51 protein-coding genes (1 of these 51 cut by a window edge) are annotated in these 55729 nt (G+C 73.7%); 27 read left to right on the forward strand and 24 right to left on the reverse strand.

Features of this window, described 5'->3' with window-relative positions:
- Window positions 1–159: 159 nt before the first annotated feature.
- Together ACZ60W_RS19285 and ACZ60W_RS19290 are read right to left on the reverse strand one after the other, a co-directional pair.
- A complete protein-coding gene (locus tag ACZ60W_RS19285) occupies window positions 160–1674 on the reverse strand; it encodes a DHA2 family efflux MFS transporter permease subunit (RefSeq protein WP_469756518.1) in 1515 nt (504 codons plus the stop codon).
- A 272-nt stretch (window positions 1675–1946) separates the two neighbouring features.
- On the reverse strand, window positions 1947–3044 hold the full coding sequence (locus ACZ60W_RS19290; protein ID WP_469756600.1) for a PP2C family protein-serine/threonine phosphatase: 1098 nt from the start codon (window positions 3042–3044) through the stop codon (window positions 1947–1949).
- 177 nt (window positions 3045–3221) lie between these two features.
- Between ACZ60W_RS19290 and ACZ60W_RS19295 the strand changes: the two genes are divergently transcribed.
- Complete coding sequence (locus ACZ60W_RS19295; protein WP_469756519.1) at window positions 3222–4118, forward strand: hypothetical protein; 897 nt, start codon at window positions 3222–3224, stop codon at window positions 4116–4118.
- A 150-nt stretch (window positions 4119–4268) separates the two neighbouring features.
- The gene (locus ACZ60W_RS19300; protein ID WP_469756520.1) at window positions 4269–5921 is read left to right on the forward strand and encodes an ABC-F family ATP-binding cassette domain-containing protein; all 1653 of its coding nucleotides are present in this window, start codon (window positions 4269–4271) and stop codon (window positions 5919–5921) included.
- Window positions 5922–6005: 84 nt separating this feature from the next.
- On the opposite strand, the gene ACZ60W_RS19305 is transcribed toward ACZ60W_RS19300, so the two are convergent.
- The 3 genes from ACZ60W_RS19305 to ACZ60W_RS19315 all read right to left on the reverse strand — a co-directional run bounded on the left by ACZ60W_RS19305 (window position 6006) and on the right by ACZ60W_RS19315 (window position 9296).
- On the reverse strand, window positions 6006–6677 hold the full coding sequence (locus ACZ60W_RS19305) for a class F sortase (RefSeq protein ID WP_469756521.1): 672 nt from the start codon (window positions 6675–6677) through the stop codon (window positions 6006–6008).
- A 74-nt stretch (window positions 6678–6751) separates the two neighbouring features.
- Window positions 6752–7255, reverse strand: a complete 504-nt coding sequence (locus ACZ60W_RS19310) for a sortase (RefSeq protein ID WP_469756522.1) — start codon at window positions 7253–7255, stop codon at window positions 6752–6754.
- 379 nt (window positions 7256–7634) lie between these two features.
- Complete coding sequence (locus ACZ60W_RS19315) at window positions 7635–9296, reverse strand: FAD-dependent oxidoreductase (protein WP_469756523.1); 1662 nt, start codon at window positions 9294–9296, stop codon at window positions 7635–7637.
- A gap of 235 nt (window positions 9297–9531) precedes the next feature.
- Here ACZ60W_RS19315 and ACZ60W_RS19320 point away from each other — a divergent pair, with 235 nt between their 5' ends.
- The 7 genes from ACZ60W_RS19320 to ACZ60W_RS19350 all read left to right on the forward strand — a co-directional run bounded on the left by ACZ60W_RS19320 (window position 9532) and on the right by ACZ60W_RS19350 (window position 14848).
- The gene (locus ACZ60W_RS19320) at window positions 9532–10653 is read left to right on the forward strand and encodes a SchA/CurD-like domain-containing protein (RefSeq protein ID WP_469756524.1); all 1122 of its coding nucleotides are present in this window, start codon (window positions 9532–9534) and stop codon (window positions 10651–10653) included.
- A 67-nt stretch (window positions 10654–10720) separates the two neighbouring features.
- On the forward strand, window positions 10721–11185 hold the full coding sequence (locus tag ACZ60W_RS19325) for a cupin domain-containing protein (protein ID WP_469756525.1): 465 nt from the start codon (window positions 10721–10723) through the stop codon (window positions 11183–11185).
- A complete protein-coding gene (locus tag ACZ60W_RS19330) occupies window positions 11182–12450 on the forward strand; it encodes a beta-ketoacyl-[acyl-carrier-protein] synthase family protein (RefSeq protein WP_469756526.1) in 1269 nt (422 codons plus the stop codon). Before ACZ60W_RS19325 ends, ACZ60W_RS19330 begins: the two co-directional genes overlap by 4 nt.
- Window positions 12447–13694 carry a ketosynthase chain-length factor gene (locus ACZ60W_RS19335; RefSeq protein WP_469756527.1) on the forward strand — a complete coding sequence of 416 codons (1248 nt, stop codon included), beginning with the start codon at window positions 12447–12449 and terminating at the stop codon, window positions 13692–13694. Before ACZ60W_RS19330 ends, ACZ60W_RS19335 begins: the two co-directional genes overlap by 4 nt.
- A 24-nt stretch (window positions 13695–13718) precedes the next feature.
- Window positions 13719–13979, forward strand: a complete 261-nt coding sequence (locus tag ACZ60W_RS19340; protein ID WP_384890643.1) for a phosphopantetheine-binding protein — start codon at window positions 13719–13721, stop codon at window positions 13977–13979.
- A gap of 1 nt (window position 13980) precedes the next feature.
- Window positions 13981–14460, forward strand: coding sequence for an SRPBCC family protein (locus tag ACZ60W_RS19345; protein WP_469756528.1), 480 nt, complete (start codon window positions 13981–13983; stop codon window positions 14458–14460).
- A 55-nt stretch (window positions 14461–14515) separates the two neighbouring features.
- Complete coding sequence (locus ACZ60W_RS19350) at window positions 14516–14848, forward strand: TcmI family type II polyketide cyclase (RefSeq protein WP_469756529.1); 333 nt, start codon at window positions 14516–14518, stop codon at window positions 14846–14848.
- Between the two features lie 88 nt (window positions 14849–14936).
- On the opposite strand, the gene ACZ60W_RS19355 is transcribed toward ACZ60W_RS19350, so the two are convergent.
- Window positions 14937–15965 carry a methyltransferase gene (locus ACZ60W_RS19355; protein WP_469756530.1) on the reverse strand — a complete coding sequence of 343 codons (1029 nt, stop codon included), beginning with the start codon at window positions 15963–15965 and terminating at the stop codon, window positions 14937–14939.
- Between the two features lie 54 nt (window positions 15966–16019).
- Complete coding sequence (locus tag ACZ60W_RS19360) at window positions 16020–17084, reverse strand: right-handed parallel beta-helix repeat-containing protein (protein WP_469756531.1); 1065 nt, start codon at window positions 17082–17084, stop codon at window positions 16020–16022.
- A gap of 187 nt (window positions 17085–17271) precedes the next feature.
- On the opposite strand from ACZ60W_RS19360, the gene ACZ60W_RS19365 reads away from it, so the two are divergent.
- On the forward strand, window positions 17272–18840 hold the full coding sequence (locus ACZ60W_RS19365; protein WP_469756532.1) for an MFS transporter: 1569 nt from the start codon (window positions 17272–17274) through the stop codon (window positions 18838–18840).
- Window positions 18841–18856: 16 nt separating this feature from the next.
- Here ACZ60W_RS19365 and ACZ60W_RS19370 read toward each other — a convergent pair whose 3' ends face one another.
- Window positions 18857–19465, reverse strand: a complete 609-nt coding sequence (locus ACZ60W_RS19370; RefSeq protein ID WP_469756533.1) for an SMI1/KNR4 family protein — start codon at window positions 19463–19465, stop codon at window positions 18857–18859.
- A gap of 113 nt (window positions 19466–19578) precedes the next feature.
- Between ACZ60W_RS19370 and ACZ60W_RS19375 the strand changes: the two genes are divergently transcribed.
- A complete protein-coding gene (locus ACZ60W_RS19375; protein ID WP_469756534.1) occupies window positions 19579–21087 on the forward strand; it encodes a DUF4246 domain-containing protein in 1509 nt (502 codons plus the stop codon).
- 63 nt (window positions 21088–21150) lie between these two features.
- Here the strand turns inward: ACZ60W_RS19375 and ACZ60W_RS19380 are convergent, their stop codons facing one another.
- The 4 genes from ACZ60W_RS19380 to ACZ60W_RS19395 all read right to left on the reverse strand — a co-directional run bounded on the left by ACZ60W_RS19380 (window position 21151) and on the right by ACZ60W_RS19395 (window position 27206).
- Window positions 21151–23358 carry an ATP-binding protein gene (locus tag ACZ60W_RS19380; protein ID WP_469756535.1) on the reverse strand — a complete coding sequence of 736 codons (2208 nt, stop codon included), beginning with the start codon at window positions 23356–23358 and terminating at the stop codon, window positions 21151–21153.
- A gap of 330 nt (window positions 23359–23688) precedes the next feature.
- Window positions 23689–24009: a hypothetical protein gene (locus ACZ60W_RS19385; protein WP_469756536.1), complete on the reverse strand. Its 321-nt coding sequence runs from the start codon at window positions 24007–24009 to the stop codon at window positions 23689–23691.
- Window positions 24010–24087: 78 nt separating this feature from the next.
- Window positions 24088–24759 carry a deoxynucleoside kinase gene (locus ACZ60W_RS19390; RefSeq protein ID WP_469756537.1) on the reverse strand — a complete coding sequence of 224 codons (672 nt, stop codon included), beginning with the start codon at window positions 24757–24759 and terminating at the stop codon, window positions 24088–24090.
- Between the two features lie 353 nt (window positions 24760–25112).
- Window positions 25113–27206, reverse strand: a complete 2094-nt coding sequence (locus ACZ60W_RS19395; RefSeq protein WP_469756538.1) for a hypothetical protein — start codon at window positions 27204–27206, stop codon at window positions 25113–25115.
- Between the two features lie 557 nt (window positions 27207–27763).
- Here ACZ60W_RS19395 and ACZ60W_RS19400 point away from each other — a divergent pair.
- Together ACZ60W_RS19400 and ACZ60W_RS19405 are read left to right on the forward strand one after the other, a co-directional pair.
- A complete protein-coding gene (locus tag ACZ60W_RS19400) occupies window positions 27764–28957 on the forward strand; it encodes a cytochrome P450 (protein ID WP_469756539.1) in 1194 nt (397 codons plus the stop codon).
- Window positions 28954–29187, forward strand: coding sequence for a ferredoxin (locus ACZ60W_RS19405; RefSeq protein ID WP_469756540.1), 234 nt, complete (start codon window positions 28954–28956; stop codon window positions 29185–29187). Before ACZ60W_RS19400 ends, ACZ60W_RS19405 begins: the two co-directional genes overlap by 4 nt.
- A gap of 604 nt (window positions 29188–29791) precedes the next feature.
- Here ACZ60W_RS19405 and lysA read toward each other — a convergent pair.
- Complete coding sequence (gene lysA, locus ACZ60W_RS19410) at window positions 29792–31168, reverse strand: diaminopimelate decarboxylase (protein ID WP_469756541.1); 1377 nt, start codon at window positions 31166–31168, stop codon at window positions 29792–29794.
- A gap of 14 nt (window positions 31169–31182) precedes the next feature.
- Window positions 31183–31572 (reverse strand): SAV_915 family protein, encoded by a 390-nt coding sequence (locus ACZ60W_RS19415; RefSeq protein ID WP_469756542.1) that lies wholly within the window; start codon window positions 31570–31572, stop codon window positions 31183–31185.
- A gap of 451 nt (window positions 31573–32023) precedes the next feature.
- Here ACZ60W_RS19415 and ACZ60W_RS19420 point away from each other — a divergent pair, with 451 nt between their 5' ends.
- The 3 genes from ACZ60W_RS19420 to ACZ60W_RS19430 all read left to right on the forward strand — a co-directional run bounded on the left by ACZ60W_RS19420 (window position 32024) and on the right by ACZ60W_RS19430 (window position 35930).
- Window positions 32024–32896, forward strand: coding sequence for a YhjD/YihY/BrkB family envelope integrity protein (locus tag ACZ60W_RS19420; protein WP_469756543.1), 873 nt, complete (start codon window positions 32024–32026; stop codon window positions 32894–32896).
- Entirely contained in the window at window positions 32893–33786 is an 894-nt protein-coding gene (locus ACZ60W_RS19425; RefSeq protein WP_469756544.1) for a hypothetical protein, read from the forward strand. Before ACZ60W_RS19420 ends, ACZ60W_RS19425 begins: the two co-directional genes overlap by 4 nt.
- 548 nt (window positions 33787–34334) lie before the next feature.
- On the forward strand, window positions 34335–35930 hold the full coding sequence (locus ACZ60W_RS19430) for a hypothetical protein (protein ID WP_469756545.1): 1596 nt from the start codon (window positions 34335–34337) through the stop codon (window positions 35928–35930).
- 96 nt (window positions 35931–36026) lie between these two features.
- Here ACZ60W_RS19430 and ACZ60W_RS19435 read toward each other — a convergent pair whose 3' ends face one another.
- From ACZ60W_RS19435 to ACZ60W_RS19445, 3 genes are all read right to left on the reverse strand, one after another.
- Window positions 36027–36983, reverse strand: coding sequence for a nucleoside hydrolase (locus ACZ60W_RS19435; protein WP_469756546.1), 957 nt, complete (start codon window positions 36981–36983; stop codon window positions 36027–36029).
- A gap of 49 nt (window positions 36984–37032) precedes the next feature.
- Entirely contained in the window at window positions 37033–37710 is a 678-nt protein-coding gene (locus ACZ60W_RS19440; RefSeq protein ID WP_469756547.1) for a class I SAM-dependent methyltransferase, read from the reverse strand.
- Window positions 37711–37848: 138 nt separating this feature from the next.
- Window positions 37849–38415, reverse strand: a complete 567-nt coding sequence (locus ACZ60W_RS19445; protein WP_469756548.1) for a hypothetical protein — start codon at window positions 38413–38415, stop codon at window positions 37849–37851.
- Between the two features lie 420 nt (window positions 38416–38835).
- On the opposite strand from ACZ60W_RS19445, the gene ACZ60W_RS19450 reads away from it, so the two are divergent.
- The 3 genes from ACZ60W_RS19450 (at window position 38836) to ACZ60W_RS19460 (ending at window position 41398) form a co-directional block, all read left to right on the forward strand.
- Window positions 38836–39441 carry a hypothetical protein gene (locus ACZ60W_RS19450; protein WP_469756549.1) on the forward strand — a complete coding sequence of 202 codons (606 nt, stop codon included), beginning with the start codon at window positions 38836–38838 and terminating at the stop codon, window positions 39439–39441.
- Between the two features lie 121 nt (window positions 39442–39562).
- A complete protein-coding gene (locus tag ACZ60W_RS19455) occupies window positions 39563–39868 on the forward strand; it encodes a YkvA family protein (protein WP_469756550.1) in 306 nt (101 codons plus the stop codon).
- Window positions 39869–40123: 255 nt separating this feature from the next.
- Entirely contained in the window at window positions 40124–41398 is a 1275-nt protein-coding gene (locus tag ACZ60W_RS19460) for an extracellular solute-binding protein (RefSeq protein WP_469756551.1), read from the forward strand.
- Between the two features lie 14 nt (window positions 41399–41412).
- Here the strand turns inward: ACZ60W_RS19460 and ACZ60W_RS19465 are convergent, their stop codons facing one another.
- On the reverse strand, window positions 41413–42294 hold the full coding sequence (locus ACZ60W_RS19465; protein ID WP_469756552.1) for a diacylglycerol/lipid kinase family protein: 882 nt from the start codon (window positions 42292–42294) through the stop codon (window positions 41413–41415).
- A gap of 29 nt (window positions 42295–42323) precedes the next feature.
- Complete coding sequence (locus ACZ60W_RS19470) at window positions 42324–43919, reverse strand: FAD-binding oxidoreductase (RefSeq protein WP_469756553.1); 1596 nt, start codon at window positions 43917–43919, stop codon at window positions 42324–42326.
- 74 nt (window positions 43920–43993) lie between these two features.
- Between ACZ60W_RS19470 and ACZ60W_RS19475 the strand changes: the two genes are divergently transcribed.
- The 3 genes from ACZ60W_RS19475 to ACZ60W_RS19485 are packed head-to-tail and all read left to right on the forward strand — an operon-like array spanning window position 43994 to window position 48045.
- Entirely contained in the window at window positions 43994–44593 is a 600-nt protein-coding gene (locus ACZ60W_RS19475) for a TetR/AcrR family transcriptional regulator (protein WP_469756554.1), read from the forward strand.
- The gene (locus ACZ60W_RS19480; RefSeq protein ID WP_469756555.1) at window positions 44590–46146 is read left to right on the forward strand and encodes a glycerol-3-phosphate dehydrogenase/oxidase; all 1557 of its coding nucleotides are present in this window, start codon (window positions 44590–44592) and stop codon (window positions 46144–46146) included. Before ACZ60W_RS19475 ends, ACZ60W_RS19480 begins: the two co-directional genes overlap by 4 nt.
- A 60-nt stretch (window positions 46147–46206) precedes the next feature.
- Window positions 46207–48045, forward strand: a complete 1839-nt coding sequence (locus ACZ60W_RS19485; protein WP_469756556.1) for an alpha/beta hydrolase — start codon at window positions 46207–46209, stop codon at window positions 48043–48045.
- Window positions 48046–48108: 63 nt separating this feature from the next.
- Here the strand turns inward: ACZ60W_RS19485 and ACZ60W_RS19490 are convergent, their stop codons facing one another.
- Together ACZ60W_RS19490 and ACZ60W_RS19495 are read right to left on the reverse strand one after the other, a co-directional pair.
- Window positions 48109–48936, reverse strand: a complete 828-nt coding sequence (locus ACZ60W_RS19490) for a lysostaphin resistance A-like protein (RefSeq protein ID WP_469756557.1) — start codon at window positions 48934–48936, stop codon at window positions 48109–48111.
- Window positions 48937–48943: 7 nt separating this feature from the next.
- The gene (locus ACZ60W_RS19495; protein ID WP_469756558.1) at window positions 48944–49135 is read right to left on the reverse strand and encodes a CsbD family protein; all 192 of its coding nucleotides are present in this window, start codon (window positions 49133–49135) and stop codon (window positions 48944–48946) included.
- A gap of 162 nt (window positions 49136–49297) precedes the next feature.
- On the opposite strand from ACZ60W_RS19495, the gene ACZ60W_RS19500 reads away from it, so the two are divergent.
- The 5 genes from ACZ60W_RS19500 (at window position 49298) to ACZ60W_RS19520 (ending at window position 51964) form a co-directional block, all read left to right on the forward strand.
- Window positions 49298–49960, forward strand: a complete 663-nt coding sequence (locus ACZ60W_RS19500) for an HdeD family acid-resistance protein (protein ID WP_469756559.1) — start codon at window positions 49298–49300, stop codon at window positions 49958–49960.
- Window positions 49961–50022: 62 nt separating this feature from the next.
- Complete coding sequence (locus tag ACZ60W_RS19505; protein ID WP_469756560.1) at window positions 50023–50481, forward strand: SHOCT domain-containing protein; 459 nt, start codon at window positions 50023–50025, stop codon at window positions 50479–50481.
- 72 nt (window positions 50482–50553) lie between these two features.
- Window positions 50554–50979, forward strand: coding sequence for a DUF7144 family membrane protein (locus ACZ60W_RS19510; protein WP_469756561.1), 426 nt, complete (start codon window positions 50554–50556; stop codon window positions 50977–50979).
- 176 nt (window positions 50980–51155) lie between these two features.
- Window positions 51156–51578: a DUF6325 family protein gene (locus tag ACZ60W_RS19515; RefSeq protein ID WP_469756601.1), complete on the forward strand. Its 423-nt coding sequence runs from the start codon at window positions 51156–51158 to the stop codon at window positions 51576–51578.
- A 98-nt stretch (window positions 51579–51676) separates the two neighbouring features.
- Window positions 51677–51964, forward strand: coding sequence for an SHOCT domain-containing protein (locus ACZ60W_RS19520; RefSeq protein WP_469756562.1), 288 nt, complete (start codon window positions 51677–51679; stop codon window positions 51962–51964).
- A gap of 80 nt (window positions 51965–52044) precedes the next feature.
- On the opposite strand, the gene ACZ60W_RS19525 is transcribed toward ACZ60W_RS19520, so the two are convergent.
- The 3 genes from ACZ60W_RS19525 to ACZ60W_RS19535 form a co-directional block, all read right to left on the reverse strand.
- Window positions 52045–53814 (reverse strand): methyltransferase, encoded by a 1770-nt coding sequence (locus ACZ60W_RS19525; protein WP_469756563.1) that lies wholly within the window; start codon window positions 53812–53814, stop codon window positions 52045–52047.
- 92 nt (window positions 53815–53906) lie between these two features.
- A complete protein-coding gene (locus ACZ60W_RS19530; RefSeq protein WP_469756564.1) occupies window positions 53907–55097 on the reverse strand; it encodes a 4-hydroxybenzoate 3-monooxygenase in 1191 nt (396 codons plus the stop codon).
- 159 nt (window positions 55098–55256) lie between these two features.
- Window positions 55257–55729: the final stretch of a M4 family metallopeptidase gene (locus tag ACZ60W_RS19535; RefSeq protein ID WP_469756565.1), read on the reverse strand. Its footprint extends 1126 nt past the window's final position; 473 of the gene's 1599 nt are visible here — the last part of the coding sequence; its start codon lies beyond the right edge, outside the window — the gene reads right to left on this strand; the stop codon is at window positions 55257–55259.

Below are 55729 nucleotides of genomic sequence, written 5' to 3' on the forward strand. Positions count from 1 at the left end.
ACCGCCGGGCTGCCCGACGAGGTGGACGGTGAGCTGAGCTAAGCACGACCAAGGGCGACAACGACCGCCGCATCCCCCCCCCCCCCCCCGCCCACACCCCCCCCCCCCCCCCCCCCCCCCCCCCCCCCCCCCACCCCTCCTTCCGCTCGCTCCCGGCGCCTAGCCGGCCGCGGGTGCGGTCTTGTTCGTCGTGGGGCCGTCCTCGTCCTGGGCCTCCGGCGCGGCGGGCATCTCCGGCACCGGGGGCGTACGGACCAGCAGCGCGACGAGCACCGCCAGCACTCCGAGACCGGCGCCGACGCCGAAGCCCCACCGGATGCCCGTACCGAGGGCCTCGGCCGGGGCGACGCCGTCGCCCAGGGCCGTCGCCGCCCGTCCCGACATGACGCTGATGATCAGCGCGGTGCCGGCGGCGGCCGCGACCTGCTGGAGCGAGCCCAGGATCGCGGAGCCGTGGGGGTAGAGGTGGGGCGGCAGGACGGACAGGCCGGAGGTGAAGACCGGGGTGAAGACGAACGCCATGCCGGCGCTCAGCGCCACGTGCAGGACGAGCACCAGCCAGGGCGAGGTCCGCTCGCTCGTGAGGGCGAACAGGGCCAGACAGAGCGCCGTGAGGGCGGCTCCGGGCACGACCAGCCGGGGGGCGCCGAGCTTGTCGTAGAGCTTTCCGACCTGCGGTCCGAGCAGACCCATGGTCAGACCGCCGGGGATGAGGAGCAGGCCGGTCTGCAGCGAGGTCAGGCCGCACACCTCCTGCAGGTAGATCGGCAGCAGGATGAACGCGCCCATCAGGGCCATGAAGGACACGCACATGAGGCCCAGCGCCACGGAGAAGTGACGGAACGTCAGCGCACGCAGGTCCAGCAGCGGCGTGGACGCACGCTGCAGGGCCAGCTGGCGCCAGACGAACAGGCCGACGAGGAGGGCACCCGCCGCGGTCGTGGCCTCCGGCGGCACGACCGCCGAGGCGCCGTCGCCCGCGCCGAGGCCGCTGAGGCCGTACACCAGGGCGCCGAAGCCCGCCGCCGCCAGGGGGACGGACAGCCAGTCGATGGGGCCGGCCTGCGGCTCGCCGATGTTGACCAGCTTGCGGTGCCCGACGAACGCCATGGCTCCGGCGATGGGCAGGACCGCCAGGAACAGCATCCGCCACGTGCCCAGCTGGAGCAGCACGCCGGAGACAGCCGGGCCCAGGGCGGGTGCCACGGAGATGACCAGGGTGATGTTGCCCATCACCCGGCCGCGGTCGTGCGGGGGCACCAGGGTCATCAGCGTCGTCATGAGCAGCGGCATCATGACGGCGGTGCCGCCGGCCTGGATGACACGCGCGACCAGGAGGACGGAGAAGGCGGGCGCGGCCGCGGCCAGCGCCGTGCCGGCGAGGAACAGTGCCATCGCCAGGCCGAAGGCGGTCCGGGTCGTGACCCGCTGGAGGAACCATCCGGTCACCGGGATGACGACGGCCATGGTGAGCATGAAGGCCGTGGAGAGCCACCCCGCCGCCGCCGCGGTGACCTCGAACTGCCGCATGAGCCGCGGAATCGCGTTGACCATGATCGTCTCGTTGAGGAGCACGACGAACGTGGACAGCACGAGGATCCGCAGCACCGCGGTGACACGGTCGGGTGAGACGGTGGGTGTTGCGTGGGGTGCGAGCATGGCGCCTTCCGTCATGTGAGTGTCCTCCGCACGTAGCAGGTCACACCGGAAGACCGCAGCGCCGTGAAGAACTCATCGGTGTCCCCCCGATCCTGTCGGCGCCGCCGCCCCCGCTCAAACCATTTTTCCGCCCGGGGAGGCACGCCGCACGGCTTTCGGCGCGGTCCGGCGCCGCCGTCACGGGCCCTCGGGTGGCTCCGGGCGGGACGGCGCGGGCCGCCGCGCCGTCCCGCGCCCCGGGCCGCGGCACGGAGATCCTCCCGCGGCGCGGCCCCGAATCCGTCAACTCACCCCGGTCCGGCGGTGTTCAGCGTGAGGATCAGGAGGGTCACGTCGTCCTGGATCTTGGGGGCGAAGCGGCTCAGGTCGGTCCAGATCGCGTCGGGCAGCCGGTCCGGGCCGACGTCGGTCATGCCGGCGAGACGGTCGGTGTAGGGATAGAAGGCACCGGAGGAGTCCCGCGCCTCCAGGACGCCGTCGGAGGCCAGGAGGAGACGGTCTCCGGGCAGCAGGGAGACCGTGGCGGCGGTTCCGGGCATGACGTCGGCGAGGCCGAGCCCGAGGGGCGGTCCGGGGTCGAGTTCCAGGGTGCTGACGGTCCCGCCGCGCAGCAGGACCGGGGCCGGGTGGCCGCACGCCAGGACGCGTACCTCGCGGCCGTGGCGCGCGAAGTCCAGGAGGACGGCCGTGGCGAAGAGCTCCGCGTGTTCCGTCTGCGCCGAGTCGGTCACCAGTCTGCGGTCCAGGCGTGCCGCCGTCGACTCGGCGTCCGCGTCGTCGAGGACCGCCTCACGGAAGGCCCCGAGGACGGAGGCGACGGTCGCGACGGCCGACAGGCCGTGCCCCTGGACGTCGCCGAGGACCGCCCGTACCCCATAGGGCCCGGCCCGGACGTCGAAGAAGTCGCCTCCCACCAGGGTGCCGCGTTCGGCGGCACGGTACAGGCTGGCGCAGCGCACGGGACCGACGGCCGGCCGCACGTCGGGGACGATCGCGCGCTGGGCCGTCTCGGCCACGGTGCGTTCCAGGTCGAGCTGCTCGTCCCGGCGCCCGCGGACGAAGGAGACGAAGACGCTCAGGGTCGCGACGAAGCCGAGGGTGAAGAGGTCGGTGTTGCCCGGCCGGTTCAGGTGGAAGAAGGGAACGGTCAGGAGCACGATCGTCGAGGCGCCGAGGAGGGCCGTGGCCAGCGGCCCGTACGCCAGGACGGCCAGCGGCGGCACCGCGCCCAGCAGGAACCCGATGTCCAGCGGGACGGAGTCCGTGTGGGAGGCGACCCCGACCCCGACGAGCAGCAGGACCGGCAGGACCCGCACCCAGCGGGGCGGTGGGGCCCCGCGCAGCCAGCTCCGCCGGTTCGTGCCGTTCGCCGCCTTCCTTGGCATCACCACACCACCAGGCTCCTATGCCGGAGTGCGCCGCGCACCCCACGGCCCCGGAGCACGCCCCCGCCGGACCGGGCCTCACGTGGTCACACCGGGCCGCACCAAGCCGCACGGAGTGGCACCGGCCGCGCCGGGACCTGCCGGGCCGCCTGGCACGATGGCGCCATGGTCATCGGCATGTCCCCCACCGCTCCCGGTCCCACCGGCGCAGCCGCCCGCGCACGCGCCCTGTACGACCGCCCCGACACCCACCTGGACGAGCCCGCCGCGCTCGTCGCCCCGTACCCGCCCGGGTGCGGCCGCGCCGCCCGCCGCGAGGCCCTGCGGCCGGTGTACGAGGCGGTGGCGGCCGAACTGGGCCATCCCACGCTGTACGGCGGCTCGGCGGCCGGCCCCAGCGCGCGCTGGCACACCGGGTCCCATGTGGTCCTGCTGGCGGGCGGACCGCGGGGCGCCACGCTCTCGGTGCACACGACGTCCGACCTGCACGGACGCGAGTACACGACCGTGGAGTCGGGTTCCGTCGCCTGGCGGCCGGAGGAACCGCACGGCTTCGACGCGCTGCCCTACCTCTGGCTGCTCCACCGGGGACCGGAGCGTTCCTGGCCGGCCTTCCGCTGGGACGGCCACCACACCGCCGCGTCCTGGGACCACCTGGAGTCCTCGCTGGAGCTGCTCCTGGACTCGTGGATGGAACAGCTGCCCCTCCAGGTCCCGGGCGAGTGGGCGTCCTTCGTCGTGGGCTGCTCGCGGGACTGGCCCCGGCAGCTGCGCGTGGGCTACTCCCCCGATCCCGGCCGCCTGTCGCTCATGGTGGACCACCGCGGCACGGCCTCGGACCCGGGCGTCGAGCACGCCCTGCGGGAACGCGGCTGGCAGGTGTTCGCCAAGGGCTGGTGGCGTGCGGAGTTCCCCGACACCGACCCCTCCGCCGCCCGCTCCGCGGCCCGGCTGCTGGTCGCCGACGTCCGCGCCCGCGGCGCGGTCTGCCCGGACGAACTGGTCGCCTGGGAGCTGACCGTCAACGACCGCGGCCGGCTGTGGCTGCCGGGCATCGGCATGCCGGTGAACTGAGCGGAAGGCGTCGAGGTCGTCCCGGAACCCGGGCCGGAGGGCGCCGGGACGTCAGCCTCCCACGAAGCCCGGGCGAGCCGTCCCGCACGCCTGGCCCGTCCGAGGCCCACCCGGCAGACGTTCGTGTCCGAACACCCAGGAAGGTGCACCGTGTCCCAGCCCGTACTGCACGCCCACGACCTCGTCCGCGACCTCGGCGGACGCCGCGTCCTCGACGGCGTGTCCCTCACCGCGTCCCCCGGCCACCGGATCGGTCTGATCGGGGAGAACGGCGTCGGCAAGTCCACCCTCCTGCGGGTGCTCGCCGGTGTCGACGAACCTGACGGCGGGAGCGTCTCGCGCCCGGCCGATGTCGGATTCCTGCACCAGGAGTCGCCCTTCGACGCCGTCTCCACCCTCTCCGACGTCGTGGACGACGCGCTGCGCGAGGCCCGCGCGGACCTCGCGCGGCTCGAGCGGCTCGGTGCGGAGCTGGCCTGTGTCGGGGAGGACGACCCGCGTCACCCGGACCTGCTCGACGCCTACGGCCGGCTCCTGGAACGGGCACGGGACCAGGAGGTGTGGGATGCGGACCGCCGAGCCTCCCTGGTCCTGGAGGGCCTGGGCCTCGGCCTGCTCGCACACGACCGGACGCTCGGCTCCCTGTCCGGCGGGGAGCGCGGACGCCTCGCCCTGGCGGCGCTGCTCGTGCGGCGGCCTCCGGCCCTGTTGCTGGACGAACCGACCAACCATCTCGACGACGAGGCCGCCGCCTTTCTGGAGGAGCGGCTGCGCGCACTGCCCGGCGCGGTGATCGTCGCGAGCCACGACCGCGCCTTCCTCGACGCGGTCTGCACCGACCTGGTCGACCTCGACCCGGCCATGGACGGACCGGTCCGCTACGGCGGCGGATACAGCGCCTACCTCCAGGAGAAGCACGCCGAGCGGGAGCGCTGGGAACGGCGTTACGCGGAGGAGCAGCAGGAGCTCGTCGAGCTGCGACAGGCTGCACGGGTCACGGCGCACCGTCTCGCTCCCGACCGGGGCCCGCGCGACCACGAGAAGATGGGCTACGGCCACCGGGCGGGCCGCGTCCAGAGCCAGATCTCCCGCCGGGTCCGTGACGCGAGCCGACGGCTGGAGGAGCGGGAACGTACGCCGACCCCCGCACCGCCGGTTCCGCTGCGGTTCGCGGCTCCTCGGCCTGCCTCGCCCGCCCCGGACGGCCCGGAGCCGTTGGTGTCCCTGCGGGGGGTACGGGTGCCCGGCCGGCTCGCAGCGTCTGACCTGGACGTTTCCGCGGCCGAACGGCTGCTGGTCACCGGCCCCAACGGGGCGGGCAAGTCGACGCTGCTCGCGGTGCTCGCAGGGCGGCTCGCGGCCGAGGGCGAGGTGCGCCGTCGCCCCGGGGCGACGGTGGCCCTGCTGACGCAGGACACGGTGTTCGCGCATCCCGACCGCACGGTCCGGGACACGTACACGAGGGCGGTGGGTCCCGAGCGGGCGGAACGGGTGCCGCTCGCCCGGTTCGGCCTGCTGGGCGCCGCCGACCTGGACAAGCCGGTGGGACGGGTGTCGGCCGGGCAGCGTCGCCGGCTTGCGCTCGCCCTGGTGATGGCACGGCCTCCCCGGCTCCTGCTGCTGGACGAGCCCACCAACCATCTGTCTCCGCGTCTGTGCGACGAACTGGAGGAGGCGCTCGGCACCGGCCCGCAGGCCGTCGTGATCGCGACCCACGACCGGTGGTTGCGCCGCCGGTGGCAGGGGCGCGAGCTCCTGCTGTCTCCGGTACGGGGTGAGGCCGTCCCTCCGGATCCTGCCTGACCTGTGCGGCGGGGCCCGGCCCGGCGGCGGGTGCCGAACCCTCCGGGAGTCCGCGCCGGGCGGACTGCCGTTCGGGCACGAGCCCTACCGCGTCCCCGTCAGCGTCGCGTACACGACCGTGTTGGCGCGGTAGCCGGTCTCGCTGGACCAGTCGCCGCCGCAGGTGATGAGGCGGAGTTCGGGGCGGGGGGAAGTGCCGTAGACCTCGGCGTCGGGGAAGCGGTTCTTGGGGTGGAGGGCGACGGTGTCGACGGTGAAGAGGGCGGTGCGGCCGTCGTCGCGGTCGATCTCGATGGAGGCGCCGCGGGAGAGGGCGTCGAGGCGGTGGAAGACGGCGGGGCCGAGGGGGGTGTCGAGGTGCCCCGTGACGACGGCCGTGCCGGGGGCGCCGGGGGTGGTGCCGTCGGCGTACCAGCCGGCGACGGTGGGGGCCGCCGCGGGCGGGGGGAGCAGGGCGCCGGAGCCGTCGAGTCCGAGGGGGACGAGCGAGGTGTCGATCCCGAGGGAGGGGATGCGGATGCGCGTCGGGTCGGCGGCGGGCAGCGGCCGGGGGGCGGGGCGGGTCCGGTCGGCTCCGGAGGCGGGCCGGGCGAGGGGCTGCGCGGCGCGCTCCGTCGTCGGGGGCCGCGGGGTGGCGTCGTCGGGGGCGTGGGCGAGCAGGAGGACGCCGAGGAGCGCCGTCCAGCACAGGGCGCCGACCGAGGGGACGCGGCGCGACGGTGGGGTGCCGGGGGGAGGTGCGGAGCGGTTCTTCATGGGGTGCGTGCCTCCGCCGACGTCCGGGCCCCGGATCTCCTGACGGAGCCGGGGCCGGGACGTGCGGTGTGGGCTCAGGCGGAGTCGCGGGCGGTGGCGCGGCGGCGCATGCGGATCAGGACGCCGGCGGCGGCGCCGCCGAGGAGCAGGGCGCCGAGGGCGTACGGGTTGCCGTCGTCGCCCTCCTCGGCGGCCGCGGCCCAGCCGAAGCCCGCCTCCACCGCACCGACCGGGCGGCCGGAGATCTGGTAGGTGACGGTCTGCTTGATGCGGGGCGGGCACTTGAGGGTGACGGTGTCCGTGCCGGAGACCGCGTCGCGCGGGAGGGTGAACCGGCCCACGAGGACGCCCTTCCGGTCGCCCGGCAGGAGGTGGAACTTCCCGCCCGCCTCCGACTCGCCCTTGCCGTACGTCTCCTTGCCGCAGGCGGTGGTGCTGACGGTGACGGTGGTGCCGGGGGATGCCTTGCCGGGGTTGATCCGGACGTCGCCGGAGGGGGCGGCGACGGCGGCGGGCGCGGACAGGGCGAGGGCGCCCAGGACCAGGGCGAGCCCGGTACCCGTACGTGCGAGACGCATGCTTCTTCTCTCCTTCGGCGGAGCTTTCCTGGCCGGCTGTGCCGCGCGGCTCCTGTGCTGTGCTCCGTGCACGAGTAGGAGATCCCCGCCCGGTGATCACCGCAACGGGAGGATCGGGCGCGGTGTCCCCCGGTCGGGCTCTTGATCTTCCGCCACCGTGATCACCGTCGCAGGTCACGGCGGCCCCGGGGTCGAGCCGAAGGAAAAGCCGGCTCGCGCGCGAACGGGTGAGGGGGCCGGCACGCGGCGCCGCCGCCCCGGTTCCCTTACGGCGCGGTCTCCCTGACGAAGCGTCACGGCGACCGTCGGTGTCCTCCGACGGCGACGGGCACGCCGGGGGCCGAAGGCGCCCTGGCGTGCCCGCGACGAGGCGGCCGGGTCAGTCCCGGCCGAGGACCACCGCGAAGGCGTGCCTCAGGGTGGCCTCGGGGTCCTCCGACGCGCCCTCGGACCGCCAGGCGACGAAGCCGTCGGGGCGGACCAGGACGGCGCCGTCCGGGGTGATGCCGTGGGCCTCCGTCCAGTCCGTGTCGCTCGCGGGAGAGAGTTCCGCTTCGGGCCCGGCGCCGATCCGGTACGCGTCGAGCGGCAGCGACAGCTCCTGCGCCACACCGGTGGCCGCCGCGTGCCAGCCGCCGGCGCCGTCCTCGGAACTCAGGAGCACCAGGGACCGCTCGTACAGGTCGAGGGTGGAGACGCGGGTGCCGTCGCGGTCGAGCCACACGTGCGGAGCCCGGCTGCCGGGTTCGCCCGTCAGGCGCAGCCCGTCGGTCACGACCGGCGCCGAGGGGTCGGTGCCGAGGACGGCGCCCCGCGGATAGCGGTAGCCGAGCACCTCGTTGAGGATGCCGCCCTTCCTGCCCTGGGGTCCGCCGGCACCGGGGCCGGGGGTGTAGCCGGGGTGGCTGTGCTCGACCGACCGGGACGAGGCCCGGGCGCTCGTCGTCTCCGCGACCGGGCGGCGCTCCGCGTCGTAGGAGGCGAGCAGGCCGGGGCCGGCCCAGCCGTCCAGGACGGCGGCGAGCTTCCAGGCGAGGTTGTGGGCGTCCTGGATGCCGGTGTTGGAGCCGAAGGCCCCGGTGGGCGGCATCTCGTGGGCGGAGTCGCCGGCGAGGAACACCCGCCCGTCCGCGTACCGTTCGGCGATCCGCTCGGCCGCGTGCCAGGGAGCCCGGCCGGTGATCTCCACGTCGAGGTCGGGGACGCCCACGGCCCGCCGGATGTGTTCGCGGCAGCGCTCGTCGGTGAACTCCTCCAGCGTCTCGCCGTGTTCGGGGTGCCAGGGGGCGTGGAAGACCCAGCGCTGCCCGTTGTCGACCGGCAGCAGGGCTCCGTCGGCGTCCGGGTTCGTCAGGTAGCAGACGATGAAGTGCCGGTCGCCGACGACGTCCGCGAGGCCGCGGGAGACGAAGGTGATGCTCACGTTGTGGAAGAGGTCGCCCTGTCCGTTCTGGCCGATGCCGAGGCCCTCGCGGATCGGGCTGCGCGGGCCGTCCGCGGCGACGAGGTAGTCCGCGCGGAGGGTGGTGTGCTCACCGGTCTCGCGGCTCTTGACGCGGGCGGTGACCCCGTCGGCGTCCTGCTCGAAGGACATGAGCTCCGTGCCGAACCGCAGGTCTCCGCCCAGCTCCGCGGCGCGCTTGAGCAGGACGGGTTCGAGGTCGTTCTGGCTGCACAGGCACCATCCGGTGGGGCTGAAGCGGGCGACGCCGCCGCCCGGGTCGATCTCCCTGAACAGCCACTCCCCGACGTCGCCCACCAGGCTCGGCGTCTGCAGGATGCCGTTGTTGCGCGCCAGGACCGACGCGGCCTCCTTCACGTGCGGCTCGACGCCGGCGCTGCGGAAGACCTCCATCGTGCGCACGTTGTTGCCGCGGCCGCGCGGGTGGATCGAGGTGCCCGCGTGGCGCTCGACCAGCACGTGCGGCACGCCGAGCCGGCCCAGGAACAGCGAGGTGGACAGGCCCACCAGCGAGCCGCCGACGATGAGTACGGACGTGCGGTGACCGGGTTCCTCGCCGGCCACGTCGAATCGGTTCATTGTTGGTCTCCGGCGTCACCTGCGACGCGAGTCGGGGTTGGGATGGAGATTCCTTCCCGTCGACGACGGGTCCGCGTGCCGGGGGCACCCGGATGGCGCGCGGTTCACTCGTCCGCTTCACGGGGCTCGCGCGGTGTCGGCGCTCCTGTCAACGATCAACACATGACGGTCCCGGCGTGTCGGTCACCCGGGTTCGTTCCCCCCTCCCCCACCCAGAAGAGAAGAGGTGTGCCGGATGGCCCCCTCGGGACGCATCTCGCAGTCCGTGTTCGACGGCTCCAGGCTGCGGGTGATCCTCCTGCTCGACCTGTACGAGGGCGCGCAGCAGCAGTTCCTGGACGCGTACGAAGTCATGCACAAGCAGGTCGCCTCCATCCCCGGTCACATCAGTGACCAGCTCTGCCAGTCCATCGAGAACCCCTCGCAGTGGCTCATCACCAGCGAATGGGAGAGCGCGCCGCCGTTCCTCGCCTGGGTGAACAGCGAGGAGCACGTCGAGATCGTCAAGCCGATGCACAGCTGCGTCCGGGACACCCGTTCGATGCGCTACAGCGTCCTCCGGGAGACCAGCCTCGGTCAGCAGGAGGCGCGGCCCCGGGCCTCGGCCGACCTGCAGGTGGAGGCCCGCGTGGGCGACGGCGTGGCGCGCCACGCCCTCACCTTCACGGTGAAGCCCGGCTCGGAGTCGAAGGTGGCGGAGATCCTGGCCGGGTACCAGTCGCCCCAGGCCCAGGTCGACGAGAACACCCGGCTGCGCCGCACCTCCCTCTTCATGCACGGCAACCGCGTCGTGCGTGCCGTGGAGGTGGAGGGCGATCTCCTCGCGGCGCTGCGGCACGTCGCCCGGCAGCCCGAGGTACGGGCGGTCGAGGAGGCCATCAACCCGTACCTGGAGCAGGACCGGGACCTCACCGACCCCGAGTCGGCCCGGGTCTTCTTCACCCGGGCGGCCCTGCCGGCGGTCCACCACGTGGACTCCGACCGGCCGGCGCCGGCCGGAGTGCGCCGGCACGCGCTGTACTACCCGGCCAGGGAAGGCCGCGGGATGGACCTCGCCCGGCTGCTCGCCGAGCAGGACCGGGCCGCGGCGGACGACCCGGACAACCCGGTGCACAGCAGCACCGTGTTCCAGCGCGACGACATCGTGGTGCGCCTGATCGACGCCGCGGGCGAGCTCGACCTGGACCCCGTCGCCTCCCTCGGGCTCCGCGGCTCCGGGAAGGCCGCCGAGCTGGAGCGGCTCCTCGACGGCGCCGCGATCGGCGTCGAGGGCTCCCTGGAGACGGAGCGCAACGTCAACCGGCTCCTGTCGCACGCCGACATGCTGCCCGTCACGGACCGCTCGGCGAAGCCCTGACGGACGGCCGCGGCTCCCCCCGCGGTCGCTCCCCAGCACGTCACTGTCACATCTGGAGGTAACAACCATGCTCAAGCCACGCATCGTGACCCTGAGCGAGACGGAACCCAACCGCAGGCGCGGAGGTGACCTGCGGGCCATGCTCACGCCGGCCACCGTGGGGTCCACCAGCGGCTTCATGGGTCTGGCCATCGTCCAGCCGGGCGAGCGGATCGGCGAGCACTACCACCCGTATTCCGAGGAGTTCGTGTACGTCGTCTCGGGTGCGCTGGAAGTGGACCTGGACGGCGACACGTACGCCCTCCAGCCCGATCAGGGCCTCCTGATCCCGATCGACGTGCGGCACCGCTTCCGCAACGTGGGCGACGTGGAGGCCCGCATGGTCTTCCACCTGGGCCCGCTGGCGCCCCGGCCGAGCCTCGGCCACGTCGACACCGAGGTCACCGACGGGGCCGAGCCGGCCGCCGTGGGGCCGCACCTGACCGTGCACGGCCCGGGGCCGGTGTCCGAGCGAAGCGGGGCCATCGAGTGACCCGGCGAGTGGCCGTCACCGGGATCGGTGTGGTCGCTCCGGGCGGCACCGGAGCGAAGGCGTTCTGGGACCTGCTCTCCGCCGGCCGTACCGCCACCCGCGGCATCACCCTGTTCGACCCGGCCGGCCTGCGCTCGCGCATCGCCGCCGAGTGCGACTTCGACCCGCTGGACCACGGGCTCGACCCGGAGCTGAGCCGTCACGCGGACCGGTACATCCAGTTCGCCGTCGTGGCCGCCGGGGAGGCCGTCCAGGACTCCGGCCTCGACACCGACGCCGAGGACCCCTGGCGCGTCGCGGTCTCCCTGGGCAGCGCCGTCGGCGGCACCACCCGTCTGGAGCACGACTACGTGCTGGTCAGCGCGGGCGGGCAGCGGTGGGACGTGGACCACCGCGCGGCCGACCCCAAGCTGCACATGGCGTTCTCGCCGAGCACGCTCGCCTCCGTGGTGGCCGAGCGGTTCGGCGCCCGCGGCCCGGTGCAGACCGTCTCCACGGGCTGCACCTCCGGCCTCGACGCCGTGGGCTACGCCTTCCACACCATCCAGGAGGGCCGGGCCGACGTCTGCATCGCGGGCGCGTCCGACTCCCCGATCTCCCCCATCACCATGGCCTGCTTCGACGCCATCAAGGCCACGTCGCCCGACAACGACGACCCGGAGCACGCCTCCCGGCCCTTCGACAACAACCGCAACGGATTCGTCATGGGCGAGGGAGCGGCCGTCCTCGTGCTGGAGGAGTACGAGCACGCCCGGGCCCGCGGTGCGCACATCTACTGCGAGATCGGCGGCTACGCCACCTTCGGCAACGCGTACCACATGACCGGTCTGACCGGCGAGGGCCTGGAGATGTCCCGGGCGATCGACTCCACGCTCGACCAGGCCCGGCTCGACCCGACGCTGATCGACTACGTCAACGCGCACGGCTCGGGCACCCGGCAGAACGACCGGCACGAGACCGCCGCCGTGAAGCGGTCGCTGGGCGCGCACGCCTACGAGACGCCCATGAGCTCCATCAAGTCCATGGTGGGCCACTCGCTCGGGGCGATCGGCGCGATAGAGGTGGCCGCCTGCGTGCTCGCGCTGCAGCACCAGGTGGTCCCTCCGACGGCGAACTACGAGACCCCCGACCCCGAGTGCGACCTGGACTACGTGCCGCGCACCGCCCGCCCCCGGAAGCTCAGGAACGTGCTCTCCGTCGGCAGCGGATTCGGCGGCTTCCAGTCCGCGGTGCTCCTGACGGGACCGGGTGGGAGGACACGATGAGCACTCAGCGTCCACGGCGCGCGGTCGTCACCGGCATCGGGGTGATCGCCCCCAACGGACTGCGCGCCGACGCGTACTGGAAGTCCGTCCGCGAAGGTCTGGGCGTCCTGGACCGGATCACCCGCGAGGGGTGCGAGGACCTGCCGCTCAAGGTCGCGGGCGAGGTCCGGGGCTTCGACGCCTCCGCCCTGATCGAGGAGCCCTTCCTCGTCCAGACCGACCGCTTCAGCCACTACGCGATGGCCGCGGCCCAGCTCGCCCTCGACGACGCGGGCCTGGCCCACGACGGCCCCGAGGAGCCCTACTCCATCGGCGTCGTCACCGCGGCCGGCTCCGGCGGCGGCGAGTTCGGCCAGCGGGAGCTCCAGAAGCTCTGGTCCCGCGGCTCCAAGTTCGTCGGCCCGTACCAGTCCATCGCCTGGTTCTACGCCGCGAGCACCGGCCAGATCTCCATCCGCGGCGGGTTCAAGGGCCCCTGCGGTGTGGTCGCCAGCGACGAGGCCGGCGGCCTGGACGGCCTCGCGCACGCGGCCCGGGCCGTACGGCGCGGGACCGGCGCCGTGGTCGTCGGCGCGGCGGAGGCGCCCCTCGCCCCGTACTCGATGGTGTGCCAGCTCGGCTACCCCGAGCTCAGCACCGTCGAGGACCCGGACCGCGCCTACCGGCCCTTCACCTCGGCCGCCTGCGGCTTCGTCCCCGCGGAGGGCGGCGCGATGCTCGTCGTCGAGGACGAGGACCGCGCCCGCGACCGGGGGGCGGCCGTCCGGGCCGTCGTCGCCGGCCACGGCGCCACGTTCACCGGCGCCTCCCGGTGGCAGGAGTCCCGGGAGGGACTCGCCCGCGCCGTCCGCGTCGCCCTCGACGAGGCCGGCTGCGCGCCCGAGGAGATCGACGTCGTCTTCGCCGACGCCCTGGGCGTCCCCGAGGCCGACCGCGCGGAGGCGCTGGCGATCGCCGACGCCCTCGGCGCGCACGCCGCCCGCGTCCCCGTCACGGCGCCCAAGACGGGCATCGGCCGCGCCTACTGCGGCGCGCCCGTCCTGGACACCGCCGCCGCGGTGTTCGCGATGGAGCACGGCGTGGTCCCGCCCACGCCCAACGTGTTCGACGTCTGCCACGACCTCGACCTGGTGACGTCCCGCGCTCGCCCCGCCGAGCTGCGCACCGCCCTGGTCCTCAGCCGGGGACTCATGGGATCCAACGCGGCGCTGGTCGTGCGCCGCGGCGACGACTCCGCCCGGTAGGACCGGGCGGGAAGGAGAGCAGAGATGATCACCACCGCACTGACCTTCGACGAACTCGCCACGCTGATGAAGCAGGCGGCCGGCGTCACCGTCGACGCCCGCGAGCTGGAGAAGGAGCCGGACGCCCCGTTCACCACCCTCGGTCTCGACTCGCTGGGTCTGCTCGGGATCGTCGGCGAGCTGGAGAACCGGTACAGCGTGGCGCTGCCGACCGACGCCGAGCGCTGCAAGACCCCCGTCGAGTTCCTCGGCCTGGTCAACAGCACCCTGAAGACGGGAGCCTGACGTGTCCGGTCACACCGACAACAGCATCACCATCGACGCGCCGCTCGACCTCGTCTGGGAGATCACCAACGACATCGAGAACTGGCCCGATCTCTTCAGCGAGTACGCCTCCCTGGAGGTGCTCTCCCGCGAGGGCGACTCCACCACCTTCCGCCTGACCATGCACCCGGACGACAACGGGAAGGTCTGGAGCTGGGTGTCGGAGCGCACCGTCGACCGTCCCGGCCGCACCGTCCGCGCCCGTCGCGTCGAGACCGGCCCGTTCGACCACATGGACATCCGGTGGGAGTACGAGGAGACCCCGGCCGGCGTGCACATGCGCTGGGTGCAGGACTTCGCGATGAAGCCCGACGCCCCCGTCGACGACGCCTGGATGACGGACAACATCAACCGCAACTCCCGCACGCAGATGGCCCTCATCCGGGACCGCATCGAGCAGGTCGCCCGCGACCGCCGGAGCGCCCCGGTCCTGCCCGGCTGACCGAACCCCGCCGCGGAGACCCGCAGCACCCGCCCGACCCCTGGAAGGACGCTCGATGCACCACGCCCTGATCGTCGCCCGTATGGCGCCCGGTTCGGCCCCGGCGATCGCCGACGTGTTCGCCGCCTCGGACCGCGGGGAACTCCCGCACCTGGTCGGCGTCACCCGGCGTCGCCTGTTCCAGTTCGGCGACGTGTACCTGCACCTCATCGAGTCGGAGCAGGACCCGGCGCCGGCCATCGCGAAGCTGACCGGACACCCCGAGTTCCGGGACGCCAGCGAGAAGCTGTCGGCGTTCGTCAGCGCGTACGACCCGCAGACCTGGCGGAGCCCCAAGGACGCCATGGCGCAGTGCTTCTACCACTGGGAGCGCGACGCCGGTTCCTGATCTCCCCCGGCAGCAGGTGAAACCCGAGGCCGCCCGCCCCGCGAACGTCGCGGAGCGGGCGGCCTCGGGTTCGTCCCCCGTGTCCGCGTCAGGCGGGCACGGTGCACTCGAAGGCGTGCAGGTAGGCGTTGACCGGGCGGATCTCGCCGATGACGAGTCCGGCGTCGGTCAGCCGGTCGACCATGCTCTGCCGGGTGTGCTTGGCACCGCCGACGTTGAGGAGCAGCAGCAGGTCCATGGCGGTCGTGAACCGCATCGAGGGCGTGTCGTCGACGAGGTTCTCGATGACGACGACCCGGGCGCCGGGGCGCGCCGCCCTGCGGACGTTGGCGAGCGCCCTGCGGGTGCTGTCGTCGTCCCACTCCAGGATGTTCTTGATGATGTACACGTCCGCCTGGATCGGGATGTCCTCGCGGCAGTCGCCGGGGACCACGCGGACCCGGGAGCTCAGCGCGCCGCCGTCCCGCAGGCGCGGGTCGGCGTTCTCCACCACGCCCGGCAGGTCGAGCAGCGCGCCGTTCAGGGAGGGGTGCTTCTCCAGCAGGCTGGCCAGCACGTGTCCCTGGCCGCCGCCGATGTCCGCGACGCAGGACACGTCGCCGAGGTCGAGGAGGTCCGCGACGTCCTGCGCGGACTGCTTGCTCGACGTCGTCATGGCCCGGTTGAAGACGTGGGCCGACTCGGGGGCGTCCTCGTTGAGGTACGCGAAGAACTCCCGCTCGTACACGTCCTCGAAGACGTTCCGTCCGGAGCGCACGGCCTCGTCGAGCTTGGGCCACACGTCCCACGTCCACGGCTCGGTGCACCACAGCGCGATGTAGCGCAGGCTGTGCGGGTCGTCCTCGCGCAGCAGGCGGGACATCTCCGTGTGGGCGAAGGTGCCGTCGGGCAGCTCGGTGAAGACCCCCTGGCAGGACAGCGCGCGCAGCAGTCTGCGCAGTGTCCGCGGCTGGGTCTTGACGGCGGCCGCGAGGTCCTCCGCGGTCATGGGCGTGTCGCCCAGGGCGTCGGCCACGCCCAGGCGGGCGGCCGCGCGTACGGCGGCGGCGCACGCCGCCCCGAAGACGAGTTCCCTCAGCCGCATCGGCGGGGCGGGAGCCGGGTCAACCGTTGTCATCTGTTCGCCTTGTCCTTGCTGTCGTGCCGTGGGTGGTGTCGGGGAACCGGTGGGTCAGCACATGCCGGCGGGTTCCGAGAGGGTGCAGGTGTTGCGGGTGAAGGTGTTGCCCTTGCCGGTGTCCCGGTCGGCCAGGTCGGCGGGGCTGTTGCGCATCACCACGTTGTCGCGGACGGCGTTCTGCTCGTTGAGCACGCCCACGAAGCTCTTGAACAGCACGATGCCGCCCGAGAGCGGGGAGGTGCCCACGTTGCCGACGACCCTGTTCCGTTCCACCACCGTCTCCTCGGCGCCGGTGAGGACGATGCCCGAGCCCTGCAGGAAGGGCAGCCGGGGGGTCTTCGGGCAGTACTTGTTGTTGGCGTGGATGTCGTTGCGGCGCAGGGTCATCGCCCCCGCGCGCGGCGTGGACTCGTCGCCCACCACGAAGACGGCGGCGCAGTTCGCGGTCGCCTCGTTGCGCTCGACGGTCACGTTCCGCAGCCGGCGGACGGTGAGGCCGATCCGGTTGCCGGTCAGGGTGTTGCCGGTGACCAGCGTCCCCCGGGCGTCCGTCGCGCCCGCCTCGGTGTCGGTGGTGTTCGCCAGGAACACTCCGGCGTCGGCGTTGTCGCGGGCGGTGTTCTGGGCGAGGACACCGCGCGTGGAGCGCTCCTGGGCGATGCCCCACTTCCCGTTCTTCTCGGCGAGCACCTTGCGGACCGTCAGCCGGTCGGTCCGGGAGGCCCACAGCCCGTTGGCGGCGTAGCCCCTGACGGCGAGGGAGCGCACGGTGACGCCCTCGACGGGGCTGCCGTCCGTACCGGTCACGCAGATGCCGTGACCGGCCTGGGCGCACGTGTCGCCGGCGGCGGCGTCACCGGGGACGAGGACCGTGGACGCCAGGCCCGAGCCGCGCAGCGTCAGGCGCGAGGTGGTGATCCGGACGCTCTCGCGGTAGGTGCCGGGTGACAGGACGATGGTGTCCCCCGGCTTCGCGGCGTCCACGGCCTTCTGGATCGATGCGCCGGGCTTCACCAGGTGGGCGGTACGGGCCCCGGCGCCGGGCGCGGCCGCGCCGAGCCCCGAGGCCGTGAGGGCCACGGTGCAGGCCAGCAGGGCGATCTGTCGTTTGGTCATGTGCCGAAGCTAAGAGCGCGTATTCCGGCCTGCCACCGGTGATCCCCCAGGCGGACCTAGGCATACCTCCCTGCGGTCCACGCTCGGGCGTGGCGCGCGGGTCCTCACGCCGATCGCCCGTCCTGCGTGGATCATGGGGGGCCGCCGGGGGCACGTCCCCGGTGCGGCGGGCGGCGAAGGGGTTCGGATGCGCACGTGGTGGCCCTTGGCCGCGGTCTGTCTGGGCACGTTCATGCTCCTGCTGGACGTCACGATCGTGACGGTGGCGCTGCCCGCCATGGCGACCGACCTCGGCACGACGCTCTCCGAGCTGCAGTGGGTGGTCGACGCGTACGCGCTGGCGCTGGCGGCGCTGCTCCTCGGCGTCGGCTCCCGCGCCGACCGGACCGGCCGCCGGAAGGTCTACCTCGTCGGGCTGATCGTCTTCACCGCGGCGTCGGTGGCGTGCGCGGTCGCCCCGACCGCGGGTGTCCTGATCGGCGCCCGCGCGGTGCAGGGGATCGGCGCCGCCGGGATGTTCGGTACCACGATCGCCCTGCTCGGCACGCACTACGCAGGCCGGGACCGGGGGATCGCCTTCGCCGTGTGGGGCGCCACCAACTCGGTCGCCGCCGCGGCCGGGCCCGTGGCCGGCGGGCTCCTCACCCAGTACCTCGACTGGCGCTGGATCTTCTTCGTCAACCTGCCGGTCTGCCTGGCAGCGGTCGCGATGACCCTCCTGTCCGTCCGCGAGTCCACGGGACGGGGAGGGCGGCGTGCGGACGTCCTCGGCACCGTCTCCTTCACGGTGGCGAGCGGGGCCCTCACCTTCGGCCTGATCCGCGCCCATGCGGACGGCTGGACGACGCCCTTCACCCTCGGTCTCTTCGGCACGGCGGCCGTCGCCCTCACCCTGTTCCTCGTGGTCGAGACGCGGGTCGAGCACCCCGTCCTCGACCTGTCGCTGTTCCGCCGCCCCTCGTTCACCGGCATCATGACCGGCGCCCTCTTCCTGCAAGGCGCCGCCTTCGCCTACCTGTTGTACGAGTCCCTCTGGATGCAGTCCGTCCTCGGATACGGGCCGGTCGAGGCGGGTCTCCACCTCCTGCCCATGTGCGCCTCCGCGTTCCTCGCCTCCGCCCTCGCCGGCCGCTTCGGCCCCTGGCTCCCCCGGGCCACCATCGGCGGCGGACTGGCCCTCATCGCCCTCGGCTCCGCCCTCCAGGCCACCCTCGACGCGGGCTCGTCCGGCACCGACCTCATGGCGGGCCTCGTCGTCGCGGGCCTGGGCGTCGGGCTCGTGACGCCCAGCCTGTCGGCCGCGGCCCTGGCCACCGTCCCCCCGGAGCGCGGCGGCATGGTGGGCGGCGCCGTCAACACCTTCCGCCAGCTCGGCTTCGCCCTCGGCATCGCCGTCTTCGGCGTGATCTTCCAGTCGCGGATCGAGACCGTCCTGCGCGCGGACGGCGGCGTCCCCGACCCCCACGCGGCGGCCGTCGCCCTCTCCGGCGGCCAGGCCCGCGCGCTCGTCTCCGCCGTCCCCGACGGCGAGCGCGCAGCGATGGCCCACCTGGTCCGGGAGGCCTTCGCCTCCGGCCTCGACGCCGTCCTCGCCGTGGCCGCCGCCCTCGGGGCCGTGGCCTCCCTGGTCGTCGTCGCGACCGTACGCGTCCCCGCGGGCGGCCCCGAACGGCGCGGCCGCCCGGACGCGGTCCCCGGCCCCCACGGACAGGAGGGCCGGACGGACGTCGCCCTGGAGACGGGCAAGGGCTCCTGACCGAGGCCGCCCCACCTCACCAGGGGGTCATGCTCATCCCCTGCTCGACCCAGTCGGCGAAGGTGACGGGCCGGCCGGCCCGCCGCAAGGGGAGGATCCGGTCACAGCCGGCCCGCCCGTCGAACCACATCTCGCCGCGGTGGGGTCCCGTGACGACGAGCAGCGTCGAGAAGCCGCAGCCGCCCTCCTGGAGGAACACCGCGCCGGCCGTCATGCGCTCGTACAGCACCCCGCCCTCGGCGTCCCACGCCTCCCACGCCTCCGTGTCCTCCCGGGGCGGCTCCCGCTCGTCGTGCTCCTCGTCGTGGGCACGGTACGAGTCGGGGTGCGGAAACGGCTCCGCGAGCAGGTGGTAGTTCGTGTCCGTATCGCCGTACCATCCCCACCCCCGCGGCCCCCGCCACAACCTCCGGAACCGCCCCCCGGCGTCGCCGAACCTCAGCAGATGCGTGCGGTACTCCCCCGGCAGCGCGATCCCCAGGTCCCGCTCCGCCTCCCGCACGTCCGCCTCGGTCAGACGTCTCTCCAGCGGGTTCCCCTCCCGCCGCACCACCTCGGGATCCAGCCGCTCGTGCCGATGGCCCCGCGACAGCCGCAGGTACTCCGCCGCCCAGTCGATCGTCATGTCCCGAGGGTAGACAGGGCGTGCGGAAACGGGGGCGCGGGGACGGCGGGGGTGGTGTCAGTGCCTCGAAGTATCCTTCCCGGCACCGCAACCGACCGTGAGGAACGAGAGCATTGACCGCCCTGTCTGCTTTTCCGCTGCCCTTCGAAGCCACGCGTTCGCTGGCGTTCGCCACACCGCGGACGCTGCGCGAGCGTGAGATGACGGAGTGCAGCGCGCACCTTCGGGAGAAGGCGGGGTGGTTCGAGAAGATGCGCGACCCCGAGATCGTCGCGCGGTGGACGCGCGAGGCGAGGGAGCAGGGGCTGACCGAGGCTCAGGTGCGGTACGTGCTGGCCGAGCTGGCGCACTACGCGTCCCTGCGGGATCCCCGGACCGGTATCGAGGTGTCGGTCGTGGACGGCGTGTGGCAGTCGGACACGCTGATCGACGACAAGCTGGCGGCCCGGCTGCGGGAGGCGGTCCAGGTCCTGGAGGACGTGCCCGAGACCGAGCTCGACTGGCATCCCGGCTCCGACGGGCAGGTGCTCGACCTGGTGCACCCCTCTCTGTTCTGTCTGGTGCGCGAGGCCGGCGGCACGCCCGAGCGGGCCTGGGTGAACCCGACGAACCGGTACTCGAAGCACGAGTTCTCGGAGAGGTTCCAGTGGCTGCCCACGGACGTGGACGTCAGCGAGGACGGTGACGTCGCGTTCCGTTCGTACGTGAACAACGTCCACCCCGAGGCGCACCGCGAGCTGGCCGCCGTCCTACCGGAGCTGTTCGCGCGCATGCTCCCGCTGTGGGAGAACGTCCTCACCGATCTGCGCCATCCGCGGCCCCTGCGCGTCCCGGCCGACCCGTACGCCTGGTACGAGGCGGAACCGGTCTACCCCCGCCAGGACTCCTACGCCGACCCGGCGGCCTATGCGGAGGCCCGCAGCGCCTGGGAGCAGGCCCACGGCGAGTGGTGGGAGAACCGCCGTCCGGTCATCCCCGACGCCCCGGACTTCACGGCGCCCGAGGTGCCCGACGCCGCGTCCCGCGTCGACCTGCGCGGCCGCCGCCTCCAGGTCATCGTCAAGCTCGCCACCATCCACCTCACGCCGGAGAAGCCCGAGTACGCCGGCGGCTCCTGGCACGTCGAGGGGATGATCAACGAGCGGATCGTCTCGACCGGCATCTACTACTGGGACAGCGAGAACATCACCGACAGCCGGCTGAGCTTCCGGGCCGCCCTCGACGACCCCGACTACGAGCAGAACGACGACAACGGCGTCCGCGAGGTCTACGGCCTGGAGAACGAGGACGCGCTCAACCAGCTGCTGGGCTCCGCCGCCACCCCGGCCGGCCGCTGCCTGGCCTTCCCCAACCTCTACCAGCACCGCGTCGGTTCGTTCGGCCTCGCCGACCCCACCCGCCCCGGCCACCGCAAGATCCTCGCGTTCTTCCTCGTCGACCCCTCCGAGACCCTCGTCTCCACCTCCGACGTACCTCCGCAGCAGCCCTGGTCCGCCACCTCGACCATGACCCTCGACCAGGCCCGGACCTACCGCGAACAGCTCATGCAGGAACGCAAGTTCTTCGTCGACGAGCACAACGAGCAGGTCTACGAACGCGAGTTCTCGCTCTGCGAGCACTGAGCCTCCCCACCGCCCTGGCCCGGCCGGCGCCCCGGGACGCCGGCCGGGCCGGCCCGTCGCCGGCTAGGCCTCGGACTCGTCACCCGCGTCGGCCGCCCCCAACCGCTGTCGGACCTCCTCCGCCAGCGGATTGCCCAGGGAGTCCAGGATCGCGACCGCCTCGACCAGGAGCGCCCGCGCCTCCGCGGCGCGGCCCGCTCCGCCCAGCTCGACGGCCAGCGCCTCCAGGGAACGGGCCAGTCCCAGCAGATCCCCTATGCGGCGCCGTACCTCCACGGCCTGCCGGTACCAGCCGACGGCCTCCTCCGCGCGCCCGACCGTCCGGCACACGTCCCCCAGTCCGTGCAGGGACTTGGCCTCGGTGGGCAGGTCGGCCGTGGCCCGCGCGCCGGCGAGAGCCCGCTCGTACTCCTCGAAGGCGGCGGTGGGACGGCCGAGGGCGAGGCTGATTCCCGCGATCTCCGCCCGTGAGATGGCCTCGCTGCGCAGGTCGCCGTTGCTCTGATGGATCGGCAGGAGGTCCTGCTGACGTTCCAGCGCCTCCTCCTGGCGCCCCATGAGACGCAGTGTCCAGGCGATGTTGCCGATGCTCATCGCCTGCCACTGGGTGTCGCCCGTTTCCTCACTGATCCTCAGGGCCTCGGTGAAGTGGCGCATGGCGTCCTCGTACAGGCCCATGTCCGACTCGGCCCCGCCGACACAGATGAGGCTCCATGTCTCGGCCCACCGGTCGTCCAGGCGACGGGACGCCTGGACGGCGGTTCCCGACAGGGTCCTGCGGTGGGCGTCGTGGCGGCGCAGCCTCAGGAAGTACACCAGCGCCACCGGCAGCTTCCAGGCCACGTCGTCCAAGCCGAGCTCGACCGCCTGGTCGACGGCGGGGAGCAGGCTCTGGAGTTCGGCGTCGCACCAGGCGAGGGCCTCTTCCGGTCCGGGGAAGGACACGGAATGGGCGAGCGCGTCGCGGTCCAGGGGCACGTGCCGACGCCCGGGGACCAGGACGCGGTCCGCTGCGTCCGCCATGTGCAGATAGTGGGAGAGCTCCCGGCCCAGGGCCGCTTCCCTCTCCTCACGTGCCTCTTCGGCCACGACCCGCTCGCGCGCGTAGTCCCGGAGCAGGTCGTGGTACGCGTACCGTCGGGGCCCCGTGGCCTCCAGCATGTTGACCGCGACGAGCGCCTGCAGGGCCTGCCGGGTCTCCTGCTCGGACCGGCCGACCAGGGCGGCGGCCGTCGGCACGGAGAAGTCCGGCCCGGCGTGCAGTGAGAGGAGCCGGAACGCCCTGGCGTCGGCGGGGGGAAGTTGCTGATAGGACCACGAGAACACCGTGCGCACTCCACTTCGCTCATCCGGTGCGGACAAAGATCCCAGCCGACGGTCGTCGGCCTCCAGTTCCTCGATCAGTTCACCCAGGCTCGTACCGGATCCCGCCTGCTGGGCGGCGATCCGGACGGTGAGCGGGAGACGGCCGCAGCGCTCCACGAGCCGGTCCGCTCCCGCCTCGTCGTCGCCCGACAGCTTGCGGAACAACTCCACCGCGTCCGGCGCGTCGAGGGGACTGATCTGGACGGGTACGGCGCCGTCGAAGGCCGTCAGCGCACCCAGACGGTTCCTGCTGGTGACGATGGTGAAACAGCCGGGTGCGGAGGGGAGCAGCGGCCGGATCTGGTCGGCGTCGCCCGCGTTGTCCGCGACCAGGAGCACCTGCTTGCCGTCGAGCAGGGTGCGGAAGAAGGCCGACATCGACTCCAGCGAGCCCGGTATCCGGTCCGCCGGTGCTCCCAGGGCGATCAGGAACCCGTGGAGGACCTCCTCCGGCGTGAGAGGAGCCAGTCGGTCGTATCCCCTGAGGTTCGCGTAGAGCTGGCCGTCCGGGTAGCGCTCTTTCGCCTGGTGTCCCCAGTGGACCGCGAGGGCGCTCTTGCCGACCCCTGCCGGCCCGGAGACCGCGACCACCCCGTTGTCGGTCGTGGCGACCACGCTCAGCGCGGCCAGCCCCTCCGTCCGGTCGACGAAGCAGGTCGCGGCCCGGGGCAGTTGTCTGGGCACCGGCAGAGGCGGTGCCGGTGGGGCTTGGGCGTAGGCGTGGACGCCGCCGTGGATGACCGCGGCCTGCACCACGTTGGTGGCGTTGCCGGTGAACTGGTTGCCCCTGCTGTCCGCGTGCGCGTGGCGCGGCTCGGTGGCGGTACCGCTCCCGTCCGCGACGACGGTCTCCGTCCCGACGGAGGCATGGTCGGAGTGCCGTCCGACGGGTTCGCTGTCGGTCATGGTCACCTTCCGCTGAGGCTGGAGATGATGGCCGATCGTGGTGCTCGGCTCCGCGAGGGTGGAACAGGAGGGGCGAGCGGGGTCGAACGAGCGGTTCGGGAGGCGGTCGACGGACGGCTGACGGACGGATCAACGCGGGCGTCCAGGCTAGCAGCGGGGTGCCCGACTGTCCCGGCCCTCGCCTTGGGCCGCGTGGCGAACTGACGTGCAGGTGCGGGCACTTCACTTCGAACGCACCCTTCCGCTCCGGGGTGGCGGGACGTGGATCGCCCCGGGCCCCTCCCGTGGGAGTGGCCCGGGGCGATGAAGTGCCGCCGCCCGCTCCGCCCGTCACTGCATCGTCAGGCCGCCGTTGACCTCGTTCGTCTGGACGACGTTCTTGGCCTCGCCGTGGAAGGTGTTGGTGACGGATGGGGTGGAGGCGCGGGTCCAGAGGTGTTCGCATTCCTGGCGGAAGGAGGGGTCGCGGGTGAACTCCTCGTCCAGGGCGGCGGCGATCTCGGTCTCGGTGGTGGGGACGGGGGTGCGGCCGGCGAAGCGTTCGCGGATGCGGCGCCAGAGGGTGGGGAGGGCGGCGGTGGCGGACTCGCTCACCGCCGTGGCGGCTCCGGCCACGAGGGCCCCGGCGATGGCGAGGGACAAGGGATCCATGGACGACCTCCACTCGACGGGTGTGCTGCGTCCATCATGGAGGTACGGGCGGGCCGGCCACAGCCCCTGCGCCGGGGGTCAGGCGTGGCCGGTGCGGGTGCGGGCGGCGGTGAGGGCGTCCTTGACCTCGCGGACGACGCGGGCGGCGTCGTCGGGGCGGTTGACGACGTCGGTGTGGTTCATGTCGATGACGAGGACCTCGCTGGCCGAGTAGTGGCGGTGGACCCAGTCGTCGTAGCCGGACCAGAGCGTGCGGTAGTACTCGACGAGGGCCTCGTCCTGTTCGAATTCGCGGCCGCGGAGTCCGATGCGCTGGAGGACGGTGGAGAAGTCGGCCTTGAGGTAGACCATGAGGTCGGGGGCCTTGCGGTACGGCAGGCCGTCGATCTCGCGCATCATCTCGTCGAGGAGGCCCTCGTACACCTGCATCTCCAGGGAGCTGATGCGGCCCAGGTCGTGGTTGACCTTGGCGAAGTACCAGTCCTCGTAGATGGAGCGGTCGAGGACGTTGTCGCCCTGCTTGTACGCCTCCTTGATGGAGGCGAACCGCGTCTGGAGGAAGTAGAGCTGGAGGAGGAAGGGGTAGCGCTTGGCCTGGATCTCCTCGGGGCTCGCCGTGTAGAAGAGCGGCAGGATGGGGTTGTCGTCCACGCTCTCGTAGAAGACGTCGCTGCCGAGCTCCTTGGCGAGCAGTTCGGCGACGCTCGTCTTGCCGATCCCGATCATGCCTCCGACGCAGATCACCGACATACCTCACTTCTCCCTGGGGACTTCTGTGCGCGGACGGAGCCGGTCCGCCCACGGCACCGGGACGTGGGCGGCGGTCGCTCGATTCCCCGGGATCTGCATGATCGGTGTCGCGTGGCCCCCCGCCCGGGCGCGGGCCCCGGCGCGGGCCGCGTTCTCGGCGGGCCCCACCGGCCGCTGCGCGAGTGCCGCCCAGGGGAACGAACCTTCGCCTCGCGGCCGCTCTGAAGCATAGAGGACGACGCGCGCCGGGCGGCCCCGGCGGCGGTGTCCGCGGCGGCGCATCCCAGGGCCCGGGCGGCGGCCGGGCGGGGCGAGTGACGTACGGCACTCCGGCAGGCCCGGCACGGGGCCCGTCAGTGGAGGGTGGTGGAGGTGATGACGAGGATGGGTTCGTCGACGAAGTCGTGGGTGAGGGTGACGGTGCGTGGGTCGTCGTGGGTGGTGAGGGTGAGGACGACGGTGGTGTGGAGGCCGGTGACGGCGGCGTCGACGGGGAGGGAGACGTGGACGAAGTCGAGGGTGTGGGAGGGGCTGAGGGTGAGGGAGGGGGCGGAGTCGCCGGGGGTGGCGTCCAGGGTGATGTCGGCGCGGAGGGTGGTGATGCCTTCGGCGGCGAAGTTCAGTCCGGCGGCGTTCACGGTGAGGGGGTGCTGGACCTCCTGCACGGTGTGGGTGTGGAAGGCGACGAACCTCAGCATCGCGGCCTTCGGCAGCGGGAGGGGGACCTCCAGGGTCCGCGAGACCTCCACGGCCGTGCCGGCGCCGACCCCCTGGAGGGTGGTCGACCGTCCGCCGTCGAGCACCGTGCCGCCGAGGGGGACGCGGGGTGCCGGGGCCTGGCCGTTCCTGACGTCGGCCGCGTGCAGGAGCCTGAGGTCGAGGAGGCCGCGGTTCGACGCCTGGGCCGTGGGGGGCGACCCGGAGAGGGGCGTGGTCGTCAGCTCGCCGCCGTGGGCGGTGCGGCGCAGGTTGAGCACCAGCCGGGTGCGTACGGGCTGGGGGAAGACGTCGTCGAGGCGGACGGCGACCGTGCCGAAGAGGGGCGCCGGTCCGGGCGAGGCGAGCTGCTGGAGGAAGAGGTTGACGAGGGTGGTGGCCGGGGTGGGCCGCTCGTCGGAGATGTCGACGCTCACCTGGATGCCGGCGCCGTCCCCGTCGGCGAAGGCGGCGCGGCCTGCCGGGAAGCCCTGGAGGCCGGAGGGGGTGCGGGGGTCGAGACCTCCGGGGAGGGCGACGCGCAGGGTGCGACCGGCGGCCTCCGGGGTGGCGAGGACGTCCGCGCGCAGCCGCGCGAGGTCGATCGGGTCGGCCATCGGGGCGACGGTGAAGGTGAAGTGGAACCGGCAGCCGCTGAGGGTGGCGGGCGACTCGTCGACGACGGAGTCGAGGGCCGCGAGGGCGCCCTGGGCTGTGACGAGGATTCCGTACGCGTCGGGGACGGCGATCACCGTGCCGCTGACCTGGCCGAGGAAGACCCGCTGGAGCGAGGGGTACGCGGCGGGGACGTCGCCCAGCGTGGTCAGTTCGCGGAACTCCGACCGCGGTCCCGCGAAGTCGTTGAGGTCGTTGGCGTCGATGATCGGCCGGGTCGCGCCCTCGGCGGTGATGGTGAACCGGGCGCGGTGGGCGTCGGTGTGGAAGTGGAGGCCGAGCGCGAGGGTGCGGCGGAAGCGGGCGGTGCAGGGGAAGAAGACGTAGGAGCCGATCCGGTCGAGGAGGGACGGCATGACGGGGGCGTCCCCGGTGTTGCCGCCGTCGCCGAAGACCTGGAACTGCAGCCCGTCGAAGACCGGGCCGTGGGCGGGGAAGCCGAGGTCCGGCTCGGTGACGAGGGCCGTCTGGTATCCGGAGTAGGTCGGCTCGTACTCCAGGCGCAGCTCACCGCCCCTGGTGAGGTGCACGTAGGCGGCCTCGACGAGTGATCCGGTCAGTTCGAAGGCGGCCGTGAGGGTGGTCCCGCCGACCCTGGCCGTGGTGCCCGCGACCCGGTGGACGGCGACCGAGCCGTCGGCCTCGGTGATCGGCACGGCCAGCGTCACGACCGGCCGCAGGTCCGGCACGGGATGCAGGGCGCCCGAGGTGACGGAGGACAGGACGCTCTGCGACAGGTCCTCCTTCAGGGTCAGGGCGAGGGTGGCGCGGTTGAACGGCCCCCCGTCGGCCGCGACGTCGCCGGGCCGCTGGACGACGTCGAAGGCGAACCTGGGGTCACGGGCGGGCAGGACGTACGCGGGGAGGAACCACGTCGCGTCGGGGAAGGGACCGAACGCGAGGACGTCGGGGGCGGAGCTGCTCTCCAGCCGGGGCAGCAGCGGCGCGTCGGCGGGGAGCACGGGTCTCCCGCCCTCGTCGATCACCGACTCGACGTGGTCGCCGGTCCGTCCCACCAGCCAGTGCCGGGGCTCCGCGGCGAGGAATGCGTCGAACGCCTGCTCCATCCGTCCCATGGCGTCTCCCCGTGGGGTGGTCCGTCACGCGTCCCGCCCGGACGGCCGGCCCCGCACGCTCGGGGGCGCGGTTCCGCCGGTGCCGCACGGGGGCGTCGACGGCCGCGTGACGTACCGGTCCTCGGGTGTCGATCCGGTCCGCGGGCGCCTTCGGCGGCGCCGCCGGACCCTCGCCGCTCCGCGCACGGAGGGGGGTCGACGGGTGCGCCTGAAGATACTTCGACAGTAGTTCCGACTCCCCCGGCGTCGCCACCTGGCGGGGGGGCGCTTACGGAGCCCGAACCGGCGGATTCCCCACCGGCGCCCTCAGGTCAGGAGGGTGCGCCGGCGGTCGGCGGAGTCCTGGAGGCCGACCGCTCGACCGTCCTCCCGGCAGGGACGGGCATGGCCTTCGCCGCCAACCATTGCAACACTCCGTTGCATTCGGCGGCAGCGTCATTGCATCAATACAGCACCTCTCACCTGCAGTTACTAGAAATGTTCATTGACGCATTCATGAATGCAACGTAGCTTTCAGGGAACTTCGAACATGTCGTACCGCGAGATGAGGACGGACCATGAGCGACTCCCTGCACACCGTCACGGCGCTGCCGACGGAACGGCGGACAGGCTGCCCCTTCGACCCGCCGGCCGAGCTGATCGACGCCCGGCGGCACGGCCCCCTCAGCGCCTACACGCACCCCGGCGGCAAGCCCGGCTGGCTGATCACCGGATACGACATGGTGCGGTCGGTCCTGGCCGACCCCCGGTTCAGCTCGCGCAAGGACCTCATGAACGTCGTCGACTTCGCGCTGCCGCCGGCGCCGCCCGGCGAGTTCCTCCTCATGGACGAGCCGGAGCACAGCCGCTACCGGAAGCCCCTGGTCGGCAAGTTCACCGTGCGGCGGATGCGGATGCTGACCGAGCGGATCGAGCAGATCACCGCCGACTGTCTGGACGCCATGGAGGAGACCGGGCCGCCGACGGACCTGGTGACCGCGTTCGCCAAGCCCATCCCCACCATCGTGATCTGCGAGATCCTGGGCGTGCCGTACGAGGACCGGGCATCCTTCCAGGAGCAGATCGACACGTTCATGGGCGGAGAGGTCGGCGACGAGGAGCTGATCGCGGCCTACACCGCGACGCAGGAGTACCTGGCGCGGCTGGTGGCCGCCAAGCGCGCCCACCCCACCGACGACATCCTCAGCGAGCTCACCGAAAGCGACCTGACCGACGAGGAACTGCGGGGCATCAGCCTCATCCTCCTCGCGGCCGGGTTCGACACCACGGCGAACATGCTGTCGCTCGGCACGTTCGCCCTCCTGCGGAACCCCGGCCAACTCGCCGCGCTGCGTGCCGATCCCTCCCTCACCGACGGGGCCGTGGAGGAGCTGCTGCGGTACCTGAGCGTCGCCAAGACCTTCCACCGGACGGCCCTGGAGGACGTGGAGCTGGACGGCAGGACCGTCAAGGCCGGCACGACCGTCGTCCTGTCGTACCACACCGCCAACCACGACCCCGACCGCTTCGCCGACCCCCAGACGCTCGACATCCGCCGCCAGGCCGCCGGGCACCTGGCCTTCAGCCACGGCATCCACCAGTGCCTCGGTCAGCAGCTGGCGCGCGTGGAGATGCGGGTCGCGTTCCGGGCGCTGGTCGACCGCTTCCCCACGCTGCGCCTCGCCGTTCCCGCCGAGGAGGTCGTCCTGCGCCCGGAGACCGCGGACATCTTCGGGGTGAAGAGCCTCCCGGTCACCTGGGACGCGCGGTGAGCGCGCCGCGGCTGACCGCCGACCGCACGCGCTGCATCGGCGCCGGCATGTGCGCCATGACCGCCCCCGACGTCTTCGACCAGGACCCCGACGACGGCCTCGTGCTCGTGCTGCACGCCGAACCGCCCGCCGCCCACCGCGCGGCGGCACGGATGGCCGTCGGCGTCTGCCCCTCGGGGGCGATCGCCCTCCACGAGCCGGAGACCGGGGGCACCTGGGGGCTTGTCTGACCATCGCCCCGGACGCGGCCCCTCGCGGGGGACCGCACGGGCGGCACGGGCGAGCCGTCCCGCTCCGGGGTACGGCAGACGGCCGGAGACCTCTTCGGCCGGTGGTCGGGGCCGGACACCGACGACGGGGTGCGGTCGGTCGGGGTCAGGGCGGCGGCCGGCATCGTGCCGGTGCCCGGGGACCGCTTCCCGATCGCGACGCACTCCGCGGCGAGGGACGCCGCGCTACAGCTCGGCGTGAGCGGCGACTCGACCCCGGTGCAGCTCGCGGCGGGCCTCATGGTCTGTGAGGCAGCCGTCAAGGACCCGTCCTCCTGCCGGACCAGGCCCCGAGGGCTCGTCGGCATCGCCGTGCGTGAGCGCGCTCGGGAGTGCCGGGTGGGGTGTGGGTGGACGGGGGCGAGGGTGGCGATGCATCCGTCGGTTCCTGGGGCCTGTCGTCACCATCCCCTCGTTGCCCGAAGGGCGGCCCTGCGGCGTCCGGTGCGTGCTCTCGGTGTGCCGGGGGGGGAAGTGCTCGTACGGGGCGTACTCGCGCTTTCGCCCGGCGCGGCGAGAGCGCCTGCCAGGCGTCGCGGGGCAGAGGGGATGGTGACGACAGGCCCTAGAGGCCGACGTCCCGGGCCCTGAGGTCCGCCAGGGTCTCCCGGCGCACCAGCACCCGGGCCAGACCGTCGCGCACGGCGACCACCGGCGGGCGGCCGACGAGGTTGTACGAGGAGGCCATCGACAGGTGGTAGGCGCCTGCCACCGGGACGGCGAGCAGGTCGCCCGGGCGGGTGTCGGCGGGCAGCGGCACGTCCTCGGCGAGGATGTCGCCGGCCTCGCAGTGGCGGCCGACCACCGTCACGCGCTCGTCGTCGGCCGGTGAGTGACGGCCGATCAGGCGGGGCGCGTACCGCACTCCGTAGAGCGCGGGCCGCGGGTTGTCGCTCATTCCGCCGTCCACCGCGACGAACGTCCGCCCGGGCCCGCGTTTCACCGCGAGGACCCGGTAGACGGCGACGCCGGCGGGGCCCGTCACCGCGCGCCCGGGCTCGATGAGGAGGCGCGGCACGGGAAGCGCCGCGGCGGCGCAGCTGCGGGCCAGTTCGGCGCGGACCCTCGCCGCCAGCGCCACGGGGTCGAGGCACGGCTCGCCGGGGCGGTAGGCGATCCCGTGACCGCCGCCGAGGTCGAGCTCGGGCAGGACGGTGCCGTGGGTGTCGCGGACCCTGGCCATGAGGCCGACGAGCCTGCGGACGGCGACGAGGTAGGGCTTGACGTCGGTGATCTGCGAGCCGAGGTGGCAGTGGAGTCCGGTGAGTTCGAGGCCCGGCTGGTCGAGGACGCGGGCGAGGGCGTGCTGGGCGTGGCCGTCGCGGAGGGAGAGCCCGAACTTCTGGTCGTCGGAGCCGGTGCGGATCTTGGCGTGGCCGCCGGCGCTGATGCCCGGCGTGACCCGGAGCATGACCTTCTGACGGCTCCCGGGGCCGACCGCGGCGGCGATGCGGGCGATCTCGGCGGAGGTGTCGATGGCGATCCGGCCGACGCCGAGGCGCAGCGCGGTCTCCAGGTCGCGGGGTGACTTGGCGTTGCCGTGGAGGAGGATGCGCTCGGCCGGGAAGCCGGTGGTGACGGCGAGTTCCAGCTCGCCGGCCGAGCAGACGTCGAGGCCGAACCCCTCCTCCTCCATCCAGTGGACGACGGCGCGGCACAGGAACGCCTTGGCCGCGTAGTGGATCCCTGCCTCGGGGAAGGCGCCGCGGTAGGCGCGGCAGCGCGCGCGGACCTCGGCCTCGTCGAGGACGTACACGGGGGTGCCGTGGCCCTCTGCGATCTCCGCGAGGGACACCCCGGCGACGCGGACGTCGCCGTGCGGTCCCTCGGTGGTGGTGGCGGGCCAGACCCGGCGGGTCCCGGCGGCCGCGGTTCCCGTGGGGGTACGGGGGCCGGGGGCCGGGCCGGTCGGGGCGGCGGGCAGGGGAAGGGTGGTCGTCATGGCCGCTGTTCCCTTCACCGTGCGACGGCGCTGAGCGGGCGGGCGGGCGTCGACGGCCGCGCCGGGCGGGCGGGCGCGGTGGCCGGCCGCGGGTCTCCCGGGGCGGCGGGGGCGGCGGGGGCAGGGGCCGTGAGGACCGGGTCGATCCGGAGCGTGCGGACGCCGAGCGGCTCCACGAGCGCGCGGAGGGCCGGTTCGGCGAGGACGATCCAAGGCTGGCCGGCGCCCAGGACGGCCCGCAGCCGTGCCGGAGCGGTGAATGCGACGGCGGTCCGGCCGCCGACGGGGGTCCGGAAGAGGCGGGTGACGCACCCGCCGGAGCCCGGCCGGACGGGGACGCAGAGCCGTCCGGCCGGGAGCGGTTCCCCGGGTTCGGGCTCGTCTCCGTACAGGGCAGCAGACATGGGTTCCTCCGCGGAAGGGGCGGGCCCCGGGCGCGGTCGCCGCGGGGTGTCCCCGACGCTATGCCCGGTGCCCGCCGGTCCGGACGGCCTCCTGACGCTCCCCTGACGGTGTCCGCCGGGACGCATACGCCGCGCATACGCCGCGCACGCCCGGATGCGCTCCTCCGCCGGACCGGGGCGCCGGTCCGGCGGTCCTCCCGGCCCGCCGAGGACGGACGCACCCGCCGATGACCGCCCCGCCGGCCCGCCGTACCGGTGGGATGCCGCCGTGCCCGTCGAGAGCCGCCGGACCTGACACGGTCCGGCTGCCGTGCGACGGTGGATACAGGGCCGGGCCACGGGCGTGCGTGCGCCGCCGCACCGGATGTCCGCCGTGCCCGGGGTGACCAGCCCTGGAGGATGCGTCATGCGGGCGAGCGACAGAGCACCGGGCGGGCCCCGGGCCGATCGCGTGACACGGCCCGGTGCGGCGCGGCCGGGCGGCGCGCCCGGCAGGCGGGGCGCACGGCGGGCCCGGCGGGCGACGGAGTGGGGCCGGGCCAGGTACGCGGGGTCGTGGGCGGAGTACCTGTGGCGGCGGCTGGACGCGTTCGACTTCCTCAACCAGGCGATCCTGCTGGCCGCCACGCTCCTGCTGTGCGCGGTCCCGTTCCTCCTCGTCACCTCGGCCCTGGCGGGGCGGTCGGCGGTGTCGGGGATGACGCGGCGGCTGGGCCTGAGCCGGGAGGCGGCGGCCGACATGGGGGACCTGTTCGCCTCCTCCTCGGCGACGTCCGCAGCGGTCACCGGCCTGTCGTGGGTGTTCTTCGTGCTGGCCGGGCTCGCGTCGGCCGGCTCGCTCCAGAAGCTGTACCAGCAGATGTTCCGGCTGCCTCCGCGGCGGCTGCGGGACGGGCTGCGGGCGCTGGTGTGGCTGGCCGTGGCCGTCGGCTGCACCGCGCTGGGCGCCTTCTCGGGGCGCGGCTTCTACGACCGCGCGCCGATCCTGTGGTGGGTGGTCAACGTCCCGGCGTTCATCGCCTTCTGGTGGTTCACGATGTGGTTCCTGCTGGCGGGGCGCGTCCACTGGCGGAGGCTGGCGTCCTGCGCCGTCGCCACCGGGGTGCTGTGGTTCGGGATGCTGGTCGTCTTCCACTTCGTCTTCTCGGGCATGGTCACCGGGTACGAGGACAAGTACGGGCCCATCGGCGTCGTGTTCGCCCTGATGTCGTTCTTCATCGCGATCGGGGTGGTCATCACCCTGGGTGCGGCCGTCGGCATGACGTGGCAGGACCGGCACATGTCCTTCCGGTCCGCGGCCGCCCGGCTGAGGCGGCCGTCGTGACGGCCGGCGGCCGCGGTCCCTCGCCGGGCCGGCGGCGTTCCGCCGCGCCGTCGACGTTCGTCGACCACGTGCGCCCGGACGGTGTGGTGGAGCGCTGGGAGTCGCGCCGTCACCGCAAGCACCAGCGGCCCGCCGCCGGGTCGACCTGGTGGGCGCCCTCGGCGCGCGGCTGGTGGATCGCGGTCCTCTTCGCCGTCGGTTCGGTGCTCTTCGCCGTCGGATCGGTGCCGGGCTACACCGAGGCGGTCGGCGTACGCGGGGACACGGTCACGTACTTCGTCGGGTCGCTGTTCTTCACCGCCGCGGCGTTCCTCTGCTACCGCGAGGCGGTCGACGCGGCGGTCCCGCCGTCCGCGGTCCCGCCGTCCGCGGTCCCGCCGTCCGCGCCCGGTCGCGGGCGCGGGCGTGGGCGCGGGCGGTCGCGCGTCCCGCGGCACCGTCCGGTCGACTGGTGGGCGACCGCGATCCAGCTGGTCGGCACCGTGTACTTCAACGTCAGCACGGGCGTCGCCATGGGCAGCAGCCTCTCCGCGGCCACCGCGCACGCGCACGTGTGGCGCCCCGACGCGATCGGCTCGGTGTGCTTCCTCGTCGCCAGTCTCCTCGCCTGGTACGAGACCTGTCACGGCTGGGCGGCCTGGCGGCCCTCGTCGTGGTCCTGGTGGATCACGCTGGCCAACCTCGTCGGCTCCGTGGCCTTCGGCGTCTCCGCCGTCGCCGGGTACGTCGACCCGGTGACCGGCGAGGTGCGCGACGCGACGGGGGCCGACACCACGACGCTGATCGGCGCCGTCTGCTTCCTCGTGGGCTCGGTCCTGCTCCTGCCCGAGCGCACGGAGCGGACCCGCGAGGCGGCGCCGTCGGCCGCGACGGGCACGGCGGCTCCGTAGCCCGTCGCCCACGGCCGACGCTCCGGCCCGGTGCGGCGTCGCCCGCGTACGGCACTCCCCCGGCCGCACGCGGCCGGCGCTGCGGCGCCGTGAGCCTCCCCCGCGGCATTCCACGGACGACGGGCGGGCTCCTCGCGCGCACCCTCCTGGCGCCCGTCCGGGCCCCGTCCCGTTCCCGCGCGACGACGCCGTCCGCTCCCCGGACGGCGGGACGCCGGACCTCGGTGCCGGCGGCGCGGCGGTGACCGCCCCCGTCTTCCCCTGAGGACCGGTGGCCGGGCGGCTCGGACCGTCCGGCGGCCGGACGTGTGGATCTCGTGCGGATCGGCGTCAGGTCCTGCGCCGAAGGTCCGCCCGACGGCTTCCGGCGGCGCCTCCACCCCGCGGAGACGTCCCCTTTTGCGCACGTCGCGATGGGGCCATGTCGCCATCAACCGACCCTCTCCCAGGCGGTTCTGTTGGGGCGTCAGGACCGTTTGCCTTTCGCTCGTACGTTCTGGAAACCTCCGTTCGACGTGTCCGATCCACGAGCAACGGAGCACCCTCCCATGCCCTCACGGCGCACACGCCGCGCCTGGCTCACGGCGGTCGCCGCGGCCTCGCTCGCGTTCACCGGCCTGGCGGCGCCCGCCCAGGCCGAGGACGTACCACAGGGAGGCTCGGACCCGACGGTCCAGGATCCCCTGACGGCCGAGACCACGCTGTCGCCGCTCGCGGCCAGTGCCTGGACCTCGCCCGGCGGCGCGGCCTCCCCCGGCGACTTCACGCTCTCCCCCGGCGCGCTGAACTCCGAGACGACCACGCGGGTCACCCGCCTGGACAAGGTGCTGCCGAAGTCGGGTGTGCAGAACCTGCTCGCGGGGGCCAACCGGACGGTGGACCCGTGGTGCTCCCGCGACCCGTTCGGCACCGCCGCGGACCCGGACATCAAGTACTGCCTCCAGAGCGACGACTCGATCTCGCGCGAGTGGGTCCCCCAGGGGTTCACCGGCGTCTCCGACGCCAAGGACAACGAGCTGTGGGGCGAGGCGGGGAACATCCAGCTGTTCGCCTCGTACGACGGCTGGGACCCGGGGCGGGAGAACGACCCCGACCCGGCGACGGGCGACTGCACCAGGGCCGAGCTGGAGGCCGACGACGCCTGCAACCAGAAGGGCGTCCGGATCACCTTCGTGCAGAGCCGCACCAACCCCGCCACCGGCACGCCGGAGGTCAAGTACCGGCACGTGCTGCTGGGGTGGACGTACGTCAACTCGGCCGACCACGTCTCGTTCGACGGCCTGCACGCCTCCGAGTACCCGATCCAGAAGGGCGTCCACGCCGGCGGCATCGTCTGGTACGGCAACTACCTGTACGTCGCCGACACCCGCAACGGCCTGCGCGTCTTCGACATGCGCACCATCATGGACCTGGACCCGGACGGCGACCCTTCCACGCACGACGCGATGGGGGCGGACACCGACGGCGTGCAGACCACGGCCGATGTGCAGGACAAGACGAAGGTCGGCCGCCACGACAACGTCTGGTACAGCTTCGGCTACCGCTACGTGATGCCGCAGGTCGCCGCGTGGAAGTTCAAGGCCGACCAGGGCAACCCCACGGGTTCCTACAAGTGCGTGGCGACGGGCGCCCCGAAGGCGTCGTACATCTCGCTGGACCGCAGCGAGACCCCGGACCGGCTGCTGATGGGCGAGTACTGCCGTCCGGAGAGCGGCTACCCCTCCACCGGGCGGATCGCCTCCTACCCGGTGGCGGCGCTGGAGGGCCGTTCCGCCGACGTCCCCGCGCAGGGCTGGGCGAACTACCTGCCGCTGGCCGACGGCGGAGCACAGGGCGCGGCGGCGGCCGGCGGCACGCTGTACGTGAACGAGTCCAAGGGCACGGACGAGCCGGGCAACCTCTGGCGCTACGAGTGGAGCGGCGGCTCGCTGGTGGCGAAGGGCCAGGCGATCAAGACCGCCCGGGGCGCCGAGGACCTGTACGTCGAGCGCGGCACGGGCCGGCTGTGGTCGCTCTCCGAGCACCGCCCGGGATCGGCGGGCGACTGCACGGCGAACCGGGACGCCGCCGATCCGGCGGGCACGGACTACTGCCAGCGGGTGCTCTACGGCCACAAGCTGAGCTGGGTCGACAGCCGGCCGTAGGAACGGAGCGGGGTCGCGCCGCATCGGGCGGGACCCGTCCGCATCGGGCGGTGTGCCCACCCGACGTCCGGGTGGGCACACCGCCCTCCGGCGCTTTCAGGACGGGGCGCCGGGGCCGCCGAGCACGCGCACGGCCTGCACGATCAGGTCCCAGAACGCCTCCGTGTCGACGTCCGTGCCGACCTCGACGTCGGCGGGCCGGCCGGTCACCCCGTGCAGGTCCACCACGGTCGCGCCCCGGGTGTGGGTGCCGTTCAGCTCGACCGCGACCGCCGCCCGGACGAGGGTGACCAGCGACGGGTCGATCAGATGGGCGACGGTGAGCGGGTCGTGGAGCGGGGGCGCGTCGAAGCCGAACACCTCGCGGTAGGTGGCCGCGAAGAAGGTGAGGAGGTCGACGCAGAGCCGGCTCAGGGGCGTGCCGAGCGCCGCGATCCGGGCGACGACCTCGGGAGTGGCTCGTACCTGGTGGGTCGCGTTGAGGCCGAACATGGTCACCGGCACCCCGCTGCGGAAGACGACGTCCGCGGCCTCCGGATCGCACAGGATGTTGAACTCGGCCGCGGGGGTGGTGTTCCCGCGGCCGGTGGAGCCGCCCATGAGGACGATCCGCTCGATCCGTCCGGCGAGTTCGGGGTGGGCGAGCAGGAGGACGGCGATGTTGGTGAGGGGGCCGGTCGGCACGAGGGTGACCGGCTCCGGACGGGCGAGCAGGACCTCCCGGACGAGCGTGAGGGCGTCGCGGGGGTCCTGCGGCACGTCCGGCTCGCCCCGCGCGAAGCCGGGCCCGTCCAGGCCGGAGTCGCCGTGGATGTCCGCGGCGATCCGGGGCGGGCCGTGCAGCGGGCGGTCGCGGCCCGCCGCGACCGGCACGCCCCGGATGCCGGCCGCGGAACAGACCCGGCGGGCGTTGAGCGTGGTCTTCTCCAGCGTCTGGTTGCCCGCGACGGTGGTGATCGCGAGCAGGTCGACGGCCGGGTGCGCGGCGGCGAGCAGGATGGCGAAGGCGTCGTCGTGACCGGGGTCGCAGTCGAGGATCACAGGGACCGGCATGGGCACACCGTCCCACACTCCGCCCGGCGGGTTCCGCGATCCGCTCCGGTCAGACCGCCGGTGTCCCGCTCCCGGCGGGATCCGGGCGGCGGGCGTAGGTGAAGAGGTGGTCCTCGGGGGCCGCGCGGTCGTCGTCCGGGGCGAAGACCGACAGCGCGTGGTGGAGCACGTCGAGGCCGCAGTCCTCCCGCTGGAGGCGCAGGTACTCGTCGACGGAGAAGCTGGAGACCCTGACGGTCCGCTCCATCCAGACGATCTCGATGTCCTCGACGTCCGCGGGGACGGTGGCTGTCACCAGGAAGCCGCCCGGGGCGAGCCAGCCGGCCATGCGGCGGAGGGACTCGGCCGCCTCCGCCCGGCTCATCATCATCAGCGGGAAGAAGGCGCAGACCGCGTCGAAGCCGCCTTCGGGCGCGTCGAAGGCGCGTACGTCGCACTGGACGAACCGGGCTCCGGGCACCTGGGCGCTCGCGAGGGCGACCATCTCGCCGGAGACGTCGATGCCGGTCACCTCGCAGCCGGCGTCCGCCAGGAGGCCGGCCACCGGACGTCCGGTGCCGCTGCCGACGTCGAGGACCCTGGCTCCCGGGGCCAGTCGGGCGGTGAGCCATTCGACCGCCGCGAGCTGGGCCGGCAGCCGGACGAAGGCGCGCTCGTAGTCGATGCCCAGGCCGTCGAAGAGTTCCGCCGCCGACATCGGCCGCCCCTGGGTGCCGTCGTGTTCCATTCCGTGTCCCTTCCGCCGTCGGGTGCCTACGGGGGGTTCGTACCACGGGGGCTCCGGCTGACGGGGGGTTTCCGGCAACGCGCCCCCGGCGGCGGGATCGCCGGGGGCGGCCCGCCGCACCGCGCAGCCGGCGGAGGGTCAGGACGGGAGGGCGAGCAGGCCGATCTCCGGGGCCAGGACACCGGGTTGGGCGAGCGCGCGGAAGTCCGGCTCGACCTCGGCGAGGTCGAGGGCGCCGGAGCGGACGGCGTGGTAGCGGACCACGGTCCAGACGAAGATGTCGAGGCTGTCGAACCGGGTGTGCTCTTCCAGGACCTCCTCCTCGTGGAACCACACCGCGACGCGGCCGTCGGTGAGCACGACGTGGTAGTTGCCCCCGCCGTCGGCGCCGATGGACCACACGTCGTCGTCCGAGAGCTCCGTCTCGTGGTCGGAGTCGAGGACGCGGCAGTCGTTGGCGGCGAAGTCGAAGGCGTAGGACCAGTCCTCGATGTCGAGGACCGCCGGCAGGGTTCCCGCGCGGACGCGGCGGTCGAAGGCGGCCAGCGCGGCCGCGGCGTCCTTCGGGAGCCGGGCCAGGAAGGGGTCGACCGGGCGGGTGTCGTCCGGGACGCCGGCCCTCGGCGCGTCGGGGAACCAGCGCGCCACGTCGGCGTCCAGGTCGCGTTCCACGTACCCGGCCAGCTGATCAGCGGTGAGTGACATGCGGCGAGGCTAGCGGAGGCCGTACGGACGGCCTCCGGGGGATGCGGCGGCGGGCTCGGCGTGCTCCGGGGGCGGGGCGGGCGGGAACGTCCGGCGGCCCGCCGGCGGAACACCGTGACCGCATTTCGGCGAAATACCTGGCGCCCTTCGCTTTCCCCGCAGGACGATGATCGGCCCGCCCTTCGGCATACGAGCAGATCGACGGTGCCGCGGATCGACGAAAGGCCGGGATTCCACGGGGGTGGATATCGGCGCGGCGTTTTCCGGTGGACCGGTCGCCCGACCTCGCATCCACCTGCGGGCGACTCCTCGCACGTTTGTCCGTGGGGCGGCGTGGAAGAAGTGAATCCGACGACCGGCCGGGGCGCGGCCGGGGCGGCACGGCCTTCGCGGCACCACGACCCGAACAGGAGCCCCTCGTTGCGCTTCTACGCCCAGACCTCCGCACGGCGGAACCTCCAGGTGCTGGTGGACCTGGTCGCCGTGGCACTGATCGCCGCCGTCGTGTGGGCGGCGCTCCTCGTACGCGAGACGATCATGCTGCTGGCTGAGCCGGGGAAGAAGGTGGAGAGCGCCGGGGACAGCCTCGCCGAGGAGCTCGGGAACGCGGGCGACGCGGCCTCGGACGTGCCGTTCGTCGGCGGGGTCCTGAAGAAGCCGCTGGAGGCGGCGGCCGACGCCGGCTCCGGTTTCGCCGACGCGGGCGTGTCGCTCCAGGAGACCGTCAGCCAGGTCGCGAACGTGACCACGGCCGTCCTCATCGTCGTTCCGGTGCTCTTCGTCCTCTTGCTGTGGCTGCCGCCGCGCCTGCTGTGGATCCGGCGCAGCGCGACCCTGCGGCGGCTCGTCGAGGCCCCGGGAGGCGCCGACCTGCTCGCCCTGCGCGCCCTCACCGGTCCGCCGCGCGCGCTGGCCGGGCCGGCGGCCCCGCCCGGCGGCTGGGCCGACGCCTGGCGCCAGGGCGACCCGGGGGCGATCGCCGACCTCAGCGCGCTCGCGCTCCGGCGCGCCGGGCTGCGCCCCTGAGGCCCGGCGGGAGGCGGACCGCGTGCGCGGTCCGGTCCGTGGGCTGGACGGGGGTCGTAGCCTGGGGGGAACCGCTGCCGCGTTCCTCGGCGCGGCAGGGACGACTGGAGGGGAGGACCGCGTGGACAAGGAGATCTGGCTCACCGTGGCCGTCGTGCTCGTGCTCGCGGTGGCGGTCTGTGCGGCCGTCCTGCTGGTACGGGTCTTCCGCGCGCGCAGACTGCTGGTCGACGCCGGCATCCCCTTGCAGTCCAAGGCCCTGTTCTGGGCCGCGGTGGTGTACACGGTCTCGCCGATCGACCTCATTCCCGATCCCGTCTACCTGGACGACGTGGGCGTGCTCCTGATCGCCCTGCGCGTGCTGCACTCCGCGGCCGCCGGCCGGGGGGCGGAGCCCGAAAGGCTTCCCGAGGGCCCGGAGGCGTAGCCCGGCCGTCCCGGGCGCGTGCCGCCCTCCGGGTGAGCCCCGCGGCCGGCCGCGTCCATGCTCCTTTCCGGAGTCGTCATGGACGGGACGGCGACTTCTACGCGCATGGAATTCCCCGCCATTCCAGCGGAACGCACCATCGGGAATGACGGGCTTTGGAGCTACGCCCACACCTGCGCGCGAAGGGGCGAAATACCCTCCCGGCCGGGAGAGAATTCCGGACGCACTGTCCGAAATAATCCTGAGGAATGCTCCGTGCGACCAAGACTCTCCGGCATATCCGCCTCCGTGGCCGCATGCGGACTGCTCGGCTCACTCGTCACCGCCTGCGGTGCGCCCGAGGACGGCGGGACCACCCTGCGCCTGGTGGCGCCCGAGTACGGCAACACCCCGGCGACCGGCTCCAAGGCGTACTGGGACAGGCTCACCGCGGCCTTCACGGCCGCGCACCCCGGCACGAAGGTCGAGGTGACGCTGTACCCGTGGGCCGACGTCGACCGCGAGGTCACCCGCATGGTCGAGGAGGACGACGCCCCCGACGTCGCCCTGATGGGGGCCTACTCCGACTTCGCCGCGCAGGGCCGCCTCTACTCGGCCGACGAACTGCTGTCGGTCAGGGCCGAGGCCAACTTCCTGCCGCCGCTCGTGGAGGCCGGCTCGGTGGACAACACCCTGTACGGGCTGCCCTTCGTGGCCAGCAGCCGGCTGCTCTTCTACAACCAGGAGCTGTTCGACCAGGCCGGCGCGAAGCCGCCGAAGACCTGGTCGGAGCTGAAGGAGGCGGCCGAGGCCCTCAAGAAGGAGGGCGTGCTCTACCCCTACGCCCTGCCGCTCGGTCCCGAGGAGGCCCACGCCGAGGCCCTCATCTGGGAACTCAGCAACGGCGGCGGGTACACCGACATCACCGGCAGCTACAGCATCGCGTCGGACCAGAACACCCAGACCTTCCGCTGGCTGCGGGACAACCTCGTCCGGCCCGCCCTCACCGGCCCGGTCCCGCCCGCCCAGCTCGACCGCCAGGACGCCTTCGCCGCCTTCCTGCGCGGCGACGTCGGCATGGTCAACGGCTACCCCTCGCTGCTCCACGAGGCCCGCGCGAAGGGCATGAGGGTCGGCACGCTGAGCATGCCCGTCTCGGACACCCTCGCCGAGGGCAAGTCCACCCCCGCCGCCGGCGTCGCCGACTGGATGATGGCCTTCCGGCACGACGGCAACCGCGAACGCGTCGGCGCGTTCCTGGACTTCGTCTACCAGGACAAGAACCTCAACGAGTTCGCCGGCCGCTACCACCTGCTGCCCTCGACGGTCTCCGCCACCATGGCCTCCCGCGGCGCCACCACCGATCCCAGCACCGAGCAGTTCCTCACCGCGCTCCGCGGCGCCGAGCTCTACCCGGTCAACGAGCCCTCCTGGCTGGAGGTCAGCAACACCATCAAGCGCACCATCGGCAAGGCCGTCGCCCCCTCCGCCGACCCCAAGGTCGTCCTGGAGGACATCGCCCAGAAGGCGCGGGACGCGCAGCGGGAGTAGGGGGTACGGGCCGGTCAGGCCAGCACCCTCAGGGCGGAGGGGCGGACGCGCAGGGTCACCGGGAGCGTGGCGTCGACCTCTCCGTCGGCGCCGTACGGCAGGGGCCGGTCGGCCTCGATGCGGATCTCCTTGCCGCGCAGGACCTCGACCTGGGGGCGGGCCAGGTGGGCGCCCGTCTTCAGCTCGTTCATCATGGCGAAGAAGAGCCGCTTGGGCGCTTCGTTGATGACGACGACGTCGAGCAGTCCGTCGTCGACGCGGGCGTCCGGGGCGACCTTCCGGCCGAAGCCGTAGAAGCCGGAGTTCGCCGCGACGACGGTGTAGCCGGTGCGTTCGTGCGTCTCGCCGTCGATCGTGATCCGGTACGCGGCGGGCTTCCAGGCGAGGACGGCCCGGAGGCCGCCGACGTAGTAGGAGGCGGCTCCGCGCAGCAGCCGGGTGGTGTTGGCGTGGTGGTTGGCCACCGCGTCGACGCCGGCGTACACGCTGCCCAGGACGCACACGCGCGCGTGGACGGCGGACTCCACCTCGATCGTGTCGACGGCGCGCGGCTCGCCGTCGAGGAGTATCGGGGCGAGCCGGCTCGCGTCGGCGGGGAGCCCCAGGGCGCGCGCGAAGTCGTTGCCGCGGCCCGCGGGGACCAGGCCCAGCACCGTGTCCGTACCGCTGAGGGCGCCGCCGACGCATCCGGCCATGCCGTCGCCGCCGACGGCGAGCACGACGCGCCCCTCCTCCCCGGCCGCCCGGGCGAGCTCGCGGGCGTGCTCCAGGCTGCGGCTGTAGACGGTGTCGAGGCCGGCGCCGGCCTCCCGCAGCAGCCGGGCCAGCGGGAGCAGGCCCGCCGTACCGCTGGAACCCCCTGCGGTGGGGTTGACGACGGCGGTGAACTGTCGCATGGGTCTGGCCTCCGGGCGGCAGAAGGGGTTCAGCGGACGGGGATGAGGACTCCGGGGCTGAGCACGCCGGACGGGTCGACCTCGGCCTTGACGGCCTGCAGCATACGGATGCCGAGGGGGCCGATCTCGCGGGCGTACCAGTCGCGGTGGTCGGTGCCGACGCCGTGGTGGTGGCTGATGGTGCCGCCGGCCGCCAGGATCGCGTCGTTGGCCGCCCGCTTCGCCGGCTCCCAGTGCGCGACGGCGTCCTCTCCCTGCGCGGAGACGACGGTGAAGTAGAGCGAGGCGCCGTTCTCGTACGTGTGGGAGATGTGGCACATGACGAGGGGCGGGGTGCCGGCCTCGGTGAGGGTGCTCGTCAGCGCGTCGCGGACCGCCGCGTACAGACCGGGGATCGCGGACCAGAACGCGGCCGTCTCCAGCGTCTCGGCGAACGCGCCGGCGTCGAGGAGGGCGTCGCGCAGGTAGGGCGCGTCGTACCGGCCGTGCTCCCAGCGGTCGCCGGGCTCCTCGCCGACGTACGCGCCGTCGCAGGCGAGAAGGACCTCGCGGGCGGCGGCACGGCGGGCCGACGTGTCCTCCTCGGTGCCCTCGAAGCCGACGATCGCCATGCAGCCGGGGTCCTGCGGGAGTTCGGCGCTGCCGATGGCGTCGGGCTGGGCGAGGCCGATGAAGGTCTCCGACTCGTCGGACAGCCGCAGCACCGTGGGGCGCGGGCCGTCCTGGGCCAGGCGGCGCAGTGCCGCGGTGCCGGCCTCGAAGGAGGCGAAGCGCCATCCCTCGTAGACCCGCCGGGTCGGCAGCGGACGGACGCGCACGGTCACGGCCGTGATCACGCCGAGGGCGCCCTCGGAGCCGAGGAGGAGCTGGCGCAGGTCGGGGCCTGCGGCGGAGCGGGGGGCCCGGCCGGTCTCCAGGGTGCCTTCGGGGGTGGCGACGGTCAGGCCGAGGACCATCTCGTCGAAGCGGCCGTATCCGGCGGACGCCTGTCCGCTGGAGCGGGCGGCGGCGAAGCCGCCGACGGACGCCCACTCGAAGGACTGGGGGAAGTGCCCGAGGGTCCAGCCCCGTTCGTTGAGCAGGGCCTCGCACTGCGGGCCGCGGAGTCCGGGCTGCAGCGTCGCGGTGCGCGACACCTCGTCGAGGGCGAGGAGTCCGTCGAGGCGGCGCAGGTCGAGGGCGACGAACGGCTTCTTCGTGGTGGGCGCCAGGCCGCCGACGACGGAGGTGCCGCCGCCGAAGGGGACGGCGCCGACGCCGTGGTCGGCGCAGGCGCGCAGGACGGCGAGGACCTCGTCGTGACTGCCGGGCAGCACGACGGCGGCCGGGATGTCGTCGACCTCGCCGGCGCGGATGCGCAGGAGGTCGGGGGTCGACTTGCCGCGGGTGTGGCGGACGCGGCTCTCGGCGTCGTCGCGCAGGCCGTCGGGTGCGGCGAGGGCTGCGGCGAGCGCGGTACGGGCCTCGTCGGTGAGCCCGGGGGCGGGGAGTTCGATGTCCGTGAGGGCGGCGGGACCGCTCTCACGGGGGGTGACGCCGAGCAGGTCCCGCAGCAGGCCGGTGACCGAGTCGGGCAGCGGTGCCGCCTTGGCCGGGTCGCCCCAGCCGCTCCACAACATGTCCACTTCGAAAGGGTTCCTCACGGTCTGTTTCACGGACGCGCTGCCACTGGGCCCGCGCTGGCATTACACTGTGACAGATGACGCCCATTCGTCACAACCATGCGGACGCAGATCCCGTCCTCGACGCCGCCCGCGACTGCGTGCTCGCCGTCGGCGTACGGCGGACCACCCTCACCGACGTCGCCCGGCGCGCGGGCGTGTCCCGGATGACGCTCTACCGGCGCTGGCCCGACGTGCGCAGCCTCGTCGGCGACCTGATGACCCGTGAGTGGATCGCCGTCGCCGCCGACGCCATGCCCCCCGCCGACGAGGACCGGCCCGAACGGGACCGGATCGTCGAGGGACTCGTCTCCGGAGCGGCGGCGTTCCGCGCCCACCCGCTCTTCCACAAGATCCTCGACGTCGACCCCGAGCTGCTGCTGCCGTACGTCCTCGACCGCCGGGGCGCCAGCCAGGACGCCCTGCTCGGACTCCTCCACACGGCGCTCGAGGACGGCCACGAGGACGGCTCCGTACGCCGCGTGCGGCCGGACCTCCAGGCCCGGTCCCTGCTGCTCGTCGTCCAGTCCTTCACGCTCTCGCTGCGCACCATGACCGACGAGACCGATCCCGAACTGAGCGAGGCCGCCTTCCTCGGCGAGCTGCGCACCCTGCTGGAGAGGACGCTCACGCCATGAACCCCACGAGCAGCACCGCCCTGCCCGGCTCCTCGCTCGACGCCGAGCGGCGCCGGCGCGAACTCGCCCGGCTCGCCGACGGCGAGGCCGTCGACGTCCTCGTCGTCGGCCTCGGCGCCACCGGGGCCGGGGCCGCGCTCGACGCCGCCGCCCGCGGGCTCGCCGTCGCCGCGATCGACGCCCACGACCTGGCGTTCGGCACGTCCCGCTGGAGCTCCAAGCTCATCCACGGCGGACTGCGGTACCTCGCCTCCGGGCAGCTCGACGTCGCCCACGAGAGCGCCGTCGAACGCGGCATCCTGATGGAGCGCACCGCCCCCCACCTGGTCCGCGCCCAGCCGTTCGTCCTCCCCCTCACCCCGCTCGTCAGCCGCGGCCAGGCCGCCCTGGCCCGCTCCGGCTTCCTCGCCGGCGACCTGCTGCGCGTCGCGGCCCGCACCTCGCGCCACACCCTCCCCCGGCCCCGCACCCTCTCCGCCGTCGAGACCCGGCACCTCGCGCCGGCCCTGCGCCCCACCGGCCTGCGCGGCGGACTCCTGTCCTGGGACGGCCAGCTCTCGGACGACGCCCGCCTGGTGACCGCGATCGCCCGCACCGCCGCCGCCCACGGCGCCCGGATCCTGACCCGTACCCGCGCCGTCCGGCTCGACCGGGAGGGCGCGACGGTCCGCGACGAGACCACCGGCGAGGAACTGCGCGTCCGCGCCCGCACCGTGATCAACGCGACCGGGGTCTGGGCGGGCGGCCTCGTCGACGACATCCGCCTGCGGCCCTCGCGCGGCACCCATCTCGTCCTGCGCTCCGAGGACCTCGGCCGCCTCTCCGCCGGCCTGCACATCCCGATCCCCGGCGAGACCAACCGCTTCGTCCTCGTCCTGCCCCAGGGCGACGGACGCGTCTACGTGGGCCTCACCGACGAGCCGGTCGACGGCGACGTCCCCGACGTGCCGGACGTCCCCGAGACCGACGTCGGCTTCCTCCTCGACGTCCTCGGGTCGGCCCTGGACGTCACCCTCCACCGGACCGACGTGGTCGGCGCCTTCGCCGGTCTGCGCCCGCTGCTCGACACCCGGGGACCGGAGGGCCGCACCGCCGACATCTCCCGCAGGCACGCCGTGCTCACCTCGCCCGACGGCGTCGTCACCGTCGTCGGCGGGAAGCTCACCACCTACCGCCGCATGGCGCAGGACGCCGTCGACGCCGCCGTCGCCGCGAGCGGCCTGACCGCCGGCCCGTGCCGCACGACGTCCCTGCCCCTCGTCGGGGCCGCCCCGGCGCGGGCCCTCGCCGGACTCGACGTACCACCGCGCCTCGTGCAGCGGTACGGGGCCGAGGCACCGGCCGTCCACGCCCTCGGGCTCGCGGACCCCACCCTGGCCGAGCCCGTCGTCCCCGGGCATCCCGTCACCGGCGCCGAACTGCTGTGGGCCGTCCGCCACGAGGGCGCGCTCGACGCCTCCGACCTCCTCGACCGCCGCACCCGCATCGGTCTGGTCCCCGAGGACCGCACCGTCGCCGAGAAGGCGGCCCGGGAGGCCCTCGCGGCACGCTGAGTCCGCATGGCGGGTCCTGCCGGGTCCTGGGATGATTTCCCCCGAACCCGGAGGAAAGCCATGAGTCCTGACCAGCAAGAACCTCCACCGGACGGCTCCGCGGAGCACCACGGTCCGGAGGCCGGGAACGCCGGGGAGCGGCAGGCGGGGACCGGGGGCCGTGACTCCGCGCCGGACACCGGAGCGCACGCCGCGGACGCCGGGACCGCGGACTCCACGGGCGGGAGCGGTGACGGGGCGGCCGGGCGTGCCTCCGCCGGGGACGGGAGGCACCGGTGGCACCCCCGCCTCACGCTCCCCGGCTGCTGGGGCGCGCTCCTCCTCGCCTGTCTCTCCTTCACCCCTTCCCTGCTGCCGCGGGGCGGCGTCCTCCAGGGGCTGATCTGCGGCATCAGCGCGGCCATCGGATACGGACTCGGCGTGGTCGCCGCCTCCGTGTGGCGCGCGTTCGCCGACCGGGACCCGCGGACCCCGTCGCGCGGGACGTGGCGGGTCCTCGTCCTCTGCGCGATCGTGCTGTTCGGCCTCTCCTTCGGGCTCGGCCAGTACTGGCAGCACGAGATCCGCCGGCTCATGGGCGTCACCGACTACGACGTCGTCACGACCGTCGCCTGCCCCTTCGTCGCCGCCCTCGTCTTCTGGCTGCTGTTGCTCGCGGGCCGGGGACTCCGGCGTCTGTACCACTGGTCCTTCCGCCTCCTGCGGCGCTGGATCGGGCCCCGCGCGGCACGCGTGGTCGGCTGGATCGCGGTGGCGGCCCTGGCGTGGTCCGTGGTCAGCGGCGTCCTGCTGGCCGGGTTCGTGAACGCGACCAACGAGGCCTTCTCCCTGCGGGACGACGAGACCCCGGAGGGCGTGAGCCGCCCGACGACCACCCTGCGCTCCGGCGGGCCCGGCTCGCTGGTGCCGTGGGACACCCTGGGCTACCAGGGCCGCGCCTTCACCGGCACCGGCCCGACGGCCCGGGACATCGGCGCGTTCACCCAGCGCCCCGCCCAGGAGCCCGTCCGGGCCTACGCCGGGCTCCAGACCGCCGACGACGCGGAGGCGCGCGCCCAGCGGGCCGTCGCCGACCTCCAGCGCGCCGGCGGCTTCGAGCGCGAGAACCTGCTCGTGATGACCACGACCGGAAGCGGCTGGGTCGACCCCGCCGCCGTCGACTCCTTCGAGTACCTCGGCGACGGCGACTCCGCCACGGTGGCCATGCAGTACTCGTACCTGCCGTCCTGGCTCTCCTACCTCGTCGACCAGTCCAAGGCGCGCGAGGCGGGCCGCGAACTCTTCGACGCGGTCTACGACGTCTGGTCCAAGCTCCCCCAGGACCGGCGGCCTCGGCTCTTCGTGGCCGGCGAGAGCCTGGGGTCCTTCGGCGGCGAGGCCGCCTTCAGCGGCGAGTACGACCTCCGCAACCGCACGGCCGGCACGCTGTTCGCCGGGCCGCCGAACTTCAACACGCTGTTCCGCGACTTCAGCGACCACCGCGACCCGGACAGCCCGGAGATCGAGCCCGTCTACAAGGACGGGCGGACCGTCCGCTTCACCGACGACCCCACCGGCGGGATCCCTCCGGCCGGCCGGCCGTGGGACGGCACGCGGGTGCTGTACCTGATGCACCCCTCCGACCCGATCGTCTGGTGGAGCCCGGAGCTGGCGCTCTCCGAGCCCGACTGGATCGGCGAGGCACCCGGCAGCGACGTCCTGGAGGAGATGGTCTGGTTCCCCTTCGTGACCTTCTGGCAGGTCACCGCCGACCTGCCGTTCTCCACCGGCGTGCCGGACGGCCACGGACACACGTACAAGGCCGCGTACGTCGACGGCTGGAACGCCGTCATGCGGCCGTCGGGCTTCACCCCGCAGGACCTGGACCGGCTGCGGGACGTCGTCGGTCAGGACCGCTGACGGCGCGGGCGGCACCGCGCGGGTGCTCCCCGGCCCGGCTCCGCGCAGAGGGCTCGGCGCGGCTCAGCGGAGCAGGAATCCCGCGAGGTAGCCGAACGCGTTGACCGCCCAGTGCAGTCCCATCGGCGCGAGCAGGCTGTCGCTGCGGCGGCGCAGCTCGCAGAAGAGGACGCCCGACGCCCCCGTGAAGAGGACGGCGCCCGCGACCGCGAGGAACGTGCCGAGCGGGGAGTCGCCGACGACCGAGCCCAGGGCCGGCTTCGCCGTGGCCAGGTGCAGGGAGGGCAGGACGTGCCACAGGCCGAACAGGGCGCTGGAGACCGCCGTCGCCCAGCCCGTCCCCCGGGCCCGGCGGACCAGTCCGTACAGCACCCCGCGGAAGGCGACCTCCTCCACCAGGACGGTGCCGACGGGCACCACCACGAGGACGCGCACCGCCAGTTCGCCCCCGGTCATACCGTCGTGGCGCCGGTCCTCGAACAGCGGACGGGTGGCCGGCAGCAGGGCCCCGACGAGGTAGACCAGGGCCACCAGGCCCATCAGGACCAGCGCCCAGCGGGCACCGCGGGCGAGGGTGCCCGGCGCCAGTCCCGCGTCCGCGAGGGTGCCGCCGGCCCGGCGCAGCAGGGCGAGGAGCAGCACGGCGACGGCGACGGCAGCCGTCAGCCTGAGGACGCCGTCCCAGTCGGCCAGGAGCACGTCGGCCCCGGCGAGGATGCCGACGGCGAGGGCCACGGCCGGCCACGTGCCGAGCGGCTGCCGCCACCGGCCCGGCGCCGGATCGCCGGTACGGCGTCGTCCTCCCACCGGGGTCGCGTCGCCGTCCGCTACGAAGGCCGGCCCGGCCTCGTCCGCGGCGCGGTGCCCGGCGTCCTCGGAGTCCCGGTGCATCGGTGCGTCATGAGCGGTCGTTCTTGAGCGAGTCCTTGACGCCTTCGGCGCGGTGGCGCAGGCTCCGCACCGTCTGCCGGATCTTGACCTTCGTCCGGTCCGTCTTCCCCTCGGCCTCCATGCGTTCGTGGCCGGTGATCTTTCCGGTGATCTCCTTGAGCCTGGCCTTGGCCATGTCCAGGGTGTGGTTCCTGTCCATCGCTCCTCCGCGAGGTCGGTTCCCCAGCTCCAAGGTAAGCGAGGGGGAGGACGCGCGGCGGGCGCGGGAGGCGGAGCCCGGGGGATGGGCGCAGACTGATGTGGAAGTAACCGGCCGCCCGCATGCTCCCGCGTTCCGCGGGGGCGACCGGGAGGAGGAGAAATGGCCACGTCACACGGCCCCACACCGCACGCCGCACCGGCGTCCGACCCCTACGGTTCGGGCCCCGCCTCCCCGGCCGACCCCGCGGATCAGCTGGCCCGTCTCGGCCGGTCGTGGGTCTGGCTCCTCTGCGCCGCGCTGGCGACGCTCGTCCCCGGTGTCCTCGCCCTGGTCTGGCCGGACGTGACCCTGCACGTCCTGGCGGTCCTCATCGGGCTGTACCTGCTGGTGACCGGCGGTTTCCGCTTCGTCGCGGTGTTCGGCCGCCGCGAGGCCGGGGAGCGGGTGCCCGGTCTGATCGTGGCCGTCCTGTGCGTCCTGGGCGGAGTGCTCTGTCTGCGGAACCCGCTGCAGACGATCGCCGCGCTCTCCCTCATCGTCGGCGCCGTCTGGCTGGTGTCCGGCATCTTCACCCTCTACACCGCCATCGCCACCAAGGACATGCCGCACCGCGGGATCGTGATGGCGGTCGCCGCGCTCGGCATCGTCGCGGGCATCGTCGTCCTGGCCCTGCCGACGGAGTCGGCCCGGACCCTGACCAGGCTGCTGGGCCTCTGGCTCATCCTCCTGGGCCTGGCGGAGACGGCGGTCGCCCTGGCGTGGCGGTCGGCGCTGCGCCGGGCGGGCCTCACGGGCCACGACGCGTCCGGGCCGCCCGCCTGACGCCGCCCGCGGGCGCGCCAGGCACGCGTGACGCGCCCGGTCCCCCGCAGAACGGAGAAGACATGTACCTGGCCTACGACTATCCGCTGCTCGGCGCCTTCTGGACCATGTTCTGGTTCTTCCTGTGGGTGCTGTGGTTCATCCTGCTCTTCCGGATCATCGTGGACATCTTCCGCGACAAGGAGATGAACGGGTGGGGCAAGGCCGGATGGCTGGTCTTCGTCATCCTGCTGCCCTTCCTCGGCGTCCTCGTCTACGTGATCGCCCGCGGCAAGAACATGGGGCGCCGTGAGATCGCCCAGGCCCGCGACCAGCAGCGGGAGTTCGACGCCTACATCCGCGAGACGGCGGGGGGCGGCAGCCGGCCCAGCCACGCCGAGGAGCTGACGAAGCTCTCCGGGCTCCGTTCCCGCGGGGAGATCACCGAGGAGGAGTTCACCCGGGCGAAGGCGCTCATCCTGAACGACGCCCCGCCCTCCACGAGCTCCGGCACCACCGGCACCACCACCCCCACCGCCTGAACCCCTCACCGTTCCCCACCACCCCCGGGCGCCGACGGCGCCCGCCCGACCGAACGTAAGCGAGGCATCGTCATGGCCGCCACGCACACCTCCCGTCCCGCGGACTCCACCAGACAGGCATGGGCCGGAGGACTCACCGTCTTCGCCGCCGTCATGCTCGGCATCACCGGCCTCGTCGGCATCTTCCGGGGCATCATGGCCGTCGCCGAGGACGAGGTCTTCGTCTCGACGCCCAACTACGTCTTCAAGTTCGACCTGACCTCGTGGGGCTGGATCCATCTGGCCCTGGGTCTCGTCGCCGTGATCGTCAGCTTCGGCCTGTACCGTACGGCGACCTGGGCGCGGGTGGCCGGCGTGGCCATCGCCGCGCTCGTCATCATCGCCAACTTCCTGTCCCTGCCGTACTACCCGGCCTGGTCGATCGTGATGATCGCCATGTCCGGCTTCGTCATCTGGGCGCTGTGCGTGGTGCGGCGCGACGACGGCACCCTGTCCTAGGGGATGTCTTGTCGATCAGGCCGAGCCAGGCGTGATCGGCAAGACACCACCTGGGGGGTCCGGCGGTACCGGGTCCGCCCGCACCGCGTGCAGCACCGGGCATCCGGTGTTGGAATGTCAGGGGGGTCCGGTTCCCTACTGCCAGAGGTGACGCTGTGAGCGAGGAATTCGCCGAGATGGGCCCCATCGACTACGTGGTCGTGGAGTTCTCCGGCAACCGCATGACGGGCGAGGCTTTTCCGCTGCTGGTCGACCTGGTGGACCGGGGCATCATCCGGATCCTCGACCTGGTGTTCATCAGGAAGGACGAGGACGGCACGGTGAGCGGTCTGGAGATCGCCGACTTCGACGGCGACGGCGAACTCGACCTCGCCGTCTTCGAGGGCGCCCGCTCCGGTCTGCTCGGGCAGGACGACATCGAGGAGGCCGCCGCGGCCGTGGAGGCCGGCAACGCCGCCGGTCTGCTGGTCTACGAGAACGTGTGGGCCGGCCCGTTCGCGGCCGCCCTGCGGCGCGGCGGCGCCCAGCTGGTCGCCTCCGGCCGGCTGCCCGTCCAGGCCGTGCTCGCCTCGCTCGAAGCCGTCGAGGCCGCGTCCTGACCCGTTCGCGGGCAGGGCGGGCCGTCCGGCCTCCCCCGTGTCGAACCCGCCCGCCGGCCGCGCCGGTCGCCGGGCGGAGCACGAGAAAGGAACACCCGATGCCAGGTCTTCTCCGCGGAGTGGCCCGCACGGCCGTGGTCGCCGGCACGGCGACCGCCGTGTCCAACCGCGTGTCACGGCGCCAGGCCGGCCGCTGGGCCAACCAGCAGGCCGCCCAGGAGCCCGAGCCGCAGTACGCCCCGCCGCCGCCCGCGCCCGCGGCCGCGCCGGCCGCGGACAGCATGGACAGCAAGCTCGAACAGCTGAGGCAGCTGGGCGAGCTCAAGACCCAGGGAGTCCTCACCGACGCCGAGTTCGAGGAGCAGAAGCGCCGGCTGCTGGCCTGAGGCCGGTTCCGGCGCGGCACCGCGGGGCGCCGGCCGGGTGCGACGAGCGTCGCGCCCCGGCCGGCGCCCCTCCGCTGCCGTCAGCGCTTGCGGACGTGCAGGACGTGGGCGTCGAGGGGCAGCGGGCGGTGTCCGACGAGGACGAGCCCGGCGGCGGCGAACAGCGCCGCGTACGCCTCGGCCCGTCGCTCGCGCCCGCCCGTGTTGCACAGCATGTGCAGGTCCCACGCGGTCGCGAGGGACGGCACGGCGTCGTCGGGCAGCAGCCGTTCGACGACGAGCAGGTCGGCGTGCGCGGGCATCGCGTCCGCGAGGTGCGCCAGGATCTCCCGGCACCGCGCGTCGTCCCAGTCGTGCAGGACGCGGGAGAGCAGGTACACGTCGCCGCCCCCGGGGACGTCCGCGAAGTCCCCGACCCGGTAGGAGCACCGCTCGCCGACCGCGGTGGCGGCGAGCCGGTCGCGCGCTGCGGCGACGACGTGCGGCCGCTCCAGGAGCACGCCCCGCAGCCCCGGGTGGGCGGCCAGGACGCGTTCGAGGAGTTCGCCGGTGCCGCCGGCGACGTCCACGACGGTGCGGGAACCGGGTCCCGCCGCGGCGGCGGCGAGGACGGGGTGGGAGGGAAGCGGGCCGAACATCCGGGCGCCGGCGGCCATCGACCGGTCGAACGTCGCGGCCAGCCCGGGGTCATGGGCGAAGTGGTCGAAGTGGTTCTCGCCGAAGAGGTGCTCGAACCCCGGCTCGCCGGTGCGCACGGCGTGGGTCAGGTGGGCGAAGGACCGGTAGAAGGGCCCGCCGTACATGAGCGCGAGGGGGCGCATCGAGCCGGCCGTGTCCTCGCGCAGCAGCACGCCGGCGGCGGTGAGGCGGAAGCCGTCCCGGTCCTCGGTGACGACGTCCAGCATGGCGAGGTAGCGCAGCAGCGTCTCCAGCGCGTCCGGGCGCGCACCGACCTCGCGCGCCAGCTGCCGGGCGGTGAGGGGCGTGTCCGGCCGGAGGGTCTCGGGCAGCCGCAGTTCGGCGCAGGCGGCGAGCGCCTGGGTGGTCCAGGCGCCGGTGAGCAGGCGCAGGAGCGTTTCCGCGGCGAGGGCGTCCGCGTCCGCGCCGGTGGTCGCGCCCGTGGCCGCGGTCCCCTCGTGTCCGGGTGCGGCCGGACGCGGGCCGGCCAGGTGCTCGGCGAGCAGGTCCCGGTGGTCGCCGCTCGCGTACAGCTCCATGCGGCGGTAGGCGGTCTTCGTGCCGGCGGGCGTGGCGAAGTAGAAGACGGTGCCGTCCTCGTGCGGGTTGTACCCGCCGCCGTCGGCGACCGCTCCGTGCCGGGCGAGGCTCGCGCGCAGTCCGCGCAGCACCAGGGCGTCGGGCCGGTCCACGTCGAAGGCGAGGTGGGCCTCGTGCCCGTGCGCGCGCTCGTGCGCGGCGAGCGAGGAGAGCGGCGAGGCCTGCGGGACGGTGAGGGCGAACACCTCGACCGTGCGGTCCGCTCCGTGGGGATCCTGGACGGCGGGCCGGAGAATCCTTACGTCAAGATCGGCGGCGTCGAGGCCGTGGCGTGCGGCCAGCCGGTCGCGCACCACGACGCTCGGCCGGGACGGTGCGTCGTCGGGGAGCCCGCAGGCGTCGAGCCCGGCCCGCAGCCCGGCCCGGTCGGCCGGGAAGACGAGCAGGGCGGCATGGGAGAAGCGGCACCGGTCGGCCACCGCCCGCAGCTCGGGGCCGTCGAGGCCGGGCAGCACGCGGGACAGCAGGAGGGACGTCTCCTGCTCGCGGACGAACGCGGCCGTCGCGCGCAGGCGCCGGACGTCGTCGGGCGCGAGGCAGGTCGCCGCCGGAGCCGGGACAGGGGTACGCATCAGGGGATTCCTCGGGGCAGAGGGCGGAAGGAAGCGGGCCCCGGGCCGACGGGCCGGGACCTCGGGCCGCGTGGGGAGCGGCGGGAAGGGCGTCAGATGCCGACGTACTGCTCGGCGAACCAGTCCTGATGGGTACGGGAGGTCCGCAGCGACTCCATGCGGGACCGGCGCATGCCCTCCTGGAACGGCGGGGCGCCGTGGAGGAGGCCGATCATCCAGTGCGAGAACTCCTGGGCGCGCCAGATGTGGGTCAGGCACCGGTCCGAGTAGCGGGCGAGCGGTGCGGGGTCGCCGCGGTGGAGGTCGGCGGCGAGGGCCTCGGCGAGGAGTTCGGCCTCCAGGACGGCGAGGTTGGCGCCCTTGGCCGCGGAGGGGCTGATGAGACCGGCGGCGTCGCCGGCGAGGAGGAGCGAGCCGTACCGGAGGGTGCCGAGCACGTCGGACTCCAGGTCGACGACGGCGCGCTGGACGAGGGGGCCGCGCCGCAGCGGTCCGTGGTCGGCGCCGCGCATGCGCAGGTCGAGTTCGTCCCAGACCCGTTCCTCGTCCCACGCCCCGGCGGGGGTGCCGCGCTCCCACTGGAGGTAGTAGCGGGTGATGTCGGCGGACCGGGCCATGTGCCCGGCGAAGCCCCGGGGGTGGGTCGCGTACCCGACGGCGTCGAGGCTGGGCGGCGCCTCGGCGAGGAGGCCGAGCCAGGAGACGCCGTGGTCGCGGTGGTGCCGTACGGCGCCCTCGGGGAGCGAGCGGCGTCCGGCGCCGTGCCGGCCGTCGCAGGCGGCGACGTACCGGGCCGGCCACCGGGCGGTCCGGCCGTCCGGCTCCCGCGCGGCCACCCACGGCCGGTCTCCGTCCGCGTCGCCGACCTCCAGCGCCTCGGTGTCGAAGCGGATCCGGCCGCCGGCGCCGAGGTAGGCGGCGAGGAGGTCGGCGACCAGCTCGTGCTGGGGGTAGACCGTGTGGGGTTCGCGGCTGCCGAGCGTCCGGTAGTCCAGGCGGAAGCGTCCGTCCTCGGTGCGGAACTCGCACACGCCGTGTTCCCGTCCGCGCCGCCGCAGCCCCTCGTCCAGGCCGTGACGCCGCAGCACGCGGGCGGTGTGGGCGGCGAGGAATCCGGCCCGGGCGCGGTTCAGGACGTGGTCGCGGCCGGTGCGTTCGAGGACGACGCAGTCGATCCCGCTCCGCAGCAGGAGGTTGCCCAGCACGAGCCCGGCGGGACCGGCGCCGAGGATGACGACGTCGGCCGACTCCCGTTCTTTCTCTGCATGTTGACTCTCTGTCACGGAAGTGGATCTTAAGCAGCGGAACGGGCACCCCTGCCCCAACATCACCCGAATGCCACATTCCACGAGAAAAGGATTCTTCACGGCGCTCACGCGCTCGGGCCCCGCCGTGGCGGCGGGGCCCGAGGGAGGCGTCGGATCAGGGCGTGCGCCGGCGCGTCAGAGGACGTTGACCCCGGTCCAGGCAGCGGCCACGGTGGCGTACTCGGGGCTGGTGGCGCCGTACAGGTCCTTCGCCGCGTTCAGGGTCGCCGTCCGGGCGCCCTTGTAGTCCGTGGTCGAGGTCATGTACACGGTGAGCGCCCGGTACCAGACGGCGGCGGCCTTCTGGTTGCCCATGCCGGTCACGGTCGTGCCCTTGTACGTCGCGCTCGTGTAGGTGACGCCGTTGACGGTCTTGGTGCCGCTGCCCTCGCTCGCGAGGTAGAACCAGTGGTTGCCGACGCCCGAGGAGTTGTGCACGTCGAGCCGGCCGACCGACTTCGACCAGAAGTCGGCGGAGCGGCCGTCCAGCGACGGCTTGTCGAAGCGCCGCAGCCACGGCGGGGTCGACTGGTCGCTGAACAGGTAGTCGGGGGTGTCGACGGGGTTGGCCGCGTACCACTCGACCATGGTGCCGAGGATGTCGCTGG

The organism is Streptomyces sp. NPDC104202 (assembly GCF_055584185.1).

Coding starts and splice junctions, on each gene's coding strand:
- ACZ60W_RS19285 (WP_469756518.1), bottom strand. CDS start 1,674: ATGACGGAAGGCGCCATGCTCGCACCCCACGCAACACCCACCGTCTCA.
- ACZ60W_RS19290 (WP_469756600.1), bottom strand. CDS start 3,044: ATGCCAAGGAAGGCGGCGAACGGCACGAACCGGCGGAGCTGGCTGCGC.
- ACZ60W_RS19295 (WP_469756519.1), top strand. CDS start 3,222: ATGTCCCCCACCGCTCCCGGTCCCACCGGCGCAGCCGCCCGCGCACGC.
- ACZ60W_RS19305 (WP_469756521.1), bottom strand. CDS start 6,677: ATGAAGAACCGCTCCGCACCTCCCCCCGGCACCCCACCGTCGCGCCGC.
- ACZ60W_RS19310 (WP_469756522.1), bottom strand. CDS start 7,255: ATGCGTCTCGCACGTACGGGTACCGGGCTCGCCCTGGTCCTGGGCGCC.
- ACZ60W_RS19315 (WP_469756523.1), bottom strand. CDS start 9,296: ATGAACCGATTCGACGTGGCCGGCGAGGAACCCGGTCACCGCACGTCC.
- ACZ60W_RS19320 (WP_469756524.1), top strand. CDS start 9,532: ATGGCCCCCTCGGGACGCATCTCGCAGTCCGTGTTCGACGGCTCCAGG.
- ACZ60W_RS19325 (WP_469756525.1), top strand. CDS start 10,721: ATGCTCAAGCCACGCATCGTGACCCTGAGCGAGACGGAACCCAACCGC.
- ACZ60W_RS19335 (WP_469756527.1), top strand. CDS start 12,447: ATGAGCACTCAGCGTCCACGGCGCGCGGTCGTCACCGGCATCGGGGTG.
- ACZ60W_RS19340 (WP_384890643.1), top strand. CDS start 13,719: ATGATCACCACCGCACTGACCTTCGACGAACTCGCCACGCTGATGAAG.
- ACZ60W_RS19350 (WP_469756529.1), top strand. CDS start 14,516: ATGCACCACGCCCTGATCGTCGCCCGTATGGCGCCCGGTTCGGCCCCG.
- ACZ60W_RS19355 (WP_469756530.1), bottom strand. CDS start 15,965: ATGACAACGGTTGACCCGGCTCCCGCCCCGCCGATGCGGCTGAGGGAA.
- ACZ60W_RS19360 (WP_469756531.1), bottom strand. CDS start 17,084: ATGACCAAACGACAGATCGCCCTGCTGGCCTGCACCGTGGCCCTCACG.
- ACZ60W_RS19365 (WP_469756532.1), top strand. CDS start 17,272: ATGCGCACGTGGTGGCCCTTGGCCGCGGTCTGTCTGGGCACGTTCATG.
- ACZ60W_RS19370 (WP_469756533.1), bottom strand. CDS start 19,465: ATGACGATCGACTGGGCGGCGGAGTACCTGCGGCTGTCGCGGGGCCAT.
- ACZ60W_RS19380 (WP_469756535.1), bottom strand. CDS start 23,358: ATGACCGACAGCGAACCCGTCGGACGGCACTCCGACCATGCCTCCGTC.
- ACZ60W_RS19385 (WP_469756536.1), bottom strand. CDS start 24,009: ATGGATCCCTTGTCCCTCGCCATCGCCGGGGCCCTCGTGGCCGGAGCC.
- ACZ60W_RS19390 (WP_469756537.1), bottom strand. CDS start 24,759: ATGTCGGTGATCTGCGTCGGAGGCATGATCGGGATCGGCAAGACGAGC.
- ACZ60W_RS19395 (WP_469756538.1), bottom strand. CDS start 27,206: ATGGGACGGATGGAGCAGGCGTTCGACGCATTCCTCGCCGCGGAGCCC.
- ACZ60W_RS19400 (WP_469756539.1), top strand. CDS start 27,764: ATGAGCGACTCCCTGCACACCGTCACGGCGCTGCCGACGGAACGGCGG.
- lysA (WP_469756541.1), bottom strand. CDS start 31,168: ATGACGACCACCCTTCCCCTGCCCGCCGCCCCGACCGGCCCGGCCCCC.
- ACZ60W_RS19415 (WP_469756542.1), bottom strand. CDS start 31,572: ATGTCTGCTGCCCTGTACGGAGACGAGCCCGAACCCGGGGAACCGCTC.
- ACZ60W_RS19430 (WP_469756545.1), top strand. CDS start 34,335: ATGCCCTCACGGCGCACACGCCGCGCCTGGCTCACGGCGGTCGCCGCG.
- ACZ60W_RS19435 (WP_469756546.1), bottom strand. CDS start 36,983: ATGCCGGTCCCTGTGATCCTCGACTGCGACCCCGGTCACGACGACGCC.
- ACZ60W_RS19440 (WP_469756547.1), bottom strand. CDS start 37,710: ATGGAACACGACGGCACCCAGGGGCGGCCGATGTCGGCGGCGGAACTC.
- ACZ60W_RS19445 (WP_469756548.1), bottom strand. CDS start 38,415: ATGTCACTCACCGCTGATCAGCTGGCCGGGTACGTGGAACGCGACCTG.
- ACZ60W_RS19465 (WP_469756552.1), bottom strand. CDS start 42,294: ATGCGACAGTTCACCGCCGTCGTCAACCCCACCGCAGGGGGTTCCAGC.
- ACZ60W_RS19475 (WP_469756554.1), top strand. CDS start 43,994: ATGACGCCCATTCGTCACAACCATGCGGACGCAGATCCCGTCCTCGAC.
- ACZ60W_RS19480 (WP_469756555.1), top strand. CDS start 44,590: ATGAACCCCACGAGCAGCACCGCCCTGCCCGGCTCCTCGCTCGACGCC.
- ACZ60W_RS19485 (WP_469756556.1), top strand. CDS start 46,207: ATGAGTCCTGACCAGCAAGAACCTCCACCGGACGGCTCCGCGGAGCAC.
- ACZ60W_RS19490 (WP_469756557.1), bottom strand. CDS start 48,936: ATGCACCGGGACTCCGAGGACGCCGGGCACCGCGCCGCGGACGAGGCC.
- ACZ60W_RS19495 (WP_469756558.1), bottom strand. CDS start 49,135: ATGGACAGGAACCACACCCTGGACATGGCCAAGGCCAGGCTCAAGGAG.
- ACZ60W_RS19500 (WP_469756559.1), top strand. CDS start 49,298: ATGGCCACGTCACACGGCCCCACACCGCACGCCGCACCGGCGTCCGAC.
- ACZ60W_RS19505 (WP_469756560.1), top strand. CDS start 50,023: ATGTACCTGGCCTACGACTATCCGCTGCTCGGCGCCTTCTGGACCATG.
- ACZ60W_RS19510 (WP_469756561.1), top strand. CDS start 50,554: ATGGCCGCCACGCACACCTCCCGTCCCGCGGACTCCACCAGACAGGCA.
- ACZ60W_RS19515 (WP_469756601.1), top strand. CDS start 51,156: ATGGGCCCCATCGACTACGTGGTCGTGGAGTTCTCCGGCAACCGCATG.
- ACZ60W_RS19520 (WP_469756562.1), top strand. CDS start 51,677: ATGCCAGGTCTTCTCCGCGGAGTGGCCCGCACGGCCGTGGTCGCCGGC.
- ACZ60W_RS19525 (WP_469756563.1), bottom strand. CDS start 53,814: ATGCGTACCCCTGTCCCGGCTCCGGCGGCGACCTGCCTCGCGCCCGAC.